The organism is Caldimonas sp., from assembly GCF_046289365.1.
GTDB lineage: Bacteria > Pseudomonadota > Gammaproteobacteria > Burkholderiales > Burkholderiaceae_C > Caldimonas.
This window is the reverse complement of sequence record NZ_JBKBVU010000003.1, coordinates 1-52,397: the sequence shown is the minus strand read 5'-3', so window position 1 is coordinate 52,397 and position 52,397 is coordinate 1. Positions and strand designations below refer to the sequence as shown.

Sequence of the window (52,397 nt, the reverse complement as noted above, 5' to 3'; positions counted from 1 at the left end):
TGGCCCTTGAGCAGCGAGCGGACCTCGGAGGCCGCGGCCACCGGCAACGCAAAGGCCGGTGCACCCGCCAGGTGGCGGAAGCGCTCGCGCAGTGCAGTGTCCAGCGTGGTGGTGCTCAGCGCATGAAAGCCGTCGGCCCCCTGGACGCCCGAGGCACTGACGGTGATGCCGCCCTGGGCGGCGTGGTACAGGCGCAGTTCGCCGCCGGGCGGCAGGCCCGGCCAGACCAGGCGCGAGGCGGACAGCCACATCGCGCGGGCATGGCCGATGTTCAGGCCGCTGGCGGCCTGGGCGCTGTCGTAGGTGGTGCAGTCCCCCTGCTTCAGCCAGATCTCCTGGCCGCGGGTGGCGATGTCGGCCGTGAAGGACGCCACGCGGTCGCACTCCTGGTCCTTCTCGGCCTCGGAGGCGCTGGTGGGCCGGTTCAACAGGAAGTCCATCCGGCCGGCCGATGGGTTCACGGGGATGTCGACATAGCGGCCGTAGCCGTCGGAGGCCCCAAACTCGAAGCGCGGCGAACCGGGCCAGCCGCTCGAGGGGGTCGTCGGTCCATGCCAGGCGTAGACGCCCCAGCCGGCATAGTCGCCGGCTGCACGCTGGTAATGGACCCGCAGCGTCCCGGGCGCCACCGCAGGGGCCCCCTCATCGCCGCCGCCATCGCTCCCCCCACCGCCGCCGCAGCCGGCCAGCAGACCAACCCCACCGGCCACCATCAGGGCCGCCCAGAAGCGGCTCCAACCTCGTCTCATCCCGTTCGTCATCGTCGTCTCCTGAGTTCGGTACCGGGAGGGGGCACGATGGACGAAGCCAGGGCGTGCTCAGCCTCCAGATACGGCGACCGGGATGTTCGCGAAGTAAAACTACAAAATCAACTCTGGGACAAACCCTGAAACATTCGGGGCGCAGGAACGATTGCCAAGTGATTGATAAACAATAGGTATTTCGCCTGTTCCACGCCGCGGAATCGGCGGCCGAGCGGCCGAGCGGAAAACCCCTTCGCTGGAGTCGATGTAGTTAAATTACCATCACTCGACGGAGCATTCCCCACTCCAGCGCTCGCACTGCTGCCGGACGAGCTCGGGCAGGAGGTGTTCACGGGCGTGAACTTGGCGCGCCCAGGTGGCGTCATTGCCGTGGCGCTCGAGCTCCAGGCGCAGGTAGTCCAGCGCCGCCTCCGCCTTCAGCTCGATGGCATGCGACTCCAGCCGGGCCAGGGTGGCCAGGATGTCCTCGCGCAGGCTGCGGTGCTCCCCGGTCTTGGGGTCGACGAAACTGCCTTCGGGCCCGAAACGGCAGGCCTGGAAGCGGTTGAAGGTATAGACGAGGTAGTCGTCCTCGGCGAGCTCGAAGGGCTTCTCCACCGTCAGCCAGCGCGAGACGCACTGGATGTAAGCCGCCAGGGCCGCGGCCTTGTCGATCGTGAGCGGGGTGTCGAGCACGCGCACCTCGATCGTGCCGAATTCAGGCTTGGGGCGGATGTCCCAGTAGAAGTCCTTCATGCTCTGGACCACGCCGGTGCGCGTCATCTTCTCGAAAAAGATCCGGAAGTCGTCCCAGGTGGTGCAAAACGGCGCGCGGCCCGACAGCGGAAAGGCAAACACCGAGTTCAGCCGCGCCGAGTGGAAGCCGGTGTCGGTGCCCTGCACGTAGGGGCTGGAGGCCGACAGCGCGATGAAGTGGGGGATGAAGCGCGACAGGCCGTGCAGCAGCACCAGGGCGTCATCCGGCCCCGGGCAGCCCACGTGCACATGCTGGCCGAAGATGGTGAACTGCTTGGACAGATAGCCGTACAGCTCGGAGAGCATGTGGAAGCGCGGCGTGTTGAAGATGCGCCGTTCGCTCCAGTCCTGGAAGGGGTGGGTGCCGCCGCCGCACAGGCCCACGTTGAGCTTGCGTGCACACTCGACCAGCGCGTCGCGGATCTCGGTGAGCTGGCCCAGGGCGTCGGCATGGTGGCGGCAGATGCCGGTGGACAGCTCGATCATGCTGTCGGTCATCTCGGGCTTCACGTCGCCGGGGATCTTGCGCTTGGCCATCAGGCGCAGCAGGTCGGCCGAGCTGGGGGAGAGGTCGTAGTCGTGGCGGTTGACGATGGCCAGTTCGAGCTCGACGCCCAGGGTCAGCGGTTCGGAGGTGGAGAAGGCTTCCAGGCTCATGGGGTGTCCTCGGTGCAGGGCTCAGGCCCCGCGCTGGGGGGTGATCTCACGGGCGCCGCGCAGGGCGGCCAGCACGGCCAGGGCGCCCAGCAGTTCCATCAGCGCCACGGCGCTCAGGGCGATGGGCGCGACCTGAGCGGCAAAGGCGGCATGCGAGCCCTGCAGGTCGGCAAACAGCACCAGGGCCGTGGCCGACAGCGGGGTGAGGGCCAGACTCAAGCCCAGGCCCTGGCGGACGGACTGCCCGCTGAACCAGCCCAGGGTGAGCACCGCCCCGGCCTTGGCGGCCAGGCGCACGGCCATGGCCAGAAGGGCCAGGCCGGCCCCGGCGGCCAGCGCCGCGGGAGACCAGGAGGTGCTGACGATCACGAACAACAGCAGCACCAGCACGCCGCCGGCCGTGCCGAAGTGGCGGGGCCAGACCCAGGGCCGTTCGGTGGTGTTGCGCAGCCACAGGCCGGCCATCAGCGGAACGAGCAGCGTGGACAGGTTGAGCACCTGCGTGACCGCCAGCGCCAGGGTGATCAGGCCCAGCAGCAGCAAGGTGGAGTTCTCATTGCGCAGATCCAGGCCACGGGCCACGCGAGCCACGGCATAGCCCAGCAGCCCGGCCACCAGCACCGAGCCGGCCACCACGTACAAGGGCTGCACGATGGCCTGCACCGGGTTCTGGCCGGTGTCCAAGTCGAGCCAGGCCAGCAGCAGCTTGCTGGCGAACACGGCGTACAGGGTGTTGAGCGCGGTCATCATCGACACCCGCTCGGTCACCTGCCCGGCCGCGCCGAACTCGGAGGCCACCCGGGAGATCACCGCCGCCGAGGTGGGCACGGCCAGCACCGCGACGGCCACGGCGGCCGGCGCGGCCAGCCCCGCCCAGCGCATCACCAGGTAGACCGCCCCGAAGGTGAGCAACGATTCGGCCAGGCTGGTGACGAGCAGGAAGGGGTTGGTGCGCAGCCATCGCAGGTAGACCCGCGAGCCCAGCTCGAACAGCAGCAGGCCCAGCGCCAGGTCGACGATGACCCGCAGCGACGGCGAGAGCTGGCCAGCCGCCATGCCATACCCGGCCAGGCCCACGCCCATGCCGGCCAAGGCATAACCCACGACGCGCGGCAGGCCCAGCCGGCGGAACACCGCCTCACCCACCAGGGCGCCCACGATGATGACCAGCGATCCCCACAACAGCCCGCCGGAGCCCGACAGGCTGATGCCAAGGGTGGCAAAGATGGATTCGAGCATCGTGCTGTTCCCTTTCTTTGTTCATGTCTTCAAGGCGGCAAGCCGCCCGTGGCGGCGCGTCAACCCAATGACGGATGGCGCGTTATGGGGGGACCATGCCATACAACGGCTTGGTGTCCCGTCCTATCCCCAAGCGGATTCCATGGTCTCCCATCCCAGCGAGAACCCCACCCTGCCCGCCGAAGTGCTGCGCGCCCTGCGCAGCTTCCGCATGATCGTGCGGTCGATCAAGCAGCATTTTCAGCATGTGCAAGAAGCCACCGGGGTCAGCGGCTCCCAATTGTGGTGCCTGGTCACCATCCAGGCCCAGCCCGGCATTCGTGTGACCCAACTGGCGCAGGCGCTGGGAATCCAGCAGGCCACGGCGAGCAATCTGGTCGAGTCGCTGGACCGCAAGGGCCTGGTGGAACGCCGGCGCGACCAGCGCGACCAGCGCGTGGTGAGCCTGTTCCTGAGTGAAGCGGGCGCCCGCATCGCGCAAGCCGCCCCGAAGCCCGTGGCCGGCATTCTGCCCGATGCGCTGGAACGCCTGGACCCTTCGGCCCTGGCGCAGCTCAATCACTTGCTCGAGCAGGTGATCGGGTTGATGGCACTGCAGGCGCCCGACGGGCGCGACGTGCCGCTGGCCGACGCCTGAGCAACCGTCCTGCCAGCCGACGACGCTGCGCGCAAGCGCAACAGGGTCCGACCCCCTGGATGGATGCCTGCGGGGCCGGCCTGGGTCCAGCTCGCAAAAATGCGTTACAGCCAGCCGCTTGCTGGGGGCCGTGCGCGCTGCATACACTGCCCGCACCAAAAAGTCGGGGAGTGTCCATGCAATACAGTGCCCTTCTCGGTGCCCTTCTGGCGGCACCGATCCTTGCAGCCGCGCAGGCGTGCCCGTCCCCCAGCTTCAACGCCCTGAACCCCCTGCCTGGTGCCGAGTCTGGCACGATGGAAGTGCGACCGGCAAACCAGTTGCGTATGCGAATCCCGGCCGGGATGACTCACCTGATCCCCAGCCATGATGCCCTGGCCGTTCACTATGGCGACAGCCGCAGGATCGTCGTGTTGATGGACGATGGGTACACCTTGAAAGGCATGAGTGACAGCAAGCCTGGTCCCTTCTTCGCCAACGCGCTCCAAGGCAAAACGGAGGAAGGCTGCGCCTTCCTGAAGAGCTGGAAGCAGATGCATTCCGCGACGTACCGCTCAACCCTGACGAGAGGCCCGCTCACCGTCTCGTCTATGCCTTCGAGGGCGAAGACGGTCGCTACGAGTTCATCGCGCTCCATGCCGACAAGCCCGACATTGTGGTGCGAGCGCTGGTGGCCGGTGTCGATCACGTGACGTTCGAGCAGTTGATTTCAACCATGACGCCCCACTAGCGACGATTCAGCGCGGGAAAGCCGGCAGCAGCGCCACACCGGGCGCTTCTTCGGGCGGTGTGTGCGCCACGTTGAGCACCATCGACACCATCGCGAAATAGCCCACCAGGCCGGTGAGGTCGATCACGCCGCGCTCGCCGAAACGCTCGACCGCCCTCGCATAGGTGGCATCGCTCACGCCGTGGTGCTGTAGCAATTCGCCCACGAAGTCGTGCACCAGGGTCTCGTCGGCGTCCATCGTGGTGGGCCGCCGGCCTTCGCGCAGGGCCTCGATCGTCTCCGGTGAAGTTCCCGCCTTCAGCGCCAGCGGCACGTGCACGCACCATTCGAACTGCTGCGTCCAGTGGCGCGCCACGAGCAGCGTCGCAAACTCCGACACGCGCGTGGGCAGGCTGCTGTCGAAGCGCAGGTACTCGCCCACCCGCTGCACGCGGTCCATCAGCGCGGGGCTGCGCAGCAGCGGGATGAAGGGGCCCTTGACAGCCTTGCGCGGGCCGGCGATCAGGGCCTGGGCGGCTTCGCGCTGCGCATCGTCCATCGCTTCCAGCGCCAACGGCGGCATGCGGTCGGGCAACAGGGGTGTGTTCATGCTGGGTCCTTTCGAGGCAGTTCCACATCGGGGCGGCGGCGCCACAGCAAGGCCCCCACCGCCAGCAGCAAGACGGCCGCCGCCAGCAGGCTGGGCCGGGTGATCGGATCGTCGGCGCGGGCCAGCGCCCCCACGGTGAGCGGCCCCAGCCACTGACCGGTGGCAAACGCGGCGGTCATCGCGGCCATCACGCGGGTGGGCGCTGCGCCGCCCAGGCGCCGGGCTTCCTGCAGCCCGGCCATCGTGGCCACCATGAAGGTGCCGCCCACGCACACGGCGCTCAGCACCAGGGCCAGGGCTTGGGTCGAGACCACCGGCAGCAGCACCCCCACGCTCATCACGCCCATCGCGGCGGCCCACACGGTGCGCGCACCGTGGCGCGCCAGCAGCGGCGCGGCCCCCACGGTGGACAGGGCCGCTGCCCCACCGAACACCGGCCAGACCGCGCCAAAGACGCGTGCATCGTCCACCCACAGGCGCGCCAGCGCCGGCAGGAAGGTGGCCGGCAGGATGTAGCCGAAACCCAGGGCGCCGTAGCAGGCCACCAGCGGCCACACGGCACGCGGCACCCCCTGTGCTGCGCCTTGCGGCCCCGGCGCGGGCCCCGTGGCGTCCTCCCACAAGGGATGCCATGCGACGACCACCACTGCGGCGGCCAGCAGGCCCAGGCCGGCCCAGGTGGGTGCCGCAGGCCAGGCCCGCAGCCCGGCCACCCAGGCGATGCCGCCGGCCACCGCCATGCCCACGCCCACGCCGGCAAACACGCCGCCCGCCGCAGCCGGGCGGCCTGCCTTCGCCAGCCAGCCCATCGCCCAGGCCGACACTCCCACCAGCACGAAGGCACTGCACACGCCCGCCGCAAAACGCCACCACCAGGCCATCACCAGCCCCGGCGACACCGCCATCGCCAAGGTGCATACGGCCACGCCCAGCAAGCCGGCCCGAGCCGCCGCACCGGCACGCGGATGGCCTGCCATGCAAGCCAAGGCCCCGGCGAGGTAACCCAGGTAGTTGGCCGCCGCCAACTGGCTGCCGGCGGTCAGGCTCAGCCCCTCGGCCTGCATCAGCGGCAGCAGCGGCGTAAAGGCAAAGCGTCCGATGCCCATGCCTGAGGCCAGGCCCAGCAGGCCCACGGCCCGGGCCCGGCGCGACGCCCTCGCCGCTTCGTGGTCGTTGCTCATGGGGCGATGCTAAGCCGAACCGTGGCAACGCAGCGCTCGCGCATGGCATCAGGCCGTCGAAGCGGCGACAATCGCCGCTTCACGCCGCGAACCGTCATGAACGCCGACACCCCGAACCTCCCCCCGCCCGAAGGGGCAGACGTCCCGCCGCCCCCGCCGGTGCCCACCGAGCCGCTCTTGTCCGCCCAGGCCGCCCCGGCCGATGTCACAGCGACCGCTGCCCCCCCCACAGCGCCCGCGCAGCCGCCTGCCATGACGGTCAAGGCCTGTGCCGAGGAGCTGCGCGCGCGCTTTCCCGCCCTGTTCGGCGGCGAGCCCAAGCCGCTGAAGCTGCGCATCCAGGTGGACATCAACGAACGTGCGCCAGGCGTGTTCCCCAAGCCGGTGCTGTCGGCCTTCTTTCGCCGCTACACGCTCAGTGACGCCTATCTCAAGGCGGTGAGCACCGGCACACAACGCTTCGATCTCGACGGCCAGCCCGCCGGCGAACTGAGTGAAGAACACCGCCGAATCGCGCTGGAAACCTTGCTGCAACGCCGCGAGCAGCGCCGTGGCCCGCTGCATCCGCCGCGTGAGGGGCAGGCCGCGCCCGTGGCCCAGGCGGCCGACCCGCAGGCCCAGGCCCGTCGCAAGGCCCAACGCCAAGCTCAACGCGAACAGGCCCGTGCCAAGCACCGCGAAGCCCAGCGCGCCGAACGCCAGTTCCGCGCCGGCCTGCTGCGGGCCTTCGAGACCACCACACTGACCCGCGAGAACTTCTGCGCCCTCAAGGGCATTGCGCCCGACGCGCTGGACGGCCTGCTGGAGACAGCCCGAGCCGAGCGCGCGCAGCGGCAGGCCTTCCTGGCCGAGCTGAGCAAGGCCTACCGCGACAGCGGCCTGAGCATCAACGAATTCGCCGCCAGCAAGAACATGCCCCCGGGGCAGATGCACCATCTGCTGCGCGAGGCGCAAGGAGGAGGAGCTGATGACAGACGCCCGCCCCCGCGCGGAGACCGTCCGCCGCGAGGCGGCGACCGCCCGCCCCGGCGTGAAGGCCCGGACCGCCCCCGCGGCCCGCGCCGCTGATCAGGCGGTCGCGGCCGCCTGCTTGTCCAGCCACACGCCCAGGCCCTGGGCGTTGAGTTCCACGTCGCCTTCGAGCAGCGCCTGCACGCGCTCGTCGTCGAGCGCGCCGCCGCAGCGCCGGTATTCAGCACCATACAGCGCCGCCAGGCCCGCACGCAGGCGTGCATCGCGGTCGGGCCGGTCTGCGACCGACCGGCCCAGGCGCACCATCGCATCGAGCTGATCGCGCACCATGGCCGCCTGCGCGGCCACCGCGCGCGTGGCGCCAAAGTGCGTGAGGAACATCACCTGCGGGTCGTATGCCATCAGCCGGTCGATCGAGCGGTGCAGGGCCTCGGGCTCGAACTGCACCGGCGTGGTGGTCGGAAAGGCGTAGCGGCCATCGGCCGTGACGAGATCCGGGTAGGCGATGCCGAAGGTGTCGCCGGTGAACCAGCCGCGGCTGGCTTCATCCCAGATGCAGTGATGATGGCGGGCGTGCCCCGGCGTGTCGGCAAAGTGAAGCGGCCGTCCCGCCAGCTCCAGCACCAGGCCATCGTGGGTTTCCAGCACACGTTCGGGCGGCACGGGTTGCAGCTCGCCGTAGTCACGCTCGGCCACCTCGGGGCCATAGACCGCCCGCACGCCGGCCATGAGCTGGCGCGGGTCGATCAGGTGCCGCGCCCCGCGCGGATGCACCACCAGCTTTGCGTTCGGCAGGTGCTGCAGCAGCAGGCCCGCGCCGCCGGCGTGGTCGAGGTGCACGTGCGTGACGATCAGCCAATCGACCTGCTCGGGGGCGATCTGCCGGGCCTGCAAAGCCGCCAGCAGGCGTGGCACGGCGCTGTTGGGGCCGGTGTCCACATACGCGCCGCGGCCGTTTTCGACGATCAGGTAGGCCGCATCGAATCGCGGCCGCACAAAGCCGGTGTCGATGACGGTGATGCCGGGGTCGAGGTGTTCGAGGAAGTCCATCGCGGCATTCTCGTCCTTTCGTTGCGGTGGTGCAGTCCGTGCTGGCCCACCCCCTGGTCAGCGCGCGTGATCCCGCCTATAAAGCGGCAGGTGCCGCATCGGGCGCGGCCGCCGCAACGAAAAGACGAGGAGACGCGCATGAGCACGAAATCCGGCATCGACCAGGACGCCCTGATCCAGATGTTCGCCCAGGCCACCGCCGGCCAGGGCGAGGCGCTGCGCAAGGCGGTGAGCGCGGCCACCCTCAAGGCCCTGCAGGGGCGCGAGCTCACACTGCAGAACGTGCGCAGCGTGCTGCAGGCCGTCACCCAGGCGGCCTCGGCCGGCGCGGCCCAGAACCCGGGCAGCACCATCGACGTGCAAAAGCTCCTCGAGAAAGCCTTCGACGGCATGGATGCCGCCTTGCTGAAGGCCGTGCAGGCGCACCGCACCGCCTTGCAGCAATTCGTCTCCCAGGGAGCCGACCTGCAGCAGGGCCCGCTCAAGACCGCGCTGGCCAATCTCGAGAAGATGGAAGACGTCTTCTTCACCACCGTGGGCAAGGCCATCCAGGACGCGGCGGGCCCCGTGCAAGGTGCCTGGCAGCCCGTGCTCGATGCGATGAAGCTCAAGGGCACCCACACCGGCGCCCAGGCGGCGGACACCGTCGAGCAGCTCCTGGCGCAGGCGCGCACCAGCCTGCGCGAGAGCCGGGCCATGGGCCTGCGCACCGCCCAGGCCCTGCTCGAAGGCTATTCCACGCTGGTCAGCGGCGTGCTCATCGGCATGACCGAAGGGCTGCAACAGGGCAGCGCCGAAGCACCGGCGGCCCGCACGCGCAAGCGTTGACGCGGCGGCGCATGCACCACGCCGAGTACCTGCGCCATGACGCCACCGCCCTGGCCGCCGCCGTGGCCCGCGGCGAGGTCAGTGCCTGCGAATTGCTGAATCTCGCGCTGCAACAGCTCGACCGGGTCGAGCCGCGCATCCAGTCGCTCGCGCGGCTGATGGAAGGCGAGGCCCGCGCCCAGATCGAGGCCTGGCCCCATGGCCGTCCCTCGGGACCCTTGGGCGGGGTGCCCTTCCTCGTGAAGGATGCCGTGCACGACATCGCCGGGCTGCCCACCGGCCAGGGCAGCCGGGCCTTCACGCGCCCCGCCGCCCAGGACAGCAGCATCGTGCGCCGCCTGAAGGCCGCGGGCCTGGTGATCTTCGGCAAGACCCGCCTGCCCGAACTGGCCCTCAAGGGCGTGACCGACCCGCGCGCTTTGGGGCCCAGCCGCAACCCCTGGCACCTGGACCACACCCCGGGCGGCTCCAGCGGGGGCGCGGCCGCCGCCGTGGCCGCGGGGGTGGTGCCCATGGCCGCCGGCAACGATGGCGGCGGCTCCATCCGCATCCCGGCGGCCTGCTGCGGGCTCTTCGGCCTGCGGCCCTCGCGCGGGCGCGTATCGGTGGGTCCGGCGCTCGGCGAAGTCTGGTACGGCGCCTCCAGCGACGGGGTGATCTCGCGCAGCGTGCGCGACAGTGCACTCGCCCTGGATGTGCTGTCCGGCCCCGAACCGGGCGACCCCTTCCAGATCCCGCCGCCGCCGGCACCCTATGTCGAACTGATGCGCCAGCCGCCCCCGCGCCTGCGCATCGCCTACACCACCGCCTCGCCGCTGGGCACGCCGGTGCACGCCGAAGCCGTGGCCGCCGTCGAGCACACGGTCGATCTGCTGCGCCAACTCGGGCACGAGGTGGTGCCGGGCGCCCCCGACATCGACGGCCGTGCGCTGGCCCAGACCTACCTGCACCTCTACTTCGGCGTGGTGGCCGCCAGCGTGAGCCAGGCGTGCGAACAGGGCGCACGCGAGAGCGATTTCGAACCGCTCACCCGCGTGCTGGCCGCCCTGGGCCGTGCCACCTCGGCTGGCACCGCCACGCGCCACCTCTGGCGCTGGAACGATTTCGCCCGCGCGCTGGGCCGTTTCCACCAGCAGCACGACCTGCTGCTCACCCCCACGCTGGCGGGCCCGCCTGTGGTGCATGGCACCGGCGACCCGCCCGCCTGGCAGGAAAGCCTGCTCACGGTTCTGTGCGCCACCGGCCTGCTGGGCGGCCTGCACCGCCTGGGCGTGCTGGCCCCGGTGATCGACCAGATCGCGCTCGACAGCCTGCGCCATGTGCCGTTCACCCAGCTGGCCAACCTCACCGGCACACCCGCGATGAGCGTGCCGCTGCACTGGTGCGCCAACGGCCTGCCGCTGGGTGTGCAGTTCATCGCCCGCTTCGGCGAGGAAGCCACGCTGCTGCAGCTGGCGGCCCAGCTCGAGCAGGCCCAGCCCTGGTTCGACCGGCTGCCACCGCTGGCGCACGACAGCCCAGCCGCTACAGTGGCGCATGCCCACTGACATCTCGACCCTGCGCTGGACCGAAGACGGCCGGTCCCATGAGGCCCACTGGCATTCCGAGGCGGGCCTGCCGCCGCCCAAACGCGTGGTGGTGGCCGACGACCAGACCACGGCCGACACCGCCCTGCGCCTGACCAGCGAAGGCACCGCCCTGCTGTGGCGCGGCGACTACCACAACGCCCGCCAGTTGCTCGTGGCCCTGACCCGGCGGCTCGACCGCCCGCCGCGCAAGCCGCCGCCCGCACCGGCCCCGGGCACCGACCCGCTCGCCCATGCCTTCCACCTGCAGCGCAAGGCCCAGGCCGAAAAGGCCCGCCGCCTCAACCTCGTGTTGCTGCCCTTCGAGGCCCACTACGCGCTGCCGCTGCGCCGCGCGCCCGAGGTGCGCACCGCCTGCGAAGAAGCCTTCGGCCCCTGCGAGGCGCCCTGTGTGCTGTCGCTGCGCGAGCTGCTGGGCGCCATCGGCGCCCACGAATGGCGGCTCAAGGGCGTGGAGGTGCCGGCCCTGGGCGCGCGCATCCATGCCCACTACGGCGTGTTCTCACCGGTGCGGGGGGAATACGTCGATCTGGTGGCCACCACGCCCCTGCCCTCCCCGCCCCCCGAGCGGGCCTTTGATGTGGGCACTGGCACCGGCGTGCTGGCCGCCGTGCTGGCCCGGCGCGGCGTGCGCAAGCTGGTGGCCACCGACACCTCGCCCCGCGCCCTGGCCTGCGCGCGCGACAACCTGCAGCGCCTGGGCCTGGCCGATCGCGTGACGCTCAGCGGCGATGACCTCTTCCCCGACGGCCGCGCCCCGCTCATCGTGTGCAACCCGCCCTGGCTGCCTGGACGGGCCCATTCGCCGCTGGAGCAGGCCGTTTACGACCCCGACCACCGCATGCTGCGCGCCTTCCTGGCCGGCCTGAAAGCCCACCTCACGCCCGGCGGCGAGGGTTGGCTGATCCTGTCCGACCTGGCCGAGCACCTGGGCCTGCGCCCCCGGGCCGAGCTGCTGGGCTGGATCGCCGAGGCGGGCCTGACTGTGGCCGGCCGCCACGACATCCGCCCCCGTCACCCCAAGGCCGCCGACCCGTCCGACCCGCTGTTCCGGGCCCGGCGTTCGGAGGTGACCTCGCTGTGGCGCCTGCGGCCCGTGCTTGAATCCAATGGACCCCTTTTGGCCAAAATTCCCCTTTTGGCCTAAGATAGGTGCACGCTGTCCGGGAGCCTGCCATGTCCGCCGTCCTCAAGACCCAGCCCGTCCCGCCCGTGGACCAGCTCCACCGCACGCCCGCGTCCGACGTGAAAAAACTCGGCTGGCGCGGCGTGATGCGTCAGCTGCAGACGCAAGGCCCCGTGCTGGTCACCAACCACCAGCAGCCCGAGGCGGTGATCCTGCCCGTGCAGGCCTATGCCGAGCTGCTGGCACGCGCCCAGCGCGCCGCCGACCCGGCCGAGGCCGCCCTGGACGCCCTGCGCCGCCGCTTCGACGAGCGCCTGGCCGTGCTGAACACCCCCGAGGCCGGCGACCGCCTGCGCGGCCTGATGGACGGCCCGGCCCGCCTGGGCGGTGAGGTCAAGGCCGGGGCCAGCTATTGAAGAAGCCGCCGTCCGCCCCGCGCCCCGTCCTCTTCGTGCTGGCTGGCGTCAACGGCGCCGGCAAGAGCTCGCTGGGCGGCCACCTGCTCACCCGCCAGGGCCTGACCTGGTTCAACCCCGACACCTACGCACGTGAACTCGTCGCGGCCGGCCTCGCCACGCCCGAGGAGGCCAGCGGCCTGGCCTGGACCGAAGGCCTGCGCCGGCTCGACGAGGCATTGGCCCAGGGCCGCCACCACGCCTTCGAAACCACCCTGGGCGGCACCACCATCGCCCAGCGCCTGCGGGACGCCACCCGCACCCACGACGTGCTGATGTGGTTCTGCGGCCTCGACACCCCCGAGCACCACCTGGCCCGCGTGCGGGCCCGTGTGCGCGCCGGCGGCCACGACATTCCCGAAGACCGCATCCGCCAGCGCTACCCGCGCGCCCTGGCCAACCTCATCGCCCTGATGCCCCACCTCGCCCACCTGCAGGTGTACGACAACAGCGCCGAAGCCGCGCCGGGCGAGCCCATCCCCGACCCGCGCCTGCTGCTGGAACTGCGCCGCGGGCGGCTCATCCACCCGCGGGCCGACGATGCGCAGGCGCTGCGCGCCACACCGCAGTGGGCCAAGCCGTTGATCGAAGCCGCGCTGAGCACCACCCCACCAGAGGCCACGGCGGTCGGAACCCGCTGACAGCCCGCCATGCCACCGCACCGACCGCCTGCCGCGCTGCCGTGCGGCACCATCGATACACGTCGATGCCCCTTCGGCGCCCCCCCCCCCGCGAATGCCGGGGCCGCCTCCAACCAGGGGGTGGCTCGCGCATCCGGCCTTGTTCATATTGACCCCACCCCCGCGTGAGGACCCGCTCCATGAACAACCCCGTCCTGCAGGAAGAGTATGCGCGGCTCCGCGCCCAACTGGCCGAAGCCTACAGCGCGCCGCAATGGCAGTCCGGCCAGATCGACCGCCTGGCCAACGCACTGGCCGCCGTCGAGCGCCAACTCGTCAGCCAAGCCCCCGGCGCCACCTGGCGCGAGCTTGGCCCCACCCCCACCCCGGCGTCTTCGGCCTGCACGATGACCCCTGGCAGGGAGGGGGGCGTCGCTGGCGTGTCGCAGGCTCGCTGACCCAAGACCGCCGCCCTGCCGCCGTTCAAAACGCTCGGGCAACGATGAACGGGCGCCAGTCCCGCTTCTTCGAGCCGTGCCGCTCCGTGGCCAGGATGTCGAATCCGGCCGTACGGATCGCCTGTTCCAGGCCCGCTGCAGAAAACGTCGTCACGCTCGGCGCCAGCCCCACCCACTGCATCACGGGCACGGCCAGCCGGATCAGCGGGTTCATCTCAGCGATGCAGGGCGTCTTGGAGATGAAGAGCCCGCCCGGCGCCAGCAAGGCCCGGACCTGGCCGAGCACCGCGGGCAGGTCGCCCACCAGATGCAGGACATTGAAGCCAATCACCACGTCATGGCGCTCGCCTTCTCGCGCCAAGGCGTCTGCCGTGGCCTGCCGGAAACGAAGCCGGCCCCTGAGCCCTTGGTGGTCAGGCATTGCGAGCTTCTCCTCGGCGATGGTGATCATGCCGGTGGACAGGTCGGTGGCTAGATAACTCTCCGCCGCGTCGGCCAGGCGAAGCGCCGCCGTCCCGGTGCCACAGCCCAGCTCCAGCACCCGCGCACCGGCAGGCATGAGCGCCCGCGTGCGCGCCAAGGTCCGTTCGAACCCGGCCTCGTCCGCAATCGCAGAGGCGGCGTACTTCCGCGCCGCCTTGTCCCAGAACTGCGCGTCCTTGTCGGTCGTCGTGGGGTGTTCGGGCTGGTGCCCATGGTCACGTTTCATCGCCTTCCCCGGTTGTTGGTGCTCAAGACACCCCGACCACGGACTTGTGCTGCCGCGGAGCTATCCCAGCAATACACACATTGACGTGGACACACCGGAGGCCAGCCCACGGTAGCGGATCGGCTGCATGGGCTGGTTGGGCGTCATTCGCCATCGAAGTAATCGTTGTCGATCCGTTTGATTTCGTACATGCCGACGAGCGAAACGCCCACGTTGTGATCAATCATCCGGGACACGACACCTAACGTTTGACATGAGGGGCGGCTTGCAGACGGCGAAGCCGGCTGTAAGACGTCCCCTCGATGGAAGGGTTAGGCATCATTGCCGCGGCCGGCGAGTATTGAGCCACCCCTGTGCGGCACCATAGCCTTCAAGAAGAACCTTCTCGCCAATTTCAACGATCAGCTTCGTATCGCCGTTGTGAAGAATTCGCGAGAACGAGAGATTCCACGGCAGCTCCTCGGATTCGTACATGAACCCGATGCCGCCAGGGACGATGAACTGCTTGAATTCGCCACCGGACGCTGCTCGGATGACTTCCACGATTTTCGCGTGCTCAGGCTGCGGTTTGGGGAGACCAAAGATTGCTAGATAGCAGCGCTTCATATGAACTCTCGCCTTTCTGAACCTGGGCGCTAGGAGCGTCGAGGATTGTGATGCCTAACGTTTGACGTGAGGGGCCGCCGTAGCGGCAAAGCCGCGAAGGGAACCCACAAGCGCAGCTTGTGGGCGGTCCCTCTCGACGGAATTGTTAGCGCGAGCACTCATTCTTAGGCACCGAAAACCCGCAGGCTTTCAAAGCTCGCTGAACAAACGGATGGCTTTCCATGGCGATGGCAGCCACGCACACACTGAACAGAAGGATCTTCGCTACCTGCCCGAACATGGCGAGCGGGCTTGCATCAGGTGCGCTGATTAGTAGATATGCACATAGAGCAATGAATGGAAGCGCGGAGATCACCACGAGTAATTTGAAAAAGCGCCTGGACGTTGTGCTTGCATTGGCCGCGTGATCGGCGCCGAGGATGCTTGCGGCAAAGAAAAATAACCAACCAAAGAATAAACCACTCTCGGAAATACTCTTCGTTGCAATGAACTCGACGGAGATGAGGAAGGCCCCAATTACGCAACAAATGATTTGAAGTGCGATGGTTCTAGGTTTCATAGCGCTAACGTGTTATAGGAAGCAAAACTGCTGCATAACACCGTCGACTGCCTTCCTAACGCCGACGGCCCGATCGGGCTGCAAGCCTCGCCCAGCCTGCGCCTCGAGGCATTGTCTGGATATTTGTACAGCACTGAATTTCATGCAAACTGGCGCAGGTTTCGCAAGGCGCACTTTGCCTGAGGCCGCCACCCAGCCAATTCCCCCTTTTGGGGGGGAACTGAGTTGCCCGGGCCCGCCGTTGGGCCTTGAGGCCCTTGCCTCTTTGCAGGCACAGTACCGGGCCGTCCCTTCCCCATCCCGCACGCGCCAGCGCCGGAGCCCCCACCATGTACCTCCCCCCTCACTTCGCCGAAACCCGCCCCGAGCAGCTGCACCGCATCATCAACGACCACCCGCTGGGCATGATGGTCACGCACACCGCCGCGGGGTTGGAGGCGCAGCACATTCCTTTCCTGCTGGACCCGGCGCAGGGCCCGCACGGGGTGCTGCTGGCGCATGTGGCGCGGGCCAACACGGTGTGGCAGGAGGTGGTGAGCGGCGATGCAGTGCTGGTGGTGTTCCGCGGGGTGGAGGGCTACATCTCGCCCAACTGGTACCCGGGCAAGCACGACACCCACCGCCGCGTGCCCACCTGGAACTACGAGGTGGTGCATGCGCACGGCACGGTGCATGTGCATGATGACGAAAAGTTCCTGCGCGGGCTGGTGGCGCGGCTCACGCGCGTGCATGAAGCCACGCAGCCGGTGCCGTGGAAGATGGGCGATGCGCCGCCCGACTATCTGGCCGCCATGCTGGGCAAGATCGTGGGGCTGGAGGTGCGCATCACGCGCCTGGACGGCAAGCGCAAGCTGAACCAGCACCACGAGGCCCGCGACCGCGCCGGCGCCATCCAGGGGCTGGAGACGCAGGGCCACGCGGGGCTGGCGCAGGCGATGCGCAACGCGAGCCACGGACGGTGACCCCCGGCTTCAGCGCCACACCGCGTCCTCCCGCACCACCAGCCCGCTCTCGAACGATTGCGCGCGCGTGCGCCACAGGCGGCACGGCCCCCGGTCCGGCGGCGTGGACGACCGGCCGCGAGCCCTGGGCGTGGCGGTGCAAGGCGCCGTAGGCCTCGTGCCGACCCACTGCGGCATTGCGATTGACTATCGATCCACATGTATCGATAGATGCCTGCACGCCTTCCAACAGCCTCCCGGCTGGCGCTGCATGGGTGCTGCGGGCTGAACACCGGGGGGCCGAGACGCCCTCTTGAAGAAGCTGCACCCACCCCTATAATTCGTCGCTGTTAGCACTCATCCAACATGAGTGCTAATGATCCCGGGGCAGGCCTGTTGGGTCGGATTCCCCGCCGATCATGCCTATCAAGTTGGTGCTTTATCGCATCAGCCATCAACCAGAAGTTGGTTCTCACTCTTAGGAGATGTCATGAAACTTCGTCCTCTGCACGATCGCGTGATCGTCAAGCGCCTGGAAAACGAAACCAAGACCGCTTCGGGCATCGTCATCCCTGACAACGCCGCCGAGAAGCCCGATCAGGGTGAGGTCCTGGCCGTGGGTCCGGGCAAGCGCAATGACAAGGGCGACTTCGTGGCGCCCAACGTCAAGGTCGGTGACCGTGTGCTGTTCGGCAAGTACAGCGGCCAGACCGTCAAGGTCGACGGCGAAGAACTGCTGGTCATGCGCGAGGAAGACCTCTTCGCCGTGGTGGAAAAGTAATCCTGCCACCCCCGTCTGAACAGATCTCAGCAACGAATCCGGAGAATTTCTTATGGCAGCTAAAGACGTCGTTTTCGGCGGTGAAGCCCGCGCCCGCATGGTCGAAGGCGTGAACATCCTGGCCAATGCGGTCAAGGTGACCCTGGGCCCGAAGGGCCGCAACGTGGTGCTCGAGCGCTCCTTCGGCGCCCCCACCGTGACCAAGGACGGTGTGTCCGTGGCCAAGGAGATCGAGCTGAAGGACAAGCTCCAGAACATGGGCGCCCAGATGGTCAAGGAAGTGGCGTCCAAGACCAGCGACAACGCCGGTGACGGCACCACCACCGCCACCGTGCTGGCCCAGGCCATCGTGCGCGAGGGCATGAAGTACGTGGCCGCCGGCATGAACCCGATGGATCTGAAGCGCGGCATCGACAAGGCCGTCGCCGCCCTGGTCGAGCAGCTCAAGAAGGCTTCGAAGGCCACCACCACCAGCAAGGAGATCGCTCAGGTGGGCGCCATCTCCGCCAACTCCGATGAATCCATCGGCAAGATCATCGCCGACGCGATGGACAAGGTGGGCAAGGAAGGCGTGATCACCGTCGAAGACGGCAAGAGCCTGGACAACGAACTCGATGTCGTGGAAGGCATGCAGTTCGACCGCGGTTACCTGTCGCCCTACTTCATCAACAACCCCGAGAAGCAGGCCGCGATCCTCGAGAACCCGTACGTGCTGCTGCACGACAAGAAGATCAGCAACATCCGCGACCTGCTGCCCACGCTGGAGCAGGTGGCCAAGGCCGGCCGTCCGCTGCTGATCATCGCCGAGGAAGTGGAAGGTGAAGCCCTGGCCACGCTGGTGGTGAACACCATCCGCGGCATCCTGAAGGTGTGCGCCGTCAAGGCCCCGGGCTTCGGCGACCGTCGCAAGGCCATGCTGGAGGACATCGCCATCCTGACCGGCGGCAAGGTGATCTCCGAGGAAGTGGGCCTGACGCTCGAGAAGGTGCAACTGGCCGACCTGGGCCAGGCCAAGCGCGTGGAAGTGGCCAAGGAGAACACCACCATCATCGATGGCGCCGGTGCCGCGGCCGACATCGAAGCCCGCGTGAAGCAGATCCGCGTGCAAATCGAGGAAGCCACCTCCGACTACGACCGCGAGAAGCTGCAAGAGCGCGTGGCCAAGCTGGCCGGTGGCGTGGCCGTGATCAAGGTGGGTGCGGCCACCGAGGTCGAGATGAAGGAGAAGAAGGCCCGCGTCGAAGACGCCCTGCATGCCACCCGTGCGGCCGTGGAAGAGGGCATCGTCGCTGGCGGTGGCGTGGCCCTGCTGCGCGCCAAGCAGGCGGCCGGCCAGATCAAGGGTGACAACCCCGACCAGGAAGCGGGCATCAAGATCGTGCTGCGCGCCGTCGAGGAGCCCCTGCGCCAGATCGTGGCCAACGCCGGCGACGAGCCCAGCGTGGTGATCGCCAAGGTGCTCGAAGGCAAGGGCAACTTCGGTTACAACGCCGCCAACGGCACCTATGGCGACATGATCGAGATGGGCATCCTGGATCCGACCAAGGTGACCCGCACGGCCCTGCAGAACGCCGCCTCGGTCGCCGGCCTGATGCTCACCACCGAAGCCATGGTGGCCGAAGCGCCGAAGGACGAGACCCCGGCCGCCGGTGCCGGCATGGGGGGCATGGGCGGCATGGGCATGGACATGTAAGTCCCCCAGGCAGCTCGCCTCAAAAAAGGGCCGCGCATGCGGCCCTTTTTTACATTCTGTGGTCAAGCCATGCCCCTGTGGCAGGCTCATCGGGATTGCGCCGCCCCGCGCCGGGCTCAACAATACGGGACACCACGCCCCTTCTTTCATGAGCCACCCACCCGCCCTGTCGACTTCCCTTGATTCCATCGTCCAGGGCGTGCCGCTGCTGGCCCGCGATGTGGTCGAGCGCACGCTGGAAGAGTTGCGCAATCCCAATGCCCAGATGGCGCTGGCTCAGGACCGCCGGCAGTTCTTCGCGCTGATGGAGGTGCTGCAGGCCCGCAAGGCGGACTGGATACGCTCGCTGCAGGAGCTCATCGCCCAGGGGGTGCGCGAGGCGATGACCGATTCCGGCGCCGCGCGGGCGGCCCCGCGCAAGCCGCTGGCCCTGAGTCTGGACGACCTGAGCCTGGTGGACGAGGGCCAGGCGGCCGAGGACATCGAGATCTCCCGGGTGATCGCCCAGATCGACCAGCAGGCCGAGTGGGAGCTGCGGGAGGTGCAGGCCTTCATGGCCGCGGTGCGCGGCTGGCAGGAGATCCGCCGCGAGGCCAACCCGCTGCGCCCGGAAGTGTTTGCCCGTGCGCTCAGCCGCTCGACCCACGAGCTGCGGGTGTCGGCCGAGTCGCGCATGCTGCTGTTGCGCATGGCCGGGGCCCGGTTGGCCGAGGCGCTCAAGGTCGAATACGAGCAGATCTGCCGCCGGCTGGAAGCCCTGGGTGTGCAGCCCCTGGCCTTCCGGGCCGTGCCCTCGGCCGCGCCGGCGGTGCCGGCGGGGGGCACAGGCTTCGAGCTCACCGATTCGGGCACGCTGGGCCGGCTGCTCGAACGGGTGAGCCGCAGCCACCCGACGCCGCTGGACGGGGCCGCCGCCGAGGCGCAGACGCTGGTCAACCGCCTGTTCGACCAGATCCTGGCCGACCCGAAGCTCATCGATGCCGTGCGCAGCCTGCTGGGGCGGCTCAAGCCGGCGGTGCTCGGGCTGGCACAACGCGACCCGGCCCTGGTGCGCCAGTCCGACCATCCGGTCTGGCAGCTCCTGAACCGCCTGTCGGCCCACTGCGCGGGTTATGACGACCCGCAGGACGAACGCCTGCGCGATTTCATGGCGTTCGCCCGCAGCGTGATCGACCGCATCGTCGCGCTGCCCGCGCCCCAGGCGCAGCACTTCCTGAAGGGCCAGGACGACATCAATCACTTCATCGACGAGCGCAGCCGCGAGGCACTGGAGCGCTCGCGCGCGGCACTGGAGAAGCTGCAGCGCATCGAGCGGGCCGACCAGTTGCGCGGCGTGCTGCGCCAGCAGGTGCGCCAGATGCAGGGGGCTTCGCTCAGCCAGTCGCTGCGCGACTTCCTCTTCGGTCCCTGGGTGGACGCGATGGTCGAGGCCATAGCCCGCCACGGCGAACATTCCGCCCAGGCCCAGGAGCTGATGCACACGGTCGACGAGCTGCTGTGGAGCATGCAGCCGCTGACGGCCCCGGCCGACCGGGCCCGGCTGCGCGCCCTTCGGCCCGAGCTGCTGGCCAGCCTGAACCGCGGCCTGGACCTGATCGCCTGGCCCGCGGCCCAGCGCGACGCGATCCTGGCCGAGCTGGCGGCCCACCATGGCGCGGTGCTGCGCGGCGAGGCACCGCCGGCACCGTCGCCTGCCGAAGCGCTCACGCCCGAGCAGATCGTGCAGCAGTTGCGCGACGAGCCCGACCCGTTGCCGCCCGGGCCCGACGCGCCGGTGGACCGCAGCGTGCTGCCCACCGTGCCGGTGGGCCTGATGGACCAGACCGAGACCGAGGCCGGCCGGCTGGCCCGGCAAGCCTGGCTGGCCCAGCTCACACCGGGCTCGTGGTATCACATGTTCGTGCAGGGCCAGTGGGTCACGGCCCAGTTGATGTGGAGCAGTGACAACGGCCAGTTCTTCATGTTCGCCAGCCAGCATGCGGGCCAGTCGCATTCGCTGACGCGCCGGGCCGTGGAGCGGCTGCTGTCCGAGGGGCTGATCACCCTGCTCGAGGAGCGCTCGCTGATGCAGCGGGCGGTGGACAGCCTGATCCAGGACCTGGACGATCCGATCCGCTGACGTTCAGTCCGGCACGAAGCCGGCGATGGCCTCGGCCACGAGACCGGGCTGCTCGTGCACGATCCAGTGCGTGGCACCGGGCACGCGCAGCAATTCCAGGCGCGGCACCCAGTGTTCCAGCCCGTCCAGCAGCGAGGGCGGCAGGGCCATGTCGCCCTCGCCCCAGATCACCAGCGTGGGGCGCTCCACGCGCACCTGGGCGTCGTCGAAGCGCAGGCCGTGGATCGCGTCGGCCTGCCCCTGGGCGGGGCGCAGGGGCGAGGCGCGGTAGTAGTTCAGCGGCCCGGTCAGTCCGTGGCGCCAGGCGGCGCGGTACTGGTCCTTCACCGCCTCGGTGAGCCAGCCGTGGCCGTCGGCGCCGGCGCCCATGCTCGTGAAGAAGGGCCACAGGCGGGCGAAGTCGTTCTCGGCCAGCAGGTCCTGCGCATCGGGGCGGCACAGGAAGTTCATGTAGGCGCTGGCCCGTTGCTGCGCCGGGTTGTGCTGCAGTTCGCGCAAGAAAGTGCCCGGATGCGGCGAGTTCACGATCACCAGACGCTCGATCAGCGCGGGTTGCTGTGCCGCCAGGTTCCAGGCCACCGCCCCGCCCCAGTCATGGGCCACCAAGGCGGCAACGGGGGCGCCCAGGTGCTCGATCAAGGCGGCGATGTCGCGCACCAGGTGCTTGGCCCGGTAGGCCTCGACCTCGGCCGGTGAGGACGAGCCCGGGTAGCCGCGCAGGTTTGGTGCCACGCAGCGAAAGCGCCCGGCCAGCATCGCGCCGACCTCGTCCCAGATGAAGGCCGCCTCTGGAAAGCCATGCAGGAACACCAGCACCGGCGCCTCGCGCGGCCCCTGGGCCCGGCAGGCCAGGCGGATGCCGTGCGGCAGATCGACGTCGAAAGTCTCCAGGCTCATGCGCAACACTCCCAGGGCAGGATGCCCTGGAGTATCGGCCGGGCGCGGCGGTGGCGGCGTCGCGTTGGCGACCCGCGCCGCTCGGGGTTTACGCGGGGGTGCCGCCGTGCACCCAGCCGTGCAGCGTGGTGGCCACGTCGTCCAGGCCGGTACGGCGCAGGCCCGAGAACAGCGCCAGGCCGACGTCGGCCTCGTCGGTGACGTAGGTGGCCAGGGCCTCTTGCGCGGCCCGTTGGGCCTGCGCGGCTTGCTGGCGGGTGAGTTTGTCGGCCTTGGTCAACACCACCAACAGCTTCACGCTGCCATTGCCCACACGCGGGGCCACGAACTGCAGGAGCTGGTGGTCGAGTTCGGTCAGGCCCTGGCGCGGATCCACCAGCAGCACCACACCGGCCAGGTTGCGGCGCAGCGCGAGGTAATCGGCCATCACCGCCTGCCAGCGCAGCTTGGCGCTGCGCTCCACGGCCGCGTAGCCGTAGCCGGGCAGATCGGCCAGCAGGGCATCGGCGGCGTCGCGCGGGCCCAGCTCGAAGAGGTTGATGTGCTGGGTGCGCCCCGGGGTCTTGGAGGCGAACGCGAGCTGGCGTTGCTGCGCCAGGGTGTTGATCGCGGTGGACTTGCCGGCGTTGGAGCGGCCCACGAAGGCGATTTCCGGCCGTTCGCTGACCGGCAGTTGGTGCAGTTCGCTGGCTGTGGTCAGGAATCGGGCGGTGTGCAGCCAGGCCAGCGCGGCACGGGCGGCCGGGTCGGTCTGGGCGGAAGGCGCACGGGCGCCGGAGGGGGTGGATTGGCTGGGCATGGAATGGGCATTGTAAAATCCGCGGGTTTTGCCTTCGGCCTACAACTGCCTCCCACGACATGAAATCGACCGTCACCCTGCTGTTTGCCGCAACTGTGTGGGCCGCCCCGATGGCGGCGCTTGGCCAAGCTCCCGCCAAGCCCGACCTGGCCAAGGGCCAGGCGATCGCGAACCAGGTGTGCGTGGCCTGCCACACGGCAGACGGCAGCCGGGGCACACCGGCCAACCCGATCATCGCCGGCCAGCACCCGGAGTACCTGGTCAAGCAACTGCAGGAGTTCAAGTCCGGCAAGCGCCAGAATGCGGTGATGGCCGGCTTTGCCGCCACGCTGAGCGACGAGGACATGCGCAACGTGGCTGCGTTCTACGCCAGCAAGCAAGCCCGCCCCGGCGTGGCCACCCAGAAAGACACCATCCGCCTGGGTGAGCGCATCTACCGCGGCGGCATCGCCGAGAAGGCCGTGCCCGCCTGCGCGGCCTGCCACGGCCCGGCCGGCTCGGGCATCCCTTCGCAGTACCCGCGTCTGAGCGGCCAGCATGCCGACTACACCGTGGCCCAGATGACCGCCTTCCGCAGCGGCGCGCGCGCCAACAGCGCCCAGATGACGGCCATCGCCGCCCGCATGAGCGACGTGGAAATCAAGGCCGTGTCAGACTATATTGCCGGTCTGCGCTGACACCGCGACCCGCAAGCCGAGACCCACACAGCAAGAAGGCGGGCCCCCTGGGAGGGATGCCCGCCTTTTTTGCTTGCACGCTCCAACCCGAACGCCCCATGACCGCCACCTCCGGCCTGCAGCTCGCCCGTGGATCACGCGCCTGGCGCGAGGCCATCGAGATGCTCTCGTCGATGCGGTTTGCCATCGCGCTGCTGACCGTCATCTGCATCGCCTCGGTGATCGGCACCGTGGTGCAGCAGCACCAGCCGTTCACGAACTACGTCAACCAGTTCGGTCCCTTCTGGGCCGAGCTGTTCGGCCAGCTGGGGTTGTATGCGGTCTACAGCGCCTGGTGGTTCCTGCTCATCCTGGCCTTCCTGGTGGTGTCGACCTCGCTGTGCATCGCGCGCAACGCCCCCAAGATCGCCCATGAGCTCAAGGCCTACAAGGAACAGGTGCGCGAGCAGGCGCTGCAGGCCTTTCATCACAAGGCCCGGGGCGTGGTGGCCGAGCCGCGCGAGGCGGTCTTCGAGCGGGTGACGGCCCTGCTGCAGCGCAACGGCTGGAAAGCCCGTGCGCAGGTGCGCCGCGACGGGCAGACGGTGCGCGGCGTGATGGTGGCCGCCAAGAAGGGCTCGGCCAACAAGCTCGGCTACCTGGCGGCGCATTCGGCCATCGTGCTGGTGTGCATCGGCGGCCTGCTCGACGGCGATCTGATGGTGCGTGCACAGATGTGGCTCAACGGCAAAAGCCCCTACGCCGGCGGCGGCCTCATCAGCGAGGTGCCACCCCAGCATTGGCTGAGCACCGACACCGCCGCCTTCCGCGGCAACCTGATGGTGCCTGAGGGCTCGCGCTCGGGTGTGGTCCTGCTCAACCAGCCCGACGGCGTGCTGCTGCAGCCCCTGCCCTTCGACCTGGAGCTCAAGCGCTTCATCGTGGAGTACTACGAGACCGGCATGCCCAAGCTGTTTGCCAGCGAGGTGGTGGTGCACGACCGCCAAACCGGCCAGACCCGCCAGGCACGCATTGAGGTCAACAAACCGCTTTATCACGCCGGCATGGCGATCTATCAATCCAGCTTTGACGATGGGGGCTCGCGCCTGACGCTGCGGGCCTATCCGATGGGCGGGCCGGGCCGCCGATTCGAGGTGGCCGGCACCGTGGGCAGCAGCACCGAGCTGCGCACCCCCGACGGCCAGCCCTTGACGCTGGAATTCACCGGGCTGCGGGTGATCAATGTCGAGAACCTCGGCCAGGCCAATACCGGCGCCACCGACGTGCGCAAGGTCGATCTGGTGGCCAGCCTGCAGCAGCACCTGGGCTCGGGCGCACCGGGCAGCGACAAGGGTCTGCGCAACGTCGGGCCCTCGGTGACCTACAAGCTGCGCGACGCCTCGGGCCAGGCCCGCGAGTTCCACAACTACATGCTGCCGGTGGAGCTCGACGGCCGGCGCGTCTTCCTGGCCGGCGTGCGCGACACGCCGGCCGAGAGCTTCCGCTACTTGCGCATTCCGGCCGACGAGGCCGACAGCTTGGACGGCTGGATGCGATTGCGCGATGCCCTGCACGACCCGGCGATGCGCGAGCGCGCCGTGCAGCGCTACGTGCGCGCAGCGGTCGATCCGGCCCGCTCCGACCTGGCCGAGCGGCTTCGTGTGTCGGCCCTGCGCAGCCTGGCGCTGTTCGCCGGCGCCGAGCCGGTGCGTCCCGGCGAGGCCCCGGTGGGGGGTCTGCAGGCGATTTCGGAGTTCATGGAGGCCAACGTCCCCGAAACCGACCGGGCGCGCACCTCCGAGGTGCTGATCCGCATCCTCAACGGCGTGCTGTTCGAGCTGCTGCAAGACAGCCGCGCCCAGGCCGGCCTGGCACCGCTGCCGCAGGACGAATCCACCCGCGCCTTCATGACCCAGGCGGTGCTGTCGCTGTCGGACGAAGCTTACTACCCGGCCCCGCTGCTGCTGGAGCTGAAAGATTTCGAGCAGGTGCAGGCCAGCGTCTTCCAGGTCGCCCGCACCCCGGGCAAATCCCTGGTCTACCTGGGCTGCGTGCTGCTCATCGTCGGCGTGTTCGCGATGCTCTATGTCAGGGAACGCCGCCTGTGGATCTGGCTCGAAGACGCACCGGGCCAAAGCGGCCACACCCGTGTGACCACGGCCCTGTCGTCCACCCGCCACACCCTGGACACCGACCGAGAATTCGACCACCTCAAGCAGGCCCTGCTGCAAGGTGCCGCCCCGGAGGCCCGATGAACACCACCACGCTTTCGCTCGACGCGCCAGGCTATTTCGCGCGGCGCACCTGGTTCGACTGGCTCTTTGCCGTGCTGATCGTCGCCGGCACGGGCTACGCCTTCCAGCGCTATGCCGCCTCGATGGACGTCTACGAGAAGGCCATCCTCGTGGGCGCCGCGCCGGCCGCCGTGTGGCTGGGCTGGTTCTGGCGCCCGCTGCGCGTGCTGGCGCTGGTGGTGGGCGCCGCCTCACTGCTGGCCATCGCTCTTTATGCGCGGGTGTCTGACGGCTTCGGGGCCGACCTGTCCCAGGCCGACAAGGTCTTCCTGCTCAAGTACTTCCTGTCCAGCCAGAGCGCCATCCTGTGGATGAGCCTGCTCTTTTTCATGAGCACGGTGTTCTACTGGATCGGCTTCTTCACCCGGACCGACACCGCCACGGCCGAGCGCCTGGGCTCGCGCCTGGCCTGGGCGGCCGTGGCCATGGGCCTGATCGGCTCGATGGTGCGCTGGTTTGAGAGCCACCAGATCGCCCCGGACATCGGCCACATCCCGGTGAGCAACCTCTACGAGGTCTTCGTGCTGTTCTGCTGGCTCACCACGCTGTATTGGCTGTATTACGAGGACCAGTACCGCCAGCGCGAGAACGTGCGCAGCCTGGGGGCCTTTGCGATGCTCATCGTCAGCGCCGCGGTGGGCTTTCTGCTGTGGTACACGGTCGAGCGCGGCGCGCACGAGATCCAACCGCTGGTGCCCGCCTTGCAGAGCTGGTGGATGAAGCTGCACGTGCCGGCCAACTTCATCGGCTACGGCACCTTCGCGCTCGCCGCGATGGTGGCCTTCGCGTATCTCATCAAGCAGCAGGCCGGCGAGACGCGCTGGTACAAGCTGGCCCCGCTGTGGCTGCTGGGGGTGGTGCTGTGCTTCGAGCCGCTGGTGTTCCGCCAGACGCCCGACGGCGGCATCAGCAGCTACTGGGCGGTGTACTTCGGCGTCTCGGCCCTGATCGTGGGAGGCATCCTCTCGCTGCGCCGGCGCATCGCCGCCAGGCTGCCCAGCGACGAGGTGCTCGACGACGTGATGTACAAGGCCATCGCGGTGGGCTTCGCCTTCTTCACGATCGCCACCATCCTGGGTGCGCTGTGGGCTGCCGAGGCCTGGGGCGGCTACTGGAGCTGGGACCCGAAGGAGACCTGGGCCCTGATTGTGTGGCTGAACTACGCGGCCTGGCTGCACATGCGCCTGATGAAGGGCCTGCGCGGCACGCTGTCGGCCTGGTGGGCACTGGTGGGGCTGGCCGTCACAACCTTCGCCTTCCTGGGTGTGAACATGTTCCTGTCGGGCCTGCACTCCTACGGCGAACTTTGAACGCCGCCGGCGGCGGGGGCGTATAGTCGGCAGCCTGTCCACCTGCGCGGCCGCCGACCATGCCCTTCGTCGCACGCAATGTCCACGGTGTGGTCGTGAGCCTGCACCGAGAGCCCACGCCCGAGACCCAGGAGTTCCTGCCCGATGACCATGCCGAGGTCCAGGGTTTCCTCGGCCTCAGTGCCGGCAGCACCCAGCGCCAGGAGGCCTTCCAGGCCCTGGATGCCGACTTCGTGCGGGTGCTCGAGGACGTGATCGATCTGTTGATCGCACGCAACATCATTCGCGTCACCGACCTGCCTGTCGACGCCCAGCGCAAGCTCTTCTCGCGCAAGCGCTTCCGCGACAACCAGGCCCGCAACGCCCTGACGCTCTTCGACCCGGCAGCGCTGGAAGGGGTCACCCACCGGGATCCGCAGCAAGGCGACAACCCCACCACCTCGGGGCTGGACGTGATCGACACCGGCTTTCACGACGATCTGGGGCGCTGAGCACAAGCCCCCACGCCGGCAGGGAACCTCGGCGGATGCCACTCTTTCCAACGGTGAAGTCCCTGGAAGGCCCGCCATGCGCTACCTGAAACACGCCCGCACCTACGACCACCCGGTCGCCTCCGAAATCACCCCGCGTGAGGTCTATGCCGCCCGGCGCGACTGGCTGCGCTGGATGGCCACCGGGGCCGCCGGCGCCGCGCTGGCCGCCTGGGCTGGCCGGCAGGCCCTGGCCCAGACCCGCGGCCCGGGCCGCCTGGCCGCACTGTCTGGCACCCCCAGCAAGCTGGCCGGTGCGATGACGATGGAAAAGCTCACCGCCTACGAGGACGTCACCACCTACAACAACTTCTACGAGTTCGGCACCGACAAGGCCGACCCAGCCCGCCGCGCCGGCAGCCTCAAGACGCGCCCCTGGACCGTGGTGGTCGAAGGCGAGGTGCGCAAGCCCGGCACCTACGACATCGAGACCTTGCTGAAGCTCGCACCGATGGAAGAGCGCATCTACCGCCTGCGCTGCGTCGAGGGCTGGTCGATGGTGATCCCCTGGGTGGGCTATTCGCTCAACGAGCTGATCCGCCGCGTCGAGCCCACGGGCAACGCGAAATACGTCGAGTTCCACACCCTGGCCGACAAGGCCCAGATGCCCGGGCTCAACTCGCGCGTGCTGTTGTGGCCCTATGTGGAAGGCCTGCGCCTGGATGAGGCGATGCACCCGCTCACGCTGCTGGCCTTCGGCCTGTACGGCGAGGTGCTGCCCAACCAGAACGGCGCGCCGCTGCGCCTGGTGGTGCCCTGGAAATACGGCTTCAAAAGCGGCAAGTCCCTCGTGAAAATCCGCTTCACCGACAAGCAGCCCGACACCGCCTGGAACGTGGCGGCCCCGCACGAGTACGGCTTTTATTCCAACGTGAATCCCACGGTGGACCATCCGCGCTGGAGCCAGGCCACCGAGCGGCGCATCGGCGAGGACGGCCTGTTCACCCGCAAGCGCCCCACGCTGATGTTCAACGGCTACGAGGCCCAGGTGGGTCAGCTCTATGCCGGCATGGACCTCAAGAAGTTCTACTGACGGTGTGAACGCCTCGCGCACCCTGCTGCACCCGGCGGCCAAGCCGCTGGTGTTCGTGCTGTGCCTGCTGCCCTTGGCCCACCTGATGTGGGGTGCGGTGGCCGACACCCTGGGCGCCAACCCGGCCGAGGCCCTGACCCGCGGCACGGGCGACTGGACGCTGCGCCTGCTCAGCCTCACGCTGGCCGTCACGCCGGCGCGGCACGCCACCGGCTGGCACGGCCTGGCGCGCTTTCGGCGCATGCTGGGCCTGTTCACCTTCTTCTACGGTGTGCTGCACCTGCTGTGCTACGCCTGGTTCGACATGGGCTTCTACGTGGATGACATCGCCCGCGACATCGCCAAGCGGCCCTTCATTCTGGTGGGCTTTGCGGCCTTTTTGTTGATGCTGCCCCTGGCGGCCACCTCCTTCAACCGGGCCATCCGGGCCCTGGGCGCGGTGCGCTGGCAGGCCTTGCACCGCCTCGTGTACGCGGTGGCCGGCCTGGCGCTGCTGCACTTCTTCTGGATGCGCTCGGGCAAGAACGACTATGCTGAAGTGGGCGTGTATGCGCTGATCATCGCCATCTTGCTGGGCGCGCGGGTGTGGCGCGCCTGGCGCCGCCGCGCTGCAGCCGCGCAGCCGGCTTGATCCAACGCCAGGGGGGTGACGCCCGGTTTGCCTACACTGGCGGCCTTGTTCTGTGCCGAGTTACCTGTGTCTGCCACCGCCCCCATCGAACGCCATTCCCTCTTCGACGACGCCCAGGCCCTGGTGACGGGCACGCTGTTCATCTCGCTGGGCGTGGTGATGTTCAACCACACGGGGCTGCTCACCGGCGGCACGGCCGGCCTGGCCTTCCTGCTGCACTACGCCAGTGGCATCAGCTTCGGCAAGATCTTCTTCCTCCTCAACCTGCCCTTCTACGGGATCGCGCTGCGCAAGCTCGGGCGGGACTTCACGCTCAAGACCTTCATCGCGGTGGCCCTGCTCTCGCTCTTCGCCGAGTTCCACCCGATGGCGCTGGGCTTTGCCGGCCTGCACCCGGCCTATGCCGCGGTGATGGGCGGGCTGCTGATGGGGGCGGGCTTCCTGATGCTCTTTCGCCACCGCGCCAGCCTGGGCGGCGTGGGCATCCTCGCGCTGTACCTGCAGGAATCGCGCGGCTGGCGCGCCGGCCAGGTGCAGATGGTCATCGACTGCTGCATCGTGGCCGCGGCCTTCTTCATCGTCGCGCCGATGCAGGTGGTGTGGTCGCTGCTGGGCGCCGTGGCACTCAACCTCATCCTGGCCGTGAACCACAAGCCCGGGCGCTACGTGGCGCAGTGAGGCTCATCCCCAAGGCTTCCATTCCTGCACGGCCAACTCCACCATCTGCTGCGCATGCCCCAGCCAGATGTGCCCGTCCTGGATGGTGCACTGCAGGCGCAGCGTGCGCTCCACCAGGGCGGCCAGGGCGTCGACGTGCTCGGACTGGAGGTGCAGCACGCGCAGCTTGGGCTGGCTCTCGAGCAGGTGACGATTCTGGGCCCACCACACGTTCGCCACGCGCCCAAAGGTGAGCACCACCACCTGCTGCGCGCGGTGGCAGGCTTTGCGGATGAGCTTTTCGTCGGGCTGGCCCACGTCCACCCACAACAGCACCTCGCCGGTGAGGTCGCGCCGCCACAAATCGGGCTCGTCGTTGGTGCTCAGGCCCTTGCCGAAGCTGAGGTCCTCGGCGGCGTAGAGCGCAAAGGCCAGCACACGGGCCATCATGCGCTCGTCGGTTTCTGACGGATGGCGGGCGATCGTCAGGGCATGGTCGGCGTAGTAGCCGCGGTCCATGTCGGCGATTTGCAGGTCGATTTTGAAGATGGTGGATTTGAGAGCCATGCCCGCGAGTCTGGCATATCGACGGCCGGGCTCGCCCTGGCGCCCATGCCGGGTTAGGATGGGAACGACCCTCCCTGCCGACGAAAGGATCTCCTTGCCCACCCCAAACTACGCCTACGAGAAGCGCCAGCGTGAGCTGGCCAAGAAGCGCAAGAAGGAAGAAAAGCTCAAGCGCAAGGCCGAGCACCGGCCGGAAGACGGTCCGGCCTCGGACACCGACGCTTCCCTGCCGCCACAGGGTCCAGCCCCTGCACCGGCCCAGGACTGAGCGCCTTTCTATTCCTGCCCGCTTTGCTGCAAGGCCCACATGCGGGCATAGGCCCCGCCCTGGGCCAGCAGTTGCGCGTGCGTGCCGCGCTCGACGATGCGCCCGGCCTCCATCACGAGGATCTCGTGCGCATCGACCACCGTGGACAGCCGGTGTGCAATCACCAGCGCCGTCTTGTTGCGCGCGGCCGATTGCAGTTCGGCCTGGATGGCGCGCTCGTTGGCCGAGTCCAGCGCCGAGGTGGCCTCGTCGAAGATCAGGATGGGCGGGTTCTTCAGCAGCGTGCGCGCGATCGCCACGCGCTGCTTCTCGCCGCCCGAGAGCTTGAGCCCTCGCTCGCCCACCAGGGTGTCGTAGCCCTTGGGCGTGGCGCGGATGAAGTCATGGATGTGGGCCGCCTGGGCGGCGGCCACCACCTCCTCGTGCGAGGCTCCGGGCCGGCCATAGGCGATGTTGTATTCGATCGTGTCGTTGAACAGCACCGTGTCCTGCGGCACGATGCCAATGGCGCGGCGCAGGCTGGCCTGCGTGACCTGCCGGATGTCCTGGCCGTCGATGGTGATACGACCAGCATCGACATCATAGAAGCGGAACAGTAGCCGCGCCAGCGTGGACTTGCCCGCCCCTGAGGGCCCCACCACCGCCACCTTCTTGCCCGCCGGAATCTCGAAGCTCACGCCGCGCAGGATGGGCCGCGCGGCCTCGTAGCCGAAATCGACGCTCTCGAAGCGCACCGTGCCTTCGCGCACCTGCAGCTCCGTCGCCCCAGGAGCATCAGGCACCTCCTGCGGCCGGTCCATCAGCCGGAACATCTTGTCCAGGTCGGTGAGGGACTGCTTGATCTCGCGGTAGAGCACGCCCAGGAAGCCCAGCGGGATGTAGAGCTGGATCATGAAGGCATTGACCATCACCAGGTCGCCCAGCGTCATCGTGCCGGCCACCACGCCCTCGGTGGCCCGCCACAGCATGGCGATCAGCGCCACCGAGATCACGAGCTGCTGTCCGGTGTTGAGCAGCGACAGCGTGGACTGCGACTTCAGCGCCGCGCGACGCAGCCGCTCCAGGCTCTCGTCATAGCGTCGAGCCTCGTAGTCCTCGTTGTTGAAGTACTTGACCGTCTCGTAGTTCAGCAGCGAGTCGATGGCCCGGGAGTGGGCCTTCGAGTCCATCTCGTTCATGAGGCGGCGAAACTTGGTGCGCCACTCCGTCACCACCACGGTATAGGCCACGTAGACCACCAGTGCGGCCAGCGTGATCCAGGCAAAGACCGCGTCGAACTTCACCGCCAGCAGCGTGAGCACCATGCCCACTTCGATGAGGGTGGGAACGATGCTGTAGAGCGAATAGGAGATGAGCGAATGCACCGCTCGCGTGCCTCGCTCGATGTCGCGCGTCATGCCGCCGGTCTGGCGTTCGAGGTGGAAGCGCAGGCTCAGGGCATGCAGATGGCGAAACACCTGCAGCGAGATGCTGCGCGCCGCCCCTTCGGTGGCCTTGGCGAAGATGAGCTCCCGCAGCTCGGTGAACAGCGACGTGCACAGCCGCAGGCCGCCGTAGGCCAGCAGCAGGCCCGCCGGCACCACCAGCACAGCGCGCGGGTCGGTGGGCGAAATCGACAGGCTGTCCACCAGCTCCTTGAGCAGCAGCGGCACGCCCACGTTGGCCACCTTGGCCCCCACCAGGAAGGCCAGCGCGAACAGCACGCGCCACCGGTAGCGCCACAGGTAGGGCAACAAACGGGCCAAGGTGGCACAGTCTGAACGGGGAGAGCCCGGGGCATCGGCCGAGGCGACTTCCTCGGGCAGGCTCATGACGGCGCGGCGCATCGTGGACAATCCGATCTTTGTTTGATTTCTCTCATGTGGTGCCGATGCCTGACGCTTCCAGCCCTGCCTCGACCCCGGCCTTCAGTGTGCCCGACGACATGGAACTCGTCCTGCGGGTGATGCCCATGCCCGCCGACGCCAATGCCAACGGCGACATCTTCGGCGGCTGGATCATGGCCCAGGTCGACCTTGCCGGCTCGGTGCAGTCCGCGCGCCTGGCGCGCGGGCGCGTCGCCACCGTGGCCGTCAACCAGTTCATCTTCAAGCAGCCGGTGTCGGTGGGCGACCTTCTGTCGTTCTACTCGCGCGTCGAGCGCGTGGGGCGCACCTCGGTGACGGTGCACGTCGAGGTGTTCGCCGAGCGCAACCCGGCCAATCCCTGTGTGGTGAAGGTCACCGAGGCCAACCTCACCTACGTGGCCATTGACGAGCGAGGCCGCTCGCGAGAGATCCCCCGTTAAGCACAACGCCCGCGCGAGGCGGGCGTTGCGGCACGCAAAGGGCAGGCTCAGTCGAACTTCGTGAAGTCGGGCTTGCGCTTGTCGAAGAAGGCCTGGAAGGCCTCGCGGGCCTCGGGGCTGCGCAGGCGCTGGCCGAAGAGTTCGCCTTCGACCGCGATGGTCTCCTGCACCAGCTTGGCATTCGCCCGGCGCAGCAGCTTCTTGCTCTCGCGCACGGCCGCCGGCGCCAGGTGGTTGAAACGCTCGGCCACGCGCCGCGCATGGTTCACCACCTCGCCGGCCGGCACGATGGCGTTGACGAGGCGCATCTCCTGGGCTTCCTCGGCACCGAAAGGATCGCCCAGCAGCAGCTTCTCGGCCGCCTTCACATGGCCGGCGTACAGTGGCACGAGCAGGCTGGAGGCAAACTCGGGCACCAGGCCCAGGCTGGCGAAGGGCATCGCGAAACGGGCGGTGTCGGCCGCATAGACCAAGTCGCAATGCAGCAGCATCGTGGTGCCGATGCCGATGGCCGCACCGGTGACGGCCGCCACCACGGGCTTGTCGCATTCCAGCAGGGCGCGCATGAACTGGAACACCGGCGAATCCATGCCCTGAGGTGGCCGTTGCATGAAGTCTTCGAGATCGTTGCCGGAGGTGAAGATGTCCGGCTGGCCTTGGATGAGCACGGCCCTCACGCTCTTGTCGTCCCGGGCTGCGGCCAGGGCGTCGGCCATGGCCTGGTACATCGCGGCCGTCAGCGCGTTTTTCTTCTCGGGCCGGGCGATCTCGATGCTGGCCACGCCGTTGAGGACGGCAGTCTTGATGCTCATGCGGTCTCCTTGCTGTAGGGGGTGAAGCTCTCGAAGAGCTCCTTCACGCGGCGCCACAGGGTGGTCTCGAACTGGTCGCGGAAGAAGCCGAAATGGCCGATGCGACGGGCCTGCACATCCTGGGGCGCGATGCGCTCGATGCGCCGCGGGGCATTGGCATAGCAGTCCACCAGCACCCGCGTGCCGCGCTCGGTCATCAGCTCGTCGTCGGTGATCGACAGGGCCACGACGGGAAAGCGCGCCTGCTCGAACGCCTCGCGCACGCTCGCCCCTTCGGCCCCCACATGGTAGCGTGGGTGCAGACACCAGCGCCGCCATTGCAGGATCACGCCACGCGGCAGGTCGCCCACCTTGCGCAGCCGCTTGCCGGGGAAGTAGCCGAAGACACGCGTGGCCACAGGCACCAGCACATACCAGAAGTAAAGGACCATGCGTCGCAGCGGCGGTGCGTTGTCGCGCCAGTAGCCGCTGCCGGCGGCCACCGACACCAGGCCCGCAATGCGGTCGCGGTTGCGCAGCAGGCCGGGCAGTTGCGCCCCCAGGCTGTGGCCCACCACGTAGAGCGGCAGGTCGGGCGAGCCATCGACGACGGCATCGATCACCGCATCGAAGTCACGCGCCCAGTCGAAAAGGTCGGCCTCGAAACCGCGCAGTGAGCGCAGACCCGACGGGCGGGACTCGCCCATGCCGCGGTAGTCGAAACTGACGGCGAGGAAACCCTGCTCGGCCAGCCAGCGCGCAAAGGCTTCGTAGTAGCCCTGCTGCACGCCCATGGCCGGTGCGATCAGCACCACGGCCTTCGGGGCACAGACCTGCGAATCGGGCCGGTAGTGGCGCACCCCCAGGCGCACGCCTTCGGGTGTGACGAGGGTTTGCCGCTCCATCCCGGTCTCCTTGTCGACGATGGAAGGAAGGCAGGCCGCGCAAGGCGGCCTGCGGCTGCGCTCAGACGCGCTCGAAGATGCCCGCGGCCCCTTGGCCGGTGCCCACGCACATCGTGACCATGCCGTACTTCAGGTTGTGGCGCCGCAGCGCGTGCACCACCGTGGCCGAGCGGATCGCGCCGGTGGCGCCCAGCGGGTGGCCCAGGGCGATCGCACCGCCCATGGGGTTGACCTTGCTGCGGTCGAGGTCCAGCGAGTTGAGCACGGCCAGCGACTGGGCGGCAAAAGCCTCATTCAGCTCGATCCAGTCGAGCTGGTCCTTCGTCAGCCCGGCGTACTTCAGCGCCGCGGGGATGGCCTCGATCGGGCCGATGCCCATGATCTCGGGCGGCACGCCCTTGATCGCGAAGCTGACGAAGCGGGCCAGGGGCTGAAGGTCGTAGCGCTTGATCGCGGCCTCGCTGGCCAGGATGAGGCAGCCGGCGCCGTCGGAGGTCTGCGAGCTGTTGCCGGCGGTGACGCTGCCCTTGGCCGCGAACACCGGCTTCAGGCGGGCCAGGCCTTCGGGCGAGGTGTCGGCGCGCGGGCCTTCGTCCACGTCCACGGTGCGGGTCTTGACGGTGATGCTGCCGTCGGCCAGGTTGGGGAAGCGCTCGACGATTTCCACCGGGGTGATCTCGTCCTTGAACTCGCCGGTCTCGATCGCCTTGAGGGCCTTGAGATGGGAGTGCAGCGCGAACTCGTCCTGCGCCTCGCGCGAGACCTTCCACTGCTGCGCGACCTTCTCGGCCGTCAGACCCATGCCGTAGGCGATGCCGATGTTCTCGTCGCGCGCGAACACCTCGGGGTTGAAGGACGGCTTGTTGCCACCCATGGGCACCATGCTCATCGACTCGACGCCGCCGGCGATCATCACGTCGGCCTCGCCCACGCGGATGCGGTCGGCCGCCATCTGCACGGCCGTCAGGCCCGCCGCACAGAAGCGGTTGACGGTGACGCCGCCCACGGTGTGGGGCAGGCCGGCCAGCAGCGCGGCCACGCGGCCCACGTTCATGCCCTGCTCGGCCTCAGGCATCGCGCAGCCGACGATGGCGTCCTCGATGGCCTTGGGATCGAGGTGGGGCACCTGCTTGAGCGCGCCGCGGATGGCCGCCACCAGCAGGTCGTCCGGACGGGTGTTCTTGAAATAGCCGCGGCCCGACTTGCCGATCGGAGTGCGCGTGGCGGCGACGATGTAGGCGTCTTGAACTTGTTTCATGTGAGATCTCCGATCAGTTGCGAACCGGCTTGCCGGTCTGCAGCATGCCCATGATGCGTTCCTGCGTCTTGGGATGGTCGAGCAAGCTGCAGAAGTGCTGACGCTCCAGGGCCATCAGGTACTCCTCGTTCACCAGCGAGCCGGCCTCGACCTCGCCGCCGCAGACCACGTCGGCGATCAGGCTGGAGATGTGGAAGTCGTGCTGGCTGATGAAACCGCCGTCGCGCATGTTGGCCAACTGGGCCATGATCGTGGCCTTGGCCGAGCGGCCGGCCACCGGGAAGACGGCCTTGTGCGGCGGACGGTAGCCGGCATCGAACATCGCCTTGGCCTGCGACAGGGCCACGTAGAGCAGCTCGTCCTTGTTGGGCACGATCACGTCGCTGTCGAGCAGGTAGCCCAGCTTGCGCGATTCGATCGCGCTGGTGCCCACCTTGGCCATCGCGGCGCTGGTGAAGCCGTCGGTCAGGAACCTCAGGATGTCGGCATTGGCATTGCCGGCGGCGGCCATCTCGGCCGCGCGGCGGGCGATGTAGGTCAGGCCGCCCGCGCCGGGGATCAGGCCCACGCCCACTTCCACCAGGCCCACGTAGCTTTCCATTGCGGCCACACGGCAGGCGCTGTGGATGGCGAGTTCGCAACCACCGCCCAGCGCGATGCCACGCAGGGCCGAGACCACCGGCACCTGGGCATAGCGGATGCGCAGCATCGCGTCCTGCAGCTTCTTCTCCTCCGGGGCGATGCCCTTGGAGCCCTTGGCCATGAACACCGGCATCAGCGCCTCGAGGTTGGCGCCGGCCGAGAAGACGTCATCGGGCGACCAGATCACCAGGCCCTTGTAGCCCTGCTCCGCCAGGTCCACGGCCTTGAGCAGGCCTTCGGTCACGGTGGGGCTGATCAGGTGCAGCTTGGCGGTGATGCTGGCGATCAGCACCTCGCCGTCGAGCGTCCACACGCGGACCTCGTCGTTCTTGAACACCTCGGTGCCGGCCTTGAGCGGCTCGACGGCACCCGAACCCAGCACGGCCTCGGGGAAGTGCTGGCGCTGGTAGACGGCCAGGCTGCTGCGCGGGATGTAGGTCTTCTGCGCCGGGCTCCACGAGCCTTCGGGCGTGTGCACGCCCTCGCGGCCGTCGAAGACCCAGTCGGGCAGCGGCGCCGAGCACAGCGCCTTGCCGGCGTCGATGTCGGCCTTCACCCACTCGGCCACCTGCTTCCAGCCGGCGGCCTGCCACAGCTCGAAGGGGCCCTGGCTCATGCCGAAGCCCCAGCGCATCGCGAAGTCCACATCGCGGGCGCAGTCGGCGATGGCTTCCAGATGCACGGCCACGTAGTGGAAGCTGTCGCGCAGGATGGCCCACAGGAACTGGGCCTGCGGGTTGCTGGACTCGCGCAGCAGCTTCAGGCGCTCGGCCGGGGCTTTCTTCAGGATGCGCGCGACGAGCTCGTCGCCCTTGGCGCCGGCGGGCACGTATTCACCCTTGGCCGGGTCCAGGCGCAGGATGTCCTTGCCCACCTTCTTGTAGAAGCCCGCCCCGCTCTTCTGGCCCAGGGCGCCCTGTTCGATCAGCTTGGCCAGCACCGGCGGCGTGGCATAGCTGGCGTAGAAGGGGTCGTCCTTGAGGTTGTCCTGCAGGGTCTTGATGACGTGGGCCATGGTGTCCAGGCCCACCACATCGGCGGTGCGGAAGGTGCCCGAGCTGGCACGGCCCATCTTCTTGCCGGTGAGGTCGTCCACCACGTCGTAGGTCAGGCCGAAGTTCTCGGCTTCCTTGATGGTGGCCAGCATGCCGGCGATGCCCACGCGGTTGGCGATGAAGTTGGGCGTGTCCTTGGCGCGCACCACCCCCTTGCCCACGCTCGTGGTGACGAAGGTTTCGAGCTGGTCGAGGATCTCGGGCTTCGTCGTGGGGGTGGGGATCAGCTCCACCAGGTACATGTAGCGCGGCGGGTTGAAGAAATGGATGCCGCAAAAGCGTGGCTTGATCTCTTCGGGCAGGGCTTCGCTGAGCTTGGTGATCGACAGGCCCGAGGTGTTGGACGCAACGATGGCGTGCGGGGCCACGTAGGGCGCGATCTTCTTGTACAGATCGAGCTTCCAGTCCATGCGTTCGGCGATGGCCTCGATGACGAGATCGCACTCGCGCAGCTTGTCGATGTGCTCCTCGTAGTTGGCCTGCTCGATGCGGGCCGCGTCCTCGGGGATGCCCAGCGGGGCGGGCTTGAGCTTCTTCAGGTTCTCGACGGCCTTGCTGACGATGCCGTTTTTCGGGCCGTCCTTGGCCGGCAGGTCGAACAGCACGACCGGCACCTTCACGTTGACCAGATGGGCGGCGATCTGCGCGCCCATCACGCCGGCGCCGAGCACGGCCACCTTGCGGACTTGGAATCGACTCACGGGGTTCTCCTTGATGTGAAGGCCGAAGGCGCGGAACCACGCGCCTGCGGCACGGGGATCATTCGACGCGTTGCCAGACCTGGGTGCGCCCGAGCAGGGGCGCCCCGATGTAGCCGCGCACTTCGAGCTTCTTGCCGCCGTCCACCGGCTTCAATCGCACCCGGTAGACCTTGCCATTGTTCGGGTCGAGGATGTCTCCGCCCTCCCAGATCGAGGCATCGTCGGCGTTTTGGCGCACATTGCGGATGATGTTCAGGCCCACGATGGCTTGCCCCTTGCGCTCATCGCTGCATTTGTCGCACACCGCATCGGGTTTGGATTGCGGATCGAGCAGTTTTTCGATGCGACCGCTGAGCACGCCGCCTTGCTCGGTGATCCGCACCAACGACTTTTCTTTCTTCGTGGCGTCGTCGATGGTTTTCCACAGCCCCACGGGGCTAGCCTGTACGAATCCGCTGAGCAGCCACGCGGCAGCGGCGATCAGGGCCTTGTTGTTCATCGCTTGTCTCCAGTGCGTATGAGTGCGGGCCAACGCGGCCCGCATGAGGTCAGACCATCAGAACAGCGCCTCGTCCATCTCCATCAACGGCTTGAGACCGGCACGGGCCGTACGGATCAGGCTGGCGGTCTCGGGCAGCAGCTTGGCGAAGTAAAAGCGCGCGGTGGCCAGCTTGGCGGTGTAGAAGGGGTCGCCGCTGTCCTGCTTGGCCAGGGCCACCTTGGCCATGCGGGCCCAGAAGTAGGCGAACACCAGGTGACCGCACACGCGCAGGTAGTCCACCGCCGCGGCACCCACCTCGTCGGCATTGCCCATGGCCTTCATGCCGATTTCCATCGTGAGCTTGGTCACCTTCTCGCCCAGGTCGGCCAGCGGGTTGACGAACTCCTGCATCGCCTCGTTGACGCCCTCTTCTTCGATGAAGTCCTGCACCAGCTTGCCGAACTTCTTGAGCTTGGCACCGTTGTCGGCCAGTACCTTGCGGCCCAGCAGGTCCAGCGCCTGGACCGTGTTGGTGCCCTCGTAGATCATGTTGATGCGGGCATCGCGCACGTACTGCTCCATGCCCCATTCCTTGATGTAGCCGTGTCCGCCGAAGACTTGCAGGCAGTGCGAGGTGGCGATCCAGCCGTTGTCGGTGAAAAAGGCCTTGATGATCGGCGTGAGCAGGGCCACCAGGTCGGCGCATTCCTTGCGTTCGTCTTCGTCATCGGTGGCCAGCTCCTTGTCGAGCTGCAGCGTGGTCCACATCGCCACAGCGCGTGCGCCTTCGGCATAGGCCCGGGCAGTGAGCAGCATCTTGCGCACGTCGGGGTGCACGATGATCGGGTCGGCCGGCTTGTCCGGGGCCTTCGGGCCGGACAGGGCACGCATCTGAAGGCGGTCCTTCGCATAGGCCACGGCGTTCTGATAGGCCACTTCGGTCAAGCCCAGCGACTGCATGCCCACGCCCAGGCGGGCGGCGTTCATCATCACGAACATCGCCGCCAGGCCCTTGTGGGGCTCGCCGACCATCGTGCCCACCGCGCCGTCGAGGATCATCTGGCAGGTGGCGTTGCCGTGGATGCCCATCTTGTGCTCCAGGCCGCCGCAGTAGATGGGGTTGCGCTCGCCGAGCGACCCGTCGGCGTTGACCTTGAACTTGGGCACGACGAACAGCGAGATGCCCTTGGAGCCCGGCGGGGCGTCAGGCAGACGGGCCAGCACGAGGTGGACGATGTTTTCGGCCAGGTCGTGCTCGCCGGCGGAGATGAAGATCTTCTGGCCGGTGAGTTTGTAAGTGCCGTCACCCTGGGGCTCGGCCTTGGTGCGCAGCAGGCCCAGGTCGGTGCCGCAATGGGGTTCGGTCAGGCACATGGTGCCTGTCCACTCGCCACTGACCAGCTTGGGCAGATACAGCTTCTTCTGCTCGGGCGTGCCGTGCGCATGCAGGGCCTCGTAGGCGCCGTGCGACAGGCCCGGGTACATGGTCCAGGCCTGGTTGGCCGAGTTGAGCATCTCGTAGAAGGACTGGTTGACCACATGCGGCAGGCCCTGTCCGCCGTACTCGGGGTCGCAGCTCAGCGCGGGCCAGCCGCCTTCGACGTACTGCCGGTAGGCCTCTTTGAAGCCCTTGGGCGCCTTGACCTCGTGGGTGGTTTTGTCCAGCGTGCAGCCTTCCTCGTCACCGCTGATGTTCAGCGGGAAGATGACTTGCGCAGCAAACTTGCCGCCCTCTTCGAGCACCGCATTGATCGTCTCGGCATCGATGTCGGCATGGGCCGGCAGGGTCTTGAGCTCGTCGACCACGTTCAGCACTTCGTGCATCACGAATTGCATGTCGCGCAGCGGCGGGGTGTACTGGGGCATGAAGGGCTCCTGGGTTCAGACAGACGGTTGGCGGGAGGTCTTGGAAACGGTCTTGCGGGGCGACTTCAAGGGCGTGGCCTTGGGCGCCTTGTCCGTCGCATAGTGGCTCACGATGAAGTCAAAGCCACGACGCGCGCGGTCCAGGGCGCCAGCAGAGCGCAGGAAGCGCGCGTCGTGATGCAGGGCGAGAATCAGGCCGTGGATCTCGAAAAGCATCTGCAGCGGGTCGGTGTCCTCGCGCAGATGCCCTTCCTGCACGGAGATCGCGATGGCGCGACCCAGGGCCTTGTGCCAGGTCAGCACCATGTCGGCCAGGGCATCGCGCACGGGCCCGGGGCGGTCGTCGAACTCCACCGCGCCGCTGATGTAGATGCAGCCCGAGTCGATTTCCACCGAGACGCGGCGCACCCAGCGCTCGAACAGCGCCCGCAAGCGCGGCAGGCCGCGCGGCTCGGCCAGCGAGGGGAAGAACACCTCCTCCTCGAAGCGGTTGTGGTATTCGCGAATCACCGAGATCTGCAGTTCCTCGCGCGAGCCGAAGTGGGCGAAGACGCCCGATTTGCTCATGCGCATGACCTCGGCCAGCGCCCCGATGGACAGGCCTTCGAGGCCCACCTGCGAGGCCAGCGCGAGGGCCGCGTCGAGGATGGCCGCCTTGGTCTGCTGCCCCTTGTGCAGGCTGCGCCCGCCCCCGCGGGGGGGTTTGGTCGTGGTGGAAGGCAGTGCGCTCACGGAGACCCCGAAATAAAACGAACGGTCGTTCTATTTTGCAGAATTCCACCGCACCGGGGCAAGTCGCTGCCGGCATTTCCTAGGGCTTTATCCCTAGAAAGCCACAGCCATGGTCATCGATTGAGGGTTTACCCTGATCTTGACTGGCCGGGCCACGCCGGGCCCGCCGGTCCAGTGTGGACCAAGGCCTGCGCGGACACAAGCCCGTCGCGGCAGGCGTCGGCATCGACGGGCCCTCTTCGGTCTCGACCTCATCCACGCCCGAAGGGTCTTCGTCGCTCTCGCGTGCGGCGCGGCCGAGGGCGGCTTTCCTTCCGCGCGCTTCCTGAAGGACGTCCCGCGGCTCGACGCGCAGGTGCCTGGCGCCACGACGGCGGCGGCACCGTGTGATGGGGCTCGCTCCAGAGGCGGCCGGTGCGCTGACACGGGAACGCCGCGGTGACGGCCAGGCCGGCCAGCAGGCCCGCTTGGCCGGCTGAGGCATGGCGCATGGGGCTTTGCGGCGGGCGCTTGAGCGTCCGGGGCGTCTTGCCATATGCTGGGCGATGTTGCTTCGCGAAACGGCCTTGGCCCCCGTTTCGGAAGCTCTGCGCCCACCCTCTGCAGGGACACAAGGTTTCGCCATGGACGTGCTGCAGCTCGACGTGTCCGGCCGCCCGCAAGCCTGGATCTCCACCCGGGACGCGGCCACGCTCTACGCCACCGATGGCGTTGCCTGGACGCTGGGCGATCCCTTCATCGTGCTGCGCGGGGGGATCCAGCGCGCCAGCGGCCTGCCTTCGCGCATCGAACTGCATCCGATCATCGCGGTGCGCGGCGCCATCCCCAGCCGGGCCTGGCGACAGGTGCCGGCGCTGTCGAACACCAAGCTGTTCGCGCGCGACCGTCACATCTGCGCCTACTGTGGCGGGCAGTTCCCTCCCGACGAGCTGACGCGCGAGCACATCGTGCCCACTTCGCGCGGCGGGCTGGACAGTTGGATGAACTGCATCACGGCCTGCCGGGCCTGCAATGGGCGCAAGGGCAACCGCACGCCCGAGGAAGCGCGCATGAGCCTGCTCTACCTGCCCTACGTGCCCAGCCTGCACGAAGACATGATCCTGCGCGGCCGGCGCATCCTGGCCGACCAGATGGAGTTTTTGCTGGCCAGCGTGCCGCGCAGCAGCCGGCTGCACGGCTGAAGACCGGCGCTCAGTCGTCCTTGTGCACCTGCAGCCCGGCGCTGCGCCACTCCGGGAACCCGCCGCGGAACCAATGCACCTTGGTGTAGCCGGCCTTCACGGCGGCATGGCTGGCCTTGAAGCTCTTCCAGCATTCGGCCCCGTTGCAGGCGAAGATCAGCGAGGCGCTCTTGTCGGCCGGCAACTGGCTCAGGTCGAACTTGTCGAGCGAGGGGTCGTAGTCGGCCTCTTTGGGGCTCTTCTCGACATAGGGCACGAGCTTGGCACCGGGCACGCGGCCGGCGCGGAATTCCGCCTCGGTGCGGGTGTCGATGTACTGTGCGCCGGACTGCATGAGCTGCTGGACGGTCTTCGCATCGACGACCGTGGCCCCGGGCAGAACCCGCGGGGTGAAGTAGCCCAGGGTGGAGACGTATTCGAAGTCGCGCTTGGACAGCGAGGCCAGCTTCACGCCCTGGGTGATGGCGCTGCTGTCGGCGATCGCGGCACGCACGGTGTCGGCGTTGACGCCGCTGCCGTCCTTGACCGCCACGCTCAGCGCGGGCGAGGACTTGCTTTCCATGACGATGCGCACCGGCTCGCCGGCGGCCACCCAGCGGTCGTAGACGCTGCGCTCGACGGCCACGATGTCACAGCGGCGCACCTGCAGGCACGGCAGCAGCGCCTCCTGGTAGCGCGTCTCGAAGACACCGCCGAAATGCTGTTTGATGGTGGTGTTGGCGGCATTGACCTCGCCGCGCACCAGGTAGGTCACGAGGCTGTCCTGCAGGGGCAGGCCCAGGCGCTTGCCGGCGGCGTCCTGCAGCGACTTCACCGGGCTGTCCTTGGGAACGACCAGCACGGCTCGCACCGGGGCATCGAGGCCCACGACGGGGGTGTAGCCGTAGCGCAGCGCGCTGCCGATGACATGGGCCGGCGCGACGAAGATGTCGTGCAGGCGCGAGCGCGTGGTGGCCAGGTCAGCGGTGGCATCGGTGGACAGGGCCACCACCGGCGTGAGCTTGTCCTTGCGCAGGGCCGCCTCGACGGCGGTCTTCCAGGCGCTGTAGACGGCAAAGCGGGATTGCTCGCCCTGATCGCCCGGATTGATCAGCACCTTGGTCTGGGCCGCCAGCGGCCCGGCCGCCAGCGCCGCGGCGGCTCCCAGCGCAGCCGCGGCGGCGCGCGCAGTCATCGAGATGGTCATGTCGCTACCCCCGGAGTGTCTTGCTTCGTCATGGGACGGCGCTCGCAGCCGAGCGCCGCCGGGGCGGAAGATACCCGAGATCTTGCGGTGCGCAGGCGACAAGTCAATGCAGCCAGCCCGGGAAAGGGAGCCGGCCGTTAATTCGTTCTCGCCGATCGTGTCAACTGCCGATCTAGGGGGGCGACATCTGAAACAAGACGTTACACGCAGCGTCCGCCATCGACTTCCAAGCAGGCGCCGGTGATGAACTCGGCCTCGTCGCTGGCCAGATAGAGCGCGGCGTTGGCGATGTCCAGCGGGCGGCTCAGCCGGCCCAGCGGCACGGTGGCGATGAACTGCGCGCGGCGCTCGGGCGTGTCCTCGCCCATGAACTGCGCCAGCAGGGCCGTCTCGCCGGCCACCGGGTTGATGACGTTGACGCGGATGTTGTCCGGGCCGAGTTCGGCCGCCATCGAACGGCTGGTGGTGATGGCCGCGCCCTTGCTGCCGTTGTACCAGGTGAGCCCCGGGCGCGGGCGCACGCCGGCGGTGGACGCGATGGTGATGAAGCAGCCGTTCTTCTGAGCACGAAAGTGCGGCACGGCATGCCGGGCCGTGAGGAACAGGCTCTTCACGTTGACGGCATAGATGCGGTCGAACTCCGCCTCGCTCACTTCCAGCATGGGCCGGTTGCGGTGGGTGGTGCCGGCATTGTTGACGACGATGTGCAAGCCGCCGAAATGGGCGATGCCGCCTTCGATCAGGCGTTTGACATCGCCATCCTTGGACACATCGGCCTGGATGAAATGCGCCTGGCCACCGGCGGCACGGATCTCGGCCGCCACGCGCTGCCCGCCCTCGGCGACGAGATCGTTCACGACGACCTTGCAGCCCTCCTGCGCAAAACGCTTGGCGATGCCTTCGCCGAAGCCGGAACCGGCACCGGTGACGATGGCGATCTTGTCCTTCAGTCTCATCGGGAACTCCTCAGTCGTGCTTGATGGCAATGGTTTTCACGCGGGTGAAGCTGATCAGGCCTTCCAGGCCCTTCTCGCGTCCGTGGCCGCTGGCCTTGACGCCGCCGAAGGGCAGCTCCACCCCGCCGGCCGCACCGTAGTTGTTGATGAAGACCTGGCCGCAGCGCAGGCGCTTGGCCACCCGCAGCGCACGCGAGCCCTCGCGCGTCCACACGCCAGCCACGAGGCCGAAGCGCGTGCCGTTGGCCAGGCGCACGGCGTCGTCCTCGTCCTCGAAGGCCATCGCCGCGAGCACCGGGCCGAAGACCTCTTCCTGGGCCAGGCGATGTTCGTGGGGCACGTCGCGAAACAGCGTGGGGGCGAAGTAGTAGCCACCGTGCGGCGCATCGGTGACGATCTGGCCGTGGGCGGCCACGATCAAGCCGTCGTCGCGGGCCTCGTGCACCATGTGGCGCACGTGGGCCAGTTGCGAGGCACGGATCAGCGGGCCGCAGGCAAGGTCGGCCGAAGCCGGCCCGACGCGCAGGGCCGAGAAGGCGGCCGAGAGCTTGGCCAGCAGGGGCTCATAGGCCCCCCGTTGCACCAGCAACCGGCTGCCAGCCGAGCAGGTCTGTCCGGCGTTTTGCACGATGGCATTGACGATCACCGGCACGGCGGCATCGAGGTCGGCATCGTCGAAAACCACTTGGGGCGACTTGCCGCCCAGCTCCAGCGTCACCGGCACATGGTTCGCCGCGGCGGCCTGGGCCACACGGGTGCCGGTGGGCGGCGAGCCGGTGAAGGAGATGTGGTCCAGCCCCGGGTGCGAGGCCAGCGCCGCGCCGGCCTCACTGCCCAGCCCGGTGACGATGTTGAGGGCCCCGGCCGGCAGGCCCGCTTCGGCCAGCAGCTCGGCCAGGCGCAGCAGCGACAGGCAGGCATCCTCGGCGGGCTTGACCACACAGGCATTGCCGGCCGCCAGCGCCGCCCCCACCGAACGGCCGAAGATCTGCAGCGGGTAGTTCCAGGGGATGATGTGGCCGGTCACCCCATGCGGCTCCCGGTCGGCCAGCACGGTGTAGCCGGCGAGGTAGGGCAGCACCTGACCGCCCACCTTGTCGGCCGCGCCGGCGTAGAACTCGAAGTAGCGCGCCACGGCCGTCACGTCGTTGCGTGCCTGGGTGAGCGGCTTGCCACAGTCGCGCGATTCGAGCTTCACGAGCTCGTCGGCGTGCTGCTGAATCAACGCACAGGTGCGTGCGAGGATGCGCCCGCGCTCGACGCCCGGCATGCGCCCCCAGGCTCCCTCTGCGGCGCCGCGTGCGGCGGCCACGGCCTGGTCGATCTCGGCCTCACCGCCCCGGGCGATCTCGGCAAACACCTGGCCGTCGGAGGGATCGATCACCGGCAGGGTGTCGCCACGGGCGCAGGGCACGCGGCGGTTGGCGATGAAATGCAAATGGCGGGGAATGGTGCTCACGGCGGACTCCTTGTCGGCGCTCACTGCGGGCCGATCGCCGGGCCGGCGATCGGTGCGGCAAACACCAGATCGCGCAGGCCCAGGCTGATGCCTGGAACATAGGTGATGATCATCAGGCAGCCCAGGATCACGAGCACGAAGGGCAGCAGGTGCCGGATGATCTGGTCGAGCGAGATGCGCGCCACGGTGCACGCGGCAAAGAGGTTGACCCCCAAGGGCGGCGTGATCATGCCCATGGCCAGGTTGACCACCATGATGATCCCGAAATGCACCGGGTCAATGCCGAAATGCGCGGCCACCGGCACGAGAATGGGGGCCAGCACGATGATGGCCGCCGAAGTCTCGATGAACATGCCGATCACGAAGAGCGCGGCGTTGACGCCCAGCAGGAACCAGACGGGCGATTGCAGCACTTCGGTGAGCCATTGGCCCAGCGCATCTGGAATGCCGGCGCGGGTGATGAGGTAGGCGAACAGGCCGGCATTGGCGATGATGAACATGATCACCGCACTGGAGAGGACCGACTTGCGCAGCACGGGGATCAGGTCTCGCAGCGTGAGCTCGCGGTGGATCACGAAGCCCACGATCAGGGCATAGAAGACCGCCACCACCGAGGCCTCGGTGGGTGTGAAGACGCCGCCGTAGATGCCACCGAGGATGATGACGGGCATCAGCAGCGCCCAACCGGCTCGGCCGGTGGCCTGAAGCACCGGCTGGCGGCCGTCGCCATCGAGCTTGCCCCAGCCTTTCCAGCGGCAGTAGAGGTAGACGAAGAGCATCAGCGTGCCACCGATCAGCAGGCCCGGGCCGATGCCGGCGATGAAGAGCTCGCCGATCGACACCTCGGCCGAGACGCCGAAGAGGATCATCGGGATGGACGGCGGGATGACCACGCCCAGCTCGGCCGAGGTGGCCTGCAGCGAAGCGGCGTAGCTCTTCGGGTAGCCGTGCTGGATCAGCGCCGGGATCAGGATGGCGCCGATCGCGAAGGTGGTGGCCACCGACGAGCCCGACACCGCGGCAAAGATCATGCAGGTGAGCACACAGGTCATCGGCAGGCCGCCCTGCACGCCCCCGACGAGGGACTTGGCGAAGTCCACCAGACGGCGCGAGATGCCGCCGGTCTCCATCAGGTTGCCGGCCAGGATGAAGAAGGGGATGGCCGCCAGCGGGAACTTGTCGATGGCGGTGAACATCTCCTTGGGCGCGAGGATGAGCTTGTCGGCTTCGAAGATCGCCATGCCGAGCATGGCCGCACCGCCGATGGACACGGCGATCGAGACGCTGAAGGCAAAGCCCAGCAGCATCGTGACGAGCAGGGTGAACGACATCAGCAGGTCCTAGGTGGCCACAGGGGGATGCGCGTCATTGCGCGGTCTCGAGTTCCGGGTGGCGGGGGTCGAGGTGATGGGCCACGACGGCCACCATCGCCAGCAGCGCCCCCACCGGCAGCGCCGCATAGGCCCAGCCCATGGAGAGGTCCATGCTGGCAAAGGTCTGGAAGCGCACGCGCCAGGCCAGATCGAAGCCGTACCACACCAGCACGGACAGGAAGGCCAGGCTGCTGGCGGTGATGAGGCCGCGCACGACACGACGCCAGGCCCCGGTGGACAGGCGCAGCATCAGGTCCACCGACACCAGCGCCCCCTGCCGGAAGGCCGCCACCACGCCGAGCATCACCATCCAGATCAGCAGGCGGCGCATGGCCTCTTCCGTGAAGGTGGACGGCTGCGACAGCACGAAGCGCGACACCACCTGCCACATCCCCAGACAGACGATCACCGCGAGCAAGGCGCAGGCCACGTACAGCGCCACGGACTCCACCGCCCGGTCCACCGACCGCAACACAGCTCTCACGAGACCCATCTCAACCATCCAAAGTGAAGATCGCGATCAACCAGCCTCACCGCCATAGGCAAGGCGCCAGCAACCGCCGTGGATCCGGCTTGGCCGCCCGCCAGCGGCGCCCCCCCTGGGGGGGCTGAGCCCGGGCACGCACAGTCCCTGCGGACTGTGCGTGCCTGGCCAAGGGCCAGACCGTCCTCGGTCTGGCGCGGGCTGCAAGCCGCCCAAGCGCGTCAGGGGTGGGCCTTACCGCACCGCCTGGATCGCCGCGATCTTGTCTGCCCCGAACTCCTTGGCGTACTGCGCATAGGCCGGGGCCACCGCTTTGCGGAAGCTCTCGCCATCGACCTTCTCGACGACCTGCATGCCATCGGCCTTGAGCTGGGCGATGCCGTTGTTTTCGTCGTCGTTGACCTTCTTGCGCTGAGCGGCAGCGCCCTTCTTCGCGGCTTCGACGAAGACTTTCTTGTCGGCCTCGGACAGCTTGTTCCACACCGCCGGCGAGAGGATCAGCACGGCCGGCGAGTAGACATGGCCCGTGAGCGAGAGGTGCTTCTGGACTTGCGAGAACTTGGACGACAGGATCACCGGGATCGGGTTCTCCTGGCCATCGACCGTGCCCTGCTGCAACGCGGTGAACAACTCGGGGAAAGGCATGGGTGTGGGCAGGATGCCGAAGGTCTTGTAGCCGTCCATGTGCACCTTGTTCTCCATGGTGCGCATCTTCAGGCCGGCAGCATCGGATGCTTGCACGATGGGACGCTTGGAGTTGGTCATGTGACGGAAGCCGTTCTCCGTCCAGGCCAGACCGATCAGGCCCTTGGCGGCCATCTTCTTGAGCAGGTCCTGGCCGATGGGGCCGTCCATCACCTTGCGGGCGTGGTCGTAGTCGCGGAAGAGGAAGGGAATGTCCACGATCTTCACCTCGGGCACGAAGTTGCCCAGCGGGCCGGTGGAGGTGTTCACCAGGTCCTGCGTGCCCAGTTGCACCGCCTCGATCTGCTCGCGCTCGCCGCCCAGGGCCGAGTTGGGGAAGTGTTGGCACTTGTAGCGGCCCTGCGTGCCCTTCTCGACCTCGTCGCAGAACACGGTGGATCCCACGCCGTAGTGCGACTGCGGCGAGGTGGCGTAGCCGATCTTGAGCACGGTCTGCGCCTGGGTCGCGGCGGCCAGCCCCAGGCCGGTGGCAAGGAGGGCGAGGATCTGCTTGAGCTTCATGGGTTTGTCTCCTGTGGTGAGTGTGTGAGCGAGGGGGAAGGATGGTTTTTTTGTGGTGTTCAACGGGAATTCAGCACGAGGCCAGCGCCTGGGCATTGCGCACGGCCTGACGATGGTCACGCACGTACTGCCGCACGACACTGTGGAAATCACGATCCGGGAAAAGCCCGAGGCTGCGCGCACGCGGGCTGTCGAAACGCGAGGGCCAGCTGCCGACGATGCGCGCGATGGTGGCGTCCGGCTCGAAGCGCACGAGCCGCAAGGCTTCTTCCCCGCCCACCTCGCGCAGCGCGTCGAGCATCTGCTGCACGGTGACGGTCAGCGCCGGCAGGTTCAATGCGGTGCGCCCCCCGAAAGCTTCGCGCGTGGCCTCAGCCACGGCCAGCAGGCCCGCGATGGTGCTGGCCGGCGAGGCCAGGGCCACCGCCATGTCGGGCGACACCGGGCAGACCGCCTCCTGCCCGGCCAGCGGCTCGCGCACGATGTCCGACAGAAAGGACGACGCGGCCCCATTGGGCCGCCCGGGCCGCACCGACACCGTCATCAGGCGGGCGGTGCGGCCGTCGATGTAGCCCTTGCGGGTGTAGTCGGCCACGAGCTGTTCGCAGATGAACTTGTGAATGCCGTAGCTCGACTGCGGCGTCGGCAGGGTGCGGTCGTCCACCACAGCCGGCAGCGGCACAGCCGGGTCGCTGCCATACACCGCCACCGAGCTGGAGAACACGAACAGCGGCGCCGATGCGCCTCGGCTCGACTGCGCCCGGCAGGCATCCAGCAACGCACGTGTGGTGTCGAGGTTGGAGCGCAGGCCCAGGTCGAAGTCGGCTTCGCATTCGGCCGAGACGGCCGAGGCCAGATGGAACACGGCATCGAACGGGTCGGCCATCAACGCAGGCATCTGGGCGAGCAGATCGCCCACGTGCATCCGCACGCGGGCGTCGTCACGCAGCGCGGCGTCGCGGGTCTCGGCCAGATCGGCCAGCACCAGGCGCTCGATGCGCTGGCCACGCAGGCTGCCGCGCTGCAGCAGCTCGCGCGCCAGACGCGCGCCCAGGAAGCCGGCTCCGCCGGTGATCAGCACCTTCATGATTGGGACTCCTTGTAGGGCGCAAACCAGCCCAGCCCTGCCGAGGTGCCCCCGCGAGGACGGTATTCGCAGCCGATGTAGCCCTCGTAGCCCAGCGCATCGATCTCGTCGAAGAGCCAGCGGTAGTTCACCTCGCCGGTGTCCGGCTCGTGGCGCTGCGGCACGCCGGCGATCTGCAGGTGGCCCACGCCGGCCAGGTGGCGCTTCAGCCGCATCAAGAGGTCACCTTCCATGATCTGGCAGTGGTAGAGGTCCATCTGCACCTTCAGGTTGGGCGCGCCCACTTCGGCCACGATCTCATGGGACTGCTGCTGGTAGTTCAGGAAGTAGCCCGGCATGTCGCGGGTGTTGATGGGTTCGATCAACGCGGTGATGCCGTGGGGCGCGAACTGCTGGGCCGCGTAGCGCAGGTTGGCCACGTAGGTGCGCCGCATCGCGTCGCGGTCGGCACCGGCGGGCGCAATCCCGGCCATCACGTGCAGGCGGCGGCAGCCAGTGGCCTGGGCGTACATCAAAGCCTGCTGCACGCTGGCGGCGAACTCGGCCTCGCGGCCCGGCAGCGCGGCCAGGCCCCGCTCACCGCTGGCCCAGTCGCCAGGCGGCAGGTTGAACAGGGCTTGCGTGAGACCCTGCTCGCGCAGGCATCGGGCAAGGTCCGCCGGTGCGTAGGCGTAGGGGAAGAGGAACTCGACCGCCCTGAAGCCGTCAGCCGCCGCGGCGGCAAAACGGTCCAGGAAGTCGTGCTCCGTGTACATCATCGACAGGTTGGCAGCGAAGCGGGGCATGGTGGGCGTCTCACCAGCGCGCGCCGAAGTGGCGGCGCAAATCATCGATCTGGGCGTCGGTCAGGGGGGCGGGCCGGGGGTGGCACATCAGCCACAGCCGGGCGGTCTCTTCCAGTTCTTCCAGCGTGGCCATCGCCTGCGCCGGGCTCTCGCCCCACACCACAGGGCCCAGTCGGTCGAGCATCACGGCGCGCAACGGCGTGCCCCGCTGCGCGGCGGCTGCAATCACCTGCGCCAGCGCCTCGGCCACGACCGGATCACCAGGGCGGTGGTAGGCAATCAAGGGCACATGACCCACCTTCATCACGTAGTAGGGCGTGAGGGGCGGCACGATGTCGTCCGGGTGCCACACGCCTTGCAGCGTCAGCGCCACGAGGTGGGTGGAATGGGTGTGGACGATGCAGCGCGCCTCGGGTGCCGCGGCATAGATGCGACGATGCAAGGCCAGAGTCTTGCTGGCGCGTTCGCCGCTGCGCTGCTCGCCTTGTGCATCGACCCAGGCCAGTTGCTCGGGGTCGAGGAAGCCCAGGCAGGCATCGGTGGGCGTGATCAGGAAGCCGCCGCCGTCGGCCTGGTCCAGGCGCACACTGATGTTGCCCGCCGTGGCATGCACGTAGCCCCGCTCGAAGAGCGAGCGGCCGATGCGGCAGATCTCCAGGCGTTGGGGGTCTTGCCGGGCCATCACGCCACCTGCGCCAGGGCTTTGTTGAAGAAGTCGGCGCTGCCGAAGTTGCCGGACTTCAACGCCAGCAGCAGCGGCCGTTCCTCGGCCTGCGTCCAGGGCACGCCGGGGTCGATGGGCGCGCCGATGCGCAAGCGCTGCACGCCCAGAGCCTGGACCACGGCCCCGGAGGTTTCGCCGCCAGCCACCACCAGGCGGCGCACGCCGGCCTCGACCAGGCCCTGCGCAATGGTGGCCAGGCACTGTTCCACCAGGGCCCCCGCCCGCTCGGCGCCGAGTTCGGCCTGGAGGGCCTGCACCTCGTCAGGCCCAGCCGTGGCATAGACCAGCACCGGCGCGCCGGGCAACCGCTCGCGCGCCCAGGCCAAGGCCTCGACAGCCACGGGCCGGCCTTGCGCCAGCTCGCGTGCATCGATGCGCAGGGCCGGCCGGCCCGACTCGATCCAGTGCTGCACTTGCGCGTTGGTGGCCAGCGAACACGAGCCCGACAGCACCGCTGCCGCACCGCCCACGGCGCTCAGCGCAGCCGCCTGGGCATCGGGCCGGATCCAGCCTTGCGCTTCATAGACGGCCGGCAGGCCCAGGGCCACGCCCGAGCCGGCG

Annotated in this window: 53 protein-coding genes; 23 read left to right on the top strand and 30 right to left on the bottom strand. The window is 68.4% G+C overall.

Annotated features, from left to right (window positions below):
* The 3 genes from ACK42S_RS00925 to ACK42S_RS00915 form a co-directional block, all read right to left on the bottom strand.
* On the bottom strand, positions 1-761 hold a 761-nt coding region (locus tag ACK42S_RS00925), incomplete at its 3' end, for a pullulanase-associated domain-containing protein (protein ID WP_409702318.1).
* Between the two features lie 264 nt (positions 762-1,025).
* Positions 1,026-2,156 carry a YbdK family carboxylate-amine ligase gene (locus tag ACK42S_RS00920; protein ID WP_409702316.1) on the bottom strand — a complete coding sequence of 377 codons (1,131 nt, stop codon included), beginning with the start codon at positions 2,154-2,156 and terminating at the stop codon, positions 1,026-1,028.
* A gap of 21 nt (positions 2,157-2,177) precedes the next feature.
* Positions 2,178-3,395, bottom strand: coding sequence for a cation:proton antiporter (locus tag ACK42S_RS00915; RefSeq protein WP_409702314.1), 1,218 nt, complete (start codon positions 3,393-3,395; stop codon positions 2,178-2,180).
* A gap of 142 nt (positions 3,396-3,537) precedes the next feature.
* Between ACK42S_RS00915 and ACK42S_RS00910 the strand changes: the two genes are divergently transcribed.
* Entirely contained in the window at positions 3,538-4,032 is a 495-nt protein-coding gene (locus ACK42S_RS00910; RefSeq protein WP_409702312.1) for a MarR family winged helix-turn-helix transcriptional regulator, read from the top strand.
* A gap of 176 nt (positions 4,033-4,208) precedes the next feature.
* Positions 4,209-4,724: a hypothetical protein gene (locus ACK42S_RS00905; protein WP_409702310.1), complete on the top strand. Its 516-nt coding sequence runs from the start codon at positions 4,209-4,211 to the stop codon at positions 4,722-4,724.
* A 45-nt stretch (positions 4,725-4,769) separates the two neighbouring features.
* Here ACK42S_RS00905 and ACK42S_RS00900 read toward each other — a convergent pair whose 3' ends face one another.
* Both ACK42S_RS00900 and ACK42S_RS00895 read right to left on the bottom strand, forming a co-directional pair.
* The gene (locus tag ACK42S_RS00900; protein WP_409702308.1) at positions 4,770-5,351 is read right to left on the bottom strand and encodes a carboxymuconolactone decarboxylase family protein; all 582 of its coding nucleotides are present in this window, start codon (positions 5,349-5,351) and stop codon (positions 4,770-4,772) included.
* A complete protein-coding gene (locus tag ACK42S_RS00895) occupies positions 5,348-6,532 on the bottom strand; it encodes a YbfB/YjiJ family MFS transporter (RefSeq protein ID WP_409702306.1) in 1,185 nt (394 codons plus the stop codon). Before ACK42S_RS00895 ends, ACK42S_RS00900 begins: the two co-directional genes overlap by 4 nt.
* A 252-nt stretch (positions 6,533-6,784) precedes the next feature.
* On the opposite strand from ACK42S_RS00895, the gene ACK42S_RS00890 reads away from it, so the two are divergent.
* Positions 6,785-7,600 carry a ProQ/FINO family protein gene (locus ACK42S_RS00890; protein ID WP_409702304.1) on the top strand — a complete coding sequence of 272 codons (816 nt, stop codon included), beginning with the start codon at positions 6,785-6,787 and terminating at the stop codon, positions 7,598-7,600.
* On the opposite strand, the gene ACK42S_RS00885 is transcribed toward ACK42S_RS00890, so the two are convergent.
* The gene (locus ACK42S_RS00885) at positions 7,601-8,554 is read right to left on the bottom strand and encodes an MBL fold metallo-hydrolase (RefSeq protein WP_409702302.1); all 954 of its coding nucleotides are present in this window, start codon (positions 8,552-8,554) and stop codon (positions 7,601-7,603) included.
* Positions 8,555-8,692: 138 nt separating this feature from the next.
* Between ACK42S_RS00885 and ACK42S_RS00880 the strand changes: the two genes are divergently transcribed.
* From ACK42S_RS00880 to ACK42S_RS00855, 6 genes are all read left to right on the top strand, one after another.
* Positions 8,693-9,382: a DUF6781 family protein gene (locus ACK42S_RS00880; protein WP_409702300.1), complete on the top strand. Its 690-nt coding sequence runs from the start codon at positions 8,693-8,695 to the stop codon at positions 9,380-9,382.
* Between the two features lie 11 nt (positions 9,383-9,393).
* Entirely contained in the window at positions 9,394-10,929 is a 1,536-nt protein-coding gene (locus ACK42S_RS00875) for an amidase (RefSeq protein WP_409702298.1), read from the top strand.
* Positions 10,919-12,115, top strand: coding sequence for a methyltransferase (locus ACK42S_RS00870; RefSeq protein ID WP_409702296.1), 1,197 nt, complete (start codon positions 10,919-10,921; stop codon positions 12,113-12,115). Before ACK42S_RS00875 ends, ACK42S_RS00870 begins: the two co-directional genes overlap by 11 nt.
* Positions 12,116-12,144: 29 nt before the next feature.
* Positions 12,145-12,510, top strand: a complete 366-nt coding sequence (locus ACK42S_RS00865) for a hypothetical protein (RefSeq protein ID WP_409702294.1) — start codon at positions 12,145-12,147, stop codon at positions 12,508-12,510.
* Positions 12,507-13,190, top strand: coding sequence for an AAA family ATPase (locus tag ACK42S_RS00860; RefSeq protein ID WP_409702292.1), 684 nt, complete (start codon positions 12,507-12,509; stop codon positions 13,188-13,190). The genes ACK42S_RS00865 and ACK42S_RS00860 overlap by 4 nt, the downstream gene beginning before the upstream one ends.
* Positions 13,191-13,369: 179 nt before the next feature.
* Positions 13,370-13,627, top strand: a complete 258-nt coding sequence (locus tag ACK42S_RS00855; protein ID WP_409702290.1) for a hypothetical protein — start codon at positions 13,370-13,372, stop codon at positions 13,625-13,627.
* A gap of 25 nt (positions 13,628-13,652) precedes the next feature.
* Here ACK42S_RS00855 and ACK42S_RS00850 read toward each other — a convergent pair whose 3' ends face one another.
* From ACK42S_RS00850 to ACK42S_RS00840, 3 genes are all read right to left on the bottom strand, one after another.
* Positions 13,653-14,336 carry a class I SAM-dependent methyltransferase gene (locus ACK42S_RS00850; protein WP_409702288.1) on the bottom strand — a complete coding sequence of 228 codons (684 nt, stop codon included), beginning with the start codon at positions 14,334-14,336 and terminating at the stop codon, positions 13,653-13,655.
* Positions 14,337-14,654: 318 nt separating this feature from the next.
* Entirely contained in the window at positions 14,655-14,942 is a 288-nt protein-coding gene (locus tag ACK42S_RS00845; RefSeq protein WP_409702286.1) for a hypothetical protein, read from the bottom strand.
* A gap of 145 nt (positions 14,943-15,087) precedes the next feature.
* Positions 15,088-15,501: a hypothetical protein gene (locus ACK42S_RS00840; protein WP_409702284.1), complete on the bottom strand. Its 414-nt coding sequence runs from the start codon at positions 15,499-15,501 to the stop codon at positions 15,088-15,090.
* A gap of 329 nt (positions 15,502-15,830) precedes the next feature.
* Here ACK42S_RS00840 and ACK42S_RS00835 point away from each other — a divergent pair, with 329 nt between their 5' ends.
* From ACK42S_RS00835 to ACK42S_RS00820, 4 genes are all read left to right on the top strand, one after another.
* The gene (locus ACK42S_RS00835) at positions 15,831-16,463 is read left to right on the top strand and encodes an FMN-binding negative transcriptional regulator (protein ID WP_409702282.1); all 633 of its coding nucleotides are present in this window, start codon (positions 15,831-15,833) and stop codon (positions 16,461-16,463) included.
* A 469-nt stretch (positions 16,464-16,932) separates the two neighbouring features.
* Positions 16,933-17,223 (top strand): co-chaperone GroES, encoded by a 291-nt coding sequence (groES, locus tag ACK42S_RS00830; RefSeq protein WP_409663140.1) that lies wholly within the window; start codon positions 16,933-16,935, stop codon positions 17,221-17,223.
* A gap of 52 nt (positions 17,224-17,275) precedes the next feature.
* Entirely contained in the window at positions 17,276-18,916 is a 1,641-nt protein-coding gene (groL, locus tag ACK42S_RS00825) for a chaperonin GroEL (protein ID WP_409702280.1), read from the top strand.
* A 148-nt stretch (positions 18,917-19,064) separates the two neighbouring features.
* On the top strand, positions 19,065-21,035 hold the full coding sequence (locus tag ACK42S_RS00820) for a DUF1631 family protein (protein ID WP_409702278.1): 1,971 nt from the start codon (positions 19,065-19,067) through the stop codon (positions 21,033-21,035).
* 3 nt (positions 21,036-21,038) lie between these two features.
* Here ACK42S_RS00820 and ACK42S_RS00815 read toward each other — a convergent pair whose 3' ends face one another.
* Both ACK42S_RS00815 and yihA read right to left on the bottom strand, forming a co-directional pair.
* Positions 21,039-21,932: an alpha/beta fold hydrolase gene (locus ACK42S_RS00815; RefSeq protein WP_409702276.1), complete on the bottom strand. Its 894-nt coding sequence runs from the start codon at positions 21,930-21,932 to the stop codon at positions 21,039-21,041.
* Positions 21,933-22,020: 88 nt separating this feature from the next.
* On the bottom strand, positions 22,021-22,731 hold the full coding sequence (gene yihA / locus ACK42S_RS00810; protein ID WP_409702274.1) for a ribosome biogenesis GTP-binding protein YihA/YsxC: 711 nt from the start codon (positions 22,729-22,731) through the stop codon (positions 22,021-22,023).
* Between the two features lie 59 nt (positions 22,732-22,790).
* On the opposite strand from yihA, the gene ACK42S_RS00805 reads away from it, so the two are divergent.
* The 7 genes from ACK42S_RS00805 to ACK42S_RS00775 all read left to right on the top strand — a co-directional run bounded on the left by ACK42S_RS00805 (position 22,791) and on the right by ACK42S_RS00775 (position 29,863).
* On the top strand, positions 22,791-23,408 hold the full coding sequence (locus ACK42S_RS00805) for a c-type cytochrome (protein WP_409702272.1): 618 nt from the start codon (positions 22,791-22,793) through the stop codon (positions 23,406-23,408).
* Positions 23,409-23,506: 98 nt separating this feature from the next.
* A complete protein-coding gene (locus ACK42S_RS00800; protein ID WP_409702270.1) occupies positions 23,507-25,642 on the top strand; it encodes a cytochrome c biogenesis protein ResB in 2,136 nt (711 codons plus the stop codon).
* Positions 25,639-26,991, top strand: coding sequence for a c-type cytochrome biogenesis protein CcsB (gene ccsB, locus ACK42S_RS00795; RefSeq protein WP_409702268.1), 1,353 nt, complete (start codon positions 25,639-25,641; stop codon positions 26,989-26,991). The genes ACK42S_RS00800 and ccsB overlap by 4 nt, the downstream gene beginning before the upstream one ends.
* A gap of 59 nt (positions 26,992-27,050) precedes the next feature.
* On the top strand, positions 27,051-27,482 hold the full coding sequence (locus ACK42S_RS00790; protein ID WP_409702266.1) for a hypothetical protein: 432 nt from the start codon (positions 27,051-27,053) through the stop codon (positions 27,480-27,482).
* Between the two features lie 76 nt (positions 27,483-27,558).
* Positions 27,559-28,554 carry a protein-methionine-sulfoxide reductase catalytic subunit MsrP gene (gene msrP, locus ACK42S_RS00785; RefSeq protein WP_409702264.1) on the top strand — a complete coding sequence of 332 codons (996 nt, stop codon included), beginning with the start codon at positions 27,559-27,561 and terminating at the stop codon, positions 28,552-28,554.
* Entirely contained in the window at positions 28,523-29,185 is a 663-nt protein-coding gene (locus ACK42S_RS00780) for a sulfite oxidase heme-binding subunit YedZ (protein ID WP_409702262.1), read from the top strand. Before msrP ends, ACK42S_RS00780 begins: the two co-directional genes overlap by 32 nt.
* A 66-nt stretch (positions 29,186-29,251) precedes the next feature.
* On the top strand, positions 29,252-29,863 hold the full coding sequence (locus ACK42S_RS00775; RefSeq protein WP_409702260.1) for a YitT family protein: 612 nt from the start codon (positions 29,252-29,254) through the stop codon (positions 29,861-29,863).
* A 3-nt stretch (positions 29,864-29,866) separates the two neighbouring features.
* Here the strand turns inward: ACK42S_RS00775 and ACK42S_RS00770 are convergent, their stop codons facing one another.
* Complete coding sequence (locus ACK42S_RS00770) at positions 29,867-30,409, bottom strand: YaeQ family protein (RefSeq protein ID WP_409702258.1); 543 nt, start codon at positions 30,407-30,409, stop codon at positions 29,867-29,869.
* A 94-nt stretch (positions 30,410-30,503) separates the two neighbouring features.
* Here ACK42S_RS00770 and ACK42S_RS00765 point away from each other — a divergent pair, with 94 nt between their 5' ends.
* The gene (locus ACK42S_RS00765) at positions 30,504-30,677 is read left to right on the top strand and encodes a hypothetical protein (protein ID WP_409702256.1); all 174 of its coding nucleotides are present in this window, start codon (positions 30,504-30,506) and stop codon (positions 30,675-30,677) included.
* Between the two features lie 8 nt (positions 30,678-30,685).
* Here ACK42S_RS00765 and ACK42S_RS00760 read toward each other — a convergent pair whose 3' ends face one another.
* On the bottom strand, positions 30,686-32,503 hold the full coding sequence (locus ACK42S_RS00760) for an ABCB family ABC transporter ATP-binding protein/permease (protein ID WP_409702254.1): 1,818 nt from the start codon (positions 32,501-32,503) through the stop codon (positions 30,686-30,688).
* Between the two features lie 44 nt (positions 32,504-32,547).
* On the opposite strand from ACK42S_RS00760, the gene ACK42S_RS00755 reads away from it, so the two are divergent.
* Positions 32,548-32,964 (top strand): acyl-CoA thioesterase, encoded by a 417-nt coding sequence (locus tag ACK42S_RS00755; protein WP_409702252.1) that lies wholly within the window; start codon positions 32,548-32,550, stop codon positions 32,962-32,964.
* Between the two features lie 47 nt (positions 32,965-33,011).
* Here the strand turns inward: ACK42S_RS00755 and ACK42S_RS00750 are convergent, their stop codons facing one another.
* From ACK42S_RS00750 to ACK42S_RS00720, 7 genes are all read right to left on the bottom strand, one after another.
* On the bottom strand, positions 33,012-33,776 hold the full coding sequence (locus ACK42S_RS00750; protein ID WP_409702250.1) for an enoyl-CoA hydratase: 765 nt from the start codon (positions 33,774-33,776) through the stop codon (positions 33,012-33,014).
* On the bottom strand, positions 33,773-34,660 hold the full coding sequence (locus ACK42S_RS00745) for an alpha/beta fold hydrolase (protein WP_409702248.1): 888 nt from the start codon (positions 34,658-34,660) through the stop codon (positions 33,773-33,775). The genes ACK42S_RS00750 and ACK42S_RS00745 overlap by 4 nt, the downstream gene beginning before the upstream one ends.
* Before the next feature lie 61 nt (positions 34,661-34,721).
* Positions 34,722-35,918, bottom strand: coding sequence for an acetyl-CoA C-acyltransferase (locus ACK42S_RS00740; protein WP_409702246.1), 1,197 nt, complete (start codon positions 35,916-35,918; stop codon positions 34,722-34,724).
* A 13-nt stretch (positions 35,919-35,931) separates the two neighbouring features.
* A complete protein-coding gene (locus tag ACK42S_RS00735; protein ID WP_409702244.1) occupies positions 35,932-38,316 on the bottom strand; it encodes a 3-hydroxyacyl-CoA dehydrogenase/enoyl-CoA hydratase family protein in 2,385 nt (794 codons plus the stop codon).
* 58 nt (positions 38,317-38,374) lie between these two features.
* Positions 38,375-38,815, bottom strand: coding sequence for a DUF2147 domain-containing protein (locus tag ACK42S_RS00730; protein ID WP_409702242.1), 441 nt, complete (start codon positions 38,813-38,815; stop codon positions 38,375-38,377).
* Positions 38,816-38,872: 57 nt separating this feature from the next.
* Complete coding sequence (locus tag ACK42S_RS00725; protein ID WP_409702240.1) at positions 38,873-40,663, bottom strand: acyl-CoA dehydrogenase C-terminal domain-containing protein; 1,791 nt, start codon at positions 40,661-40,663, stop codon at positions 38,873-38,875.
* Positions 40,664-40,678: 15 nt separating this feature from the next.
* Positions 40,679-41,395, bottom strand: coding sequence for a TetR/AcrR family transcriptional regulator (locus ACK42S_RS00720; protein ID WP_409702238.1), 717 nt, complete (start codon positions 41,393-41,395; stop codon positions 40,679-40,681).
* 623 nt (positions 41,396-42,018) lie between these two features.
* On the opposite strand from ACK42S_RS00720, the gene ACK42S_RS00715 reads away from it, so the two are divergent.
* Positions 42,019-42,576 carry an HNH endonuclease gene (locus ACK42S_RS00715; RefSeq protein ID WP_409702236.1) on the top strand — a complete coding sequence of 186 codons (558 nt, stop codon included), beginning with the start codon at positions 42,019-42,021 and terminating at the stop codon, positions 42,574-42,576.
* A gap of 10 nt (positions 42,577-42,586) precedes the next feature.
* Here ACK42S_RS00715 and ACK42S_RS00710 read toward each other — a convergent pair whose 3' ends face one another.
* The 10 genes from ACK42S_RS00710 to ACK42S_RS00665 form a co-directional block, all read right to left on the bottom strand.
* The gene (locus ACK42S_RS00710; protein WP_409702234.1) at positions 42,587-43,762 is read right to left on the bottom strand and encodes a rhodanese-like domain-containing protein; all 1,176 of its coding nucleotides are present in this window, start codon (positions 43,760-43,762) and stop codon (positions 42,587-42,589) included.
* A gap of 200 nt (positions 43,763-43,962) precedes the next feature.
* A complete protein-coding gene (locus tag ACK42S_RS00705) occupies positions 43,963-44,718 on the bottom strand; it encodes an SDR family oxidoreductase (protein WP_409702232.1) in 756 nt (251 codons plus the stop codon).
* A 10-nt stretch (positions 44,719-44,728) separates the two neighbouring features.
* Positions 44,729-46,177, bottom strand: a complete 1,449-nt coding sequence (locus ACK42S_RS00700; RefSeq protein WP_409702230.1) for an aldehyde dehydrogenase family protein — start codon at positions 46,175-46,177, stop codon at positions 44,729-44,731.
* Positions 46,178-46,197: 20 nt separating this feature from the next.
* On the bottom strand, positions 46,198-47,508 hold the full coding sequence (locus tag ACK42S_RS00695) for a TRAP transporter large permease (RefSeq protein ID WP_409702228.1): 1,311 nt from the start codon (positions 47,506-47,508) through the stop codon (positions 46,198-46,200).
* Positions 47,509-47,542: 34 nt separating this feature from the next.
* Positions 47,543-48,043 (bottom strand): TRAP transporter small permease, encoded by a 501-nt coding sequence (locus ACK42S_RS00690; RefSeq protein WP_409702226.1) that lies wholly within the window; start codon positions 48,041-48,043, stop codon positions 47,543-47,545.
* A gap of 225 nt (positions 48,044-48,268) precedes the next feature.
* Positions 48,269-49,240, bottom strand: coding sequence for a TRAP transporter substrate-binding protein (locus tag ACK42S_RS00685; RefSeq protein ID WP_409702224.1), 972 nt, complete (start codon positions 49,238-49,240; stop codon positions 48,269-48,271).
* A gap of 70 nt (positions 49,241-49,310) precedes the next feature.
* Positions 49,311-50,327, bottom strand: coding sequence for a D-erythronate dehydrogenase (gene denD / locus ACK42S_RS00680; protein ID WP_409702222.1), 1,017 nt, complete (start codon positions 50,325-50,327; stop codon positions 49,311-49,313).
* Entirely contained in the window at positions 50,324-51,112 is a 789-nt protein-coding gene (otnI, locus tag ACK42S_RS00675; protein WP_409702219.1) for a 2-oxo-tetronate isomerase, read from the bottom strand. The genes denD and otnI overlap by 4 nt, the downstream gene beginning before the upstream one ends.
* Before the next feature lie 10 nt (positions 51,113-51,122).
* Entirely contained in the window at positions 51,123-51,794 is a 672-nt protein-coding gene (locus ACK42S_RS00670) for an aldolase (RefSeq protein WP_409702217.1), read from the bottom strand.
* Positions 51,794-52,397: four-carbon acid sugar kinase family protein (locus tag ACK42S_RS00665; RefSeq protein ID WP_409702215.1), on the bottom strand; the 604-nt coding region annotated here is incomplete at its 5' end. The genes ACK42S_RS00665 and ACK42S_RS00670, both read right to left, overlap by 1 nt.

Coding starts and splice junctions, on each gene's coding strand:
- ACK42S_RS00835 (WP_409702282.1), top strand. CDS start 15,831: ATGTACCTCCCCCCTCACTTCGCCGAAACCCGCCCCGAGCAGCTGCAC.
- ACK42S_RS00815 (WP_409702276.1), bottom strand. CDS start 21,932: ATGAGCCTGGAGACTTTCGACGTCGATCTGCCGCACGGCATCCGCCTG.
- ACK42S_RS00820 (WP_409702278.1), top strand. CDS start 19,065: ATGAGCCACCCACCCGCCCTGTCGACTTCCCTTGATTCCATCGTCCAG.
- ACK42S_RS00905 (WP_409702310.1), top strand. CDS start 4,209: ATGCAATACAGTGCCCTTCTCGGTGCCCTTCTGGCGGCACCGATCCTT.
- ACK42S_RS00715 (WP_409702236.1), top strand. CDS start 42,019: ATGGACGTGCTGCAGCTCGACGTGTCCGGCCGCCCGCAAGCCTGGATC.
- ACK42S_RS00890 (WP_409702304.1), top strand. CDS start 6,785: ATGACGGTCAAGGCCTGTGCCGAGGAGCTGCGCGCGCGCTTTCCCGCC.
- denD (WP_409702222.1), bottom strand. CDS start 50,327: ATGAAGGTGCTGATCACCGGCGGAGCCGGCTTCCTGGGCGCGCGTCTG.
- ACK42S_RS00760 (WP_409702254.1), bottom strand. CDS start 32,503: ATGCGCCGCGCCGTCATGAGCCTGCCCGAGGAAGTCGCCTCGGCCGAT.
- ACK42S_RS00705 (WP_409702232.1), bottom strand. CDS start 44,718: ATGAGACTGAAGGACAAGATCGCCATCGTCACCGGTGCCGGTTCCGGC.
- ACK42S_RS00730 (WP_409702242.1), bottom strand. CDS start 38,815: ATGAACAACAAGGCCCTGATCGCCGCTGCCGCGTGGCTGCTCAGCGGA.
- ACK42S_RS00900 (WP_409702308.1), bottom strand. CDS start 5,351: ATGAACACACCCCTGTTGCCCGACCGCATGCCGCCGTTGGCGCTGGAA.
- ACK42S_RS00780 (WP_409702262.1), top strand. CDS start 28,523: ATGCCGGCATGGACCTCAAGAAGTTCTACTGACGGTGTGAACGCCTCG.
- ACK42S_RS00685 (WP_409702224.1), bottom strand. CDS start 49,240: ATGAAGCTCAAGCAGATCCTCGCCCTCCTTGCCACCGGCCTGGGGCTG.
- ACK42S_RS00770 (WP_409702258.1), bottom strand. CDS start 30,409: ATGGCTCTCAAATCCACCATCTTCAAAATCGACCTGCAAATCGCCGAC.
- ACK42S_RS00805 (WP_409702272.1), top strand. CDS start 22,791: ATGAAATCGACCGTCACCCTGCTGTTTGCCGCAACTGTGTGGGCCGCC.
- ACK42S_RS00915 (WP_409702314.1), bottom strand. CDS start 3,395: ATGCTCGAATCCATCTTTGCCACCCTTGGCATCAGCCTGTCGGGCTCC.
- ACK42S_RS00800 (WP_409702270.1), top strand. CDS start 23,507: ATGACCGCCACCTCCGGCCTGCAGCTCGCCCGTGGATCACGCGCCTGG.
- ACK42S_RS00790 (WP_409702266.1), top strand. CDS start 27,051: ATGCCCTTCGTCGCACGCAATGTCCACGGTGTGGTCGTGAGCCTGCAC.
- groL (WP_409702280.1), top strand. CDS start 17,276: ATGGCAGCTAAAGACGTCGTTTTCGGCGGTGAAGCCCGCGCCCGCATG.
- ACK42S_RS00845 (WP_409702286.1), bottom strand. CDS start 14,942: ATGAAGCGCTGCTATCTAGCAATCTTTGGTCTCCCCAAACCGCAGCCT.
- yihA (WP_409702274.1), bottom strand. CDS start 22,731: ATGCCCAGCCAATCCACCCCCTCCGGCGCCCGTGCGCCTTCCGCCCAG.
- ACK42S_RS00920 (WP_409702316.1), bottom strand. CDS start 2,156: ATGAGCCTGGAAGCCTTCTCCACCTCCGAACCGCTGACCCTGGGCGTC.
- ACK42S_RS00840 (WP_409702284.1), bottom strand. CDS start 15,501: ATGAAACCTAGAACCATCGCACTTCAAATCATTTGTTGCGTAATTGGG.
- ACK42S_RS00870 (WP_409702296.1), top strand. CDS start 10,919: ATGCCCACTGACATCTCGACCCTGCGCTGGACCGAAGACGGCCGGTCC.
- ACK42S_RS00755 (WP_409702252.1), top strand. CDS start 32,548: ATGCCTGACGCTTCCAGCCCTGCCTCGACCCCGGCCTTCAGTGTGCCC.
- ACK42S_RS00670 (WP_409702217.1), bottom strand. CDS start 51,794: ATGGCCCGGCAAGACCCCCAACGCCTGGAGATCTGCCGCATCGGCCGC.
- ACK42S_RS00745 (WP_409702248.1), bottom strand. CDS start 34,660: ATGGAGCGGCAAACCCTCGTCACACCCGAAGGCGTGCGCCTGGGGGTG.
- ACK42S_RS00910 (WP_409702312.1), top strand. CDS start 3,538: ATGGTCTCCCATCCCAGCGAGAACCCCACCCTGCCCGCCGAAGTGCTG.
- groES (WP_409663140.1), top strand. CDS start 16,933: ATGAAACTTCGTCCTCTGCACGATCGCGTGATCGTCAAGCGCCTGGAA.
- ACK42S_RS00895 (WP_409702306.1), bottom strand. CDS start 6,532: ATGAGCAACGACCACGAAGCGGCGAGGGCGTCGCGCCGGGCCCGGGCC.
- ccsB (WP_409702268.1), top strand. CDS start 25,639: ATGAACACCACCACGCTTTCGCTCGACGCGCCAGGCTATTTCGCGCGG.
- ACK42S_RS00710 (WP_409702234.1), bottom strand. CDS start 43,762: ATGACCATCTCGATGACTGCGCGCGCCGCCGCGGCTGCGCTGGGAGCC.
- otnI (WP_409702219.1), bottom strand. CDS start 51,112: ATGCCCCGCTTCGCTGCCAACCTGTCGATGATGTACACGGAGCACGAC.
- ACK42S_RS00855 (WP_409702290.1), top strand. CDS start 13,370: ATGAACAACCCCGTCCTGCAGGAAGAGTATGCGCGGCTCCGCGCCCAA.
- ACK42S_RS00880 (WP_409702300.1), top strand. CDS start 8,693: ATGAGCACGAAATCCGGCATCGACCAGGACGCCCTGATCCAGATGTTC.
- ACK42S_RS00875 (WP_409702298.1), top strand. CDS start 9,394: ATGCACCACGCCGAGTACCTGCGCCATGACGCCACCGCCCTGGCCGCC.
- ACK42S_RS00850 (WP_409702288.1), bottom strand. CDS start 14,336: ATGAAACGTGACCATGGGCACCAGCCCGAACACCCCACGACGACCGAC.
- ACK42S_RS00865 (WP_409702294.1), top strand. CDS start 12,145: ATGTCCGCCGTCCTCAAGACCCAGCCCGTCCCGCCCGTGGACCAGCTC.
- ACK42S_RS00750 (WP_409702250.1), bottom strand. CDS start 33,776: ATGAGCATCAAGACTGCCGTCCTCAACGGCGTGGCCAGCATCGAGATC.
- ACK42S_RS00740 (WP_409702246.1), bottom strand. CDS start 35,918: ATGAAACAAGTTCAAGACGCCTACATCGTCGCCGCCACGCGCACTCCG.
- msrP (WP_409702264.1), top strand. CDS start 27,559: ATGCGCTACCTGAAACACGCCCGCACCTACGACCACCCGGTCGCCTCC.
- ACK42S_RS00690 (WP_409702226.1), bottom strand. CDS start 48,043: ATGGGTCTCGTGAGAGCTGTGTTGCGGTCGGTGGACCGGGCGGTGGAG.
- ACK42S_RS00885 (WP_409702302.1), bottom strand. CDS start 8,554: ATGGACTTCCTCGAACACCTCGACCCCGGCATCACCGTCATCGACACC.
- ACK42S_RS00695 (WP_409702228.1), bottom strand. CDS start 47,508: ATGTCGTTCACCCTGCTCGTCACGATGCTGCTGGGCTTTGCCTTCAGC.
- ACK42S_RS00725 (WP_409702240.1), bottom strand. CDS start 40,663: ATGCCCCAGTACACCCCGCCGCTGCGCGACATGCAATTCGTGATGCAC.